Annotated in this window: 43 protein-coding genes; 22 read left to right on the top strand and 21 right to left on the bottom strand. The window is 71.4% G+C overall.

Features of this window, described 5'->3' with window-relative positions; genetic code table 11:
* Window positions 1-973 (top strand): bifunctional aminoglycoside phosphotransferase/ATP-binding protein (locus tag FK498_RS03065; protein WP_141851411.1); only part of this gene is annotated, 973 nt, incomplete at its 5' end.
* Window positions 974-1,033: 60 nt separating this feature from the next.
* The gene (locus FK498_RS03060; protein ID WP_141851409.1) at window positions 1,034-1,909 is read left to right on the top strand and encodes a universal stress protein; all 876 of its coding nucleotides are present in this window, start codon (window positions 1,034-1,036) and stop codon (window positions 1,907-1,909) included.
* Between the two features lie 134 nt (window positions 1,910-2,043).
* Here the strand turns inward: FK498_RS03060 and FK498_RS03055 are convergent, their stop codons facing one another.
* The 4 genes from FK498_RS03055 to FK498_RS03040 all read right to left on the bottom strand — a co-directional run bounded on the left by FK498_RS03055 (window position 2,044) and on the right by FK498_RS03040 (window position 6,872).
* Window positions 2,044-3,225, bottom strand: a complete 1,182-nt coding sequence (locus FK498_RS03055) for an acetate/propionate family kinase (RefSeq protein WP_141851407.1) — start codon at window positions 3,223-3,225, stop codon at window positions 2,044-2,046.
* Complete coding sequence (locus FK498_RS03050; protein WP_141851406.1) at window positions 3,222-4,640, bottom strand: bifunctional enoyl-CoA hydratase/phosphate acetyltransferase; 1,419 nt, start codon at window positions 4,638-4,640, stop codon at window positions 3,222-3,224. Before FK498_RS03050 ends, FK498_RS03055 begins: the two co-directional genes overlap by 4 nt.
* Window positions 4,641-4,653: 13 nt before the next feature.
* On the bottom strand, window positions 4,654-5,532 hold the full coding sequence (locus FK498_RS03045; RefSeq protein WP_141851404.1) for a transporter substrate-binding domain-containing protein: 879 nt from the start codon (window positions 5,530-5,532) through the stop codon (window positions 4,654-4,656).
* Window positions 5,533-5,603: 71 nt separating this feature from the next.
* A complete protein-coding gene (locus tag FK498_RS03040; RefSeq protein WP_141851402.1) occupies window positions 5,604-6,872 on the bottom strand; it encodes a M20/M25/M40 family metallo-hydrolase in 1,269 nt (422 codons plus the stop codon).
* Between the two features lie 103 nt (window positions 6,873-6,975).
* Here FK498_RS03040 and FK498_RS03035 point away from each other — a divergent pair, with 103 nt between their 5' ends.
* From FK498_RS03035 to FK498_RS03010, 6 genes are read left to right on the top strand one after another with little or no spacing between them, the layout of a single operon-like run.
* Window positions 6,976-7,740 (top strand): class II aldolase/adducin family protein, encoded by a 765-nt coding sequence (locus FK498_RS03035; protein ID WP_141851401.1) that lies wholly within the window; start codon window positions 6,976-6,978, stop codon window positions 7,738-7,740.
* Window positions 7,740-8,816: an ABC transporter ATP-binding protein gene (locus tag FK498_RS03030; protein WP_141851398.1), complete on the top strand. Its 1,077-nt coding sequence runs from the start codon at window positions 7,740-7,742 to the stop codon at window positions 8,814-8,816. The genes FK498_RS03035 and FK498_RS03030 overlap by 1 nt, the downstream gene beginning before the upstream one ends.
* Window positions 8,816-9,700 carry an ABC transporter permease gene (locus FK498_RS03025; protein WP_141851396.1) on the top strand — a complete coding sequence of 295 codons (885 nt, stop codon included), beginning with the start codon at window positions 8,816-8,818 and terminating at the stop codon, window positions 9,698-9,700. The genes FK498_RS03030 and FK498_RS03025 overlap by 1 nt, the downstream gene beginning before the upstream one ends.
* A gap of 1 nt (window position 9,701) precedes the next feature.
* The gene (locus FK498_RS03020) at window positions 9,702-10,490 is read left to right on the top strand and encodes an ABC transporter permease (RefSeq protein WP_141851394.1); all 789 of its coding nucleotides are present in this window, start codon (window positions 9,702-9,704) and stop codon (window positions 10,488-10,490) included.
* Window positions 10,487-12,088, top strand: a complete 1,602-nt coding sequence (locus tag FK498_RS03015; RefSeq protein ID WP_141851392.1) for an amidohydrolase — start codon at window positions 10,487-10,489, stop codon at window positions 12,086-12,088. Before FK498_RS03020 ends, FK498_RS03015 begins: the two co-directional genes overlap by 4 nt.
* A 38-nt stretch (window positions 12,089-12,126) precedes the next feature.
* Entirely contained in the window at window positions 12,127-13,125 is a 999-nt protein-coding gene (locus FK498_RS03010) for a dimethylarginine dimethylaminohydrolase family protein (RefSeq protein ID WP_237560817.1), read from the top strand.
* On the opposite strand, the gene FK498_RS03005 is transcribed toward FK498_RS03010, so the two are convergent.
* A complete protein-coding gene (locus tag FK498_RS03005; RefSeq protein ID WP_141851388.1) occupies window positions 13,122-13,649 on the bottom strand; it encodes a rhodanese family protein in 528 nt (175 codons plus the stop codon). The genes FK498_RS03010 and FK498_RS03005 overlap by 4 nt on opposite strands.
* A 121-nt stretch (window positions 13,650-13,770) precedes the next feature.
* Here FK498_RS03005 and FK498_RS03000 point away from each other — a divergent pair, with 121 nt between their 5' ends.
* The 3 genes from FK498_RS03000 (at window position 13,771) to FK498_RS02990 (ending at window position 15,845) form a co-directional block, all read left to right on the top strand.
* Window positions 13,771-14,646, top strand: coding sequence for an MBL fold metallo-hydrolase (locus FK498_RS03000; RefSeq protein WP_141851386.1), 876 nt, complete (start codon window positions 13,771-13,773; stop codon window positions 14,644-14,646).
* On the top strand, window positions 14,643-15,077 hold the full coding sequence (gene trxC / locus FK498_RS02995; RefSeq protein ID WP_141851384.1) for a thioredoxin TrxC: 435 nt from the start codon (window positions 14,643-14,645) through the stop codon (window positions 15,075-15,077). Before FK498_RS03000 ends, trxC begins: the two co-directional genes overlap by 4 nt.
* A gap of 63 nt (window positions 15,078-15,140) precedes the next feature.
* Window positions 15,141-15,845, top strand: a complete 705-nt coding sequence (locus FK498_RS02990) for an RraA family protein (protein ID WP_141851382.1) — start codon at window positions 15,141-15,143, stop codon at window positions 15,843-15,845.
* A 43-nt stretch (window positions 15,846-15,888) separates the two neighbouring features.
* On the opposite strand, the gene FK498_RS02985 is transcribed toward FK498_RS02990, so the two are convergent.
* Window positions 15,889-16,683 carry an HpcH/HpaI aldolase/citrate lyase family protein gene (locus FK498_RS02985; RefSeq protein ID WP_141851380.1) on the bottom strand — a complete coding sequence of 265 codons (795 nt, stop codon included), beginning with the start codon at window positions 16,681-16,683 and terminating at the stop codon, window positions 15,889-15,891.
* Between the two features lie 247 nt (window positions 16,684-16,930).
* On the opposite strand from FK498_RS02985, the gene FK498_RS02980 reads away from it, so the two are divergent.
* The 11 genes from FK498_RS02980 to FK498_RS02930 all read left to right on the top strand — a co-directional run bounded on the left by FK498_RS02980 (window position 16,931) and on the right by FK498_RS02930 (window position 29,282).
* Complete coding sequence (locus FK498_RS02980) at window positions 16,931-18,289, top strand: ABC transporter substrate-binding protein (RefSeq protein WP_141851378.1); 1,359 nt, start codon at window positions 16,931-16,933, stop codon at window positions 18,287-18,289.
* A gap of 89 nt (window positions 18,290-18,378) precedes the next feature.
* Entirely contained in the window at window positions 18,379-19,326 is a 948-nt protein-coding gene (locus FK498_RS02975; RefSeq protein ID WP_202614722.1) for a carbohydrate ABC transporter permease, read from the top strand.
* 7 nt (window positions 19,327-19,333) lie between these two features.
* Window positions 19,334-20,248: a carbohydrate ABC transporter permease gene (locus FK498_RS02970; RefSeq protein WP_141851376.1), complete on the top strand. Its 915-nt coding sequence runs from the start codon at window positions 19,334-19,336 to the stop codon at window positions 20,246-20,248.
* Window positions 20,249-20,264: 16 nt separating this feature from the next.
* The gene (locus tag FK498_RS02965; RefSeq protein ID WP_141851374.1) at window positions 20,265-21,365 is read left to right on the top strand and encodes an ABC transporter ATP-binding protein; all 1,101 of its coding nucleotides are present in this window, start codon (window positions 20,265-20,267) and stop codon (window positions 21,363-21,365) included.
* 4 nt (window positions 21,366-21,369) lie between these two features.
* Complete coding sequence (locus tag FK498_RS02960; protein WP_141851372.1) at window positions 21,370-22,128, top strand: SDR family oxidoreductase; 759 nt, start codon at window positions 21,370-21,372, stop codon at window positions 22,126-22,128.
* 32 nt (window positions 22,129-22,160) lie between these two features.
* The gene (locus FK498_RS02955) at window positions 22,161-23,249 is read left to right on the top strand and encodes a malate/lactate/ureidoglycolate dehydrogenase (RefSeq protein WP_141851370.1); all 1,089 of its coding nucleotides are present in this window, start codon (window positions 22,161-22,163) and stop codon (window positions 23,247-23,249) included.
* Window positions 23,246-24,094, top strand: coding sequence for a VOC family protein (locus FK498_RS02950; protein ID WP_141851368.1), 849 nt, complete (start codon window positions 23,246-23,248; stop codon window positions 24,092-24,094). Before FK498_RS02955 ends, FK498_RS02950 begins: the two co-directional genes overlap by 4 nt.
* Before the next feature lie 59 nt (window positions 24,095-24,153).
* Window positions 24,154-25,743, top strand: a complete 1,590-nt coding sequence (locus FK498_RS02945) for an ABC transporter substrate-binding protein (protein ID WP_141851366.1) — start codon at window positions 24,154-24,156, stop codon at window positions 25,741-25,743.
* 103 nt (window positions 25,744-25,846) lie between these two features.
* Window positions 25,847-26,824, top strand: a complete 978-nt coding sequence (locus tag FK498_RS02940) for an ABC transporter permease (RefSeq protein ID WP_141851364.1) — start codon at window positions 25,847-25,849, stop codon at window positions 26,822-26,824.
* 5 nt (window positions 26,825-26,829) lie between these two features.
* Complete coding sequence (locus FK498_RS02935; RefSeq protein WP_141851363.1) at window positions 26,830-27,663, top strand: ABC transporter permease; 834 nt, start codon at window positions 26,830-26,832, stop codon at window positions 27,661-27,663.
* Window positions 27,660-29,282 (top strand): ABC transporter ATP-binding protein, encoded by a 1,623-nt coding sequence (locus FK498_RS02930; RefSeq protein WP_141851361.1) that lies wholly within the window; start codon window positions 27,660-27,662, stop codon window positions 29,280-29,282. Before FK498_RS02935 ends, FK498_RS02930 begins: the two co-directional genes overlap by 4 nt.
* Before the next feature lie 3 nt (window positions 29,283-29,285).
* Here the strand turns inward: FK498_RS02930 and FK498_RS02925 are convergent, their stop codons facing one another.
* From FK498_RS02925 to FK498_RS02855, 15 genes are all read right to left on the bottom strand, one after another.
* Window positions 29,286-32,999: a DUF6519 domain-containing protein gene (locus FK498_RS02925; RefSeq protein WP_141851359.1), complete on the bottom strand. Its 3,714-nt coding sequence runs from the start codon at window positions 32,997-32,999 to the stop codon at window positions 29,286-29,288.
* A gap of 33 nt (window positions 33,000-33,032) precedes the next feature.
* Entirely contained in the window at window positions 33,033-35,336 is a 2,304-nt protein-coding gene (locus FK498_RS02920; protein WP_141851357.1) for a hypothetical protein, read from the bottom strand.
* Window positions 35,333-37,978, bottom strand: coding sequence for a baseplate J/gp47 family protein (locus tag FK498_RS02915; protein WP_141851355.1), 2,646 nt, complete (start codon window positions 37,976-37,978; stop codon window positions 35,333-35,335). Before FK498_RS02915 ends, FK498_RS02920 begins: the two co-directional genes overlap by 4 nt.
* Window positions 37,979-37,982: 4 nt before the next feature.
* The gene (locus FK498_RS02910) at window positions 37,983-40,574 is read right to left on the bottom strand and encodes a hypothetical protein (RefSeq protein WP_141851353.1); all 2,592 of its coding nucleotides are present in this window, start codon (window positions 40,572-40,574) and stop codon (window positions 37,983-37,985) included.
* A complete protein-coding gene (locus FK498_RS02905; protein WP_141851351.1) occupies window positions 40,571-40,945 on the bottom strand; it encodes a GPW/gp25 family protein in 375 nt (124 codons plus the stop codon). The genes FK498_RS02910 and FK498_RS02905 overlap by 4 nt, the downstream gene beginning before the upstream one ends.
* Window positions 40,946-40,950: 5 nt before the next feature.
* Entirely contained in the window at window positions 40,951-41,220 is a 270-nt protein-coding gene (locus tag FK498_RS02900) for a hypothetical protein (protein WP_141851349.1), read from the bottom strand.
* A gap of 5 nt (window positions 41,221-41,225) precedes the next feature.
* Window positions 41,226-41,951 (bottom strand): phage baseplate assembly protein V, encoded by a 726-nt coding sequence (locus FK498_RS02895; protein ID WP_141851347.1) that lies wholly within the window; start codon window positions 41,949-41,951, stop codon window positions 41,226-41,228.
* A gap of 12 nt (window positions 41,952-41,963) precedes the next feature.
* Window positions 41,964-43,100, bottom strand: coding sequence for a hypothetical protein (locus tag FK498_RS02890; RefSeq protein WP_141851345.1), 1,137 nt, complete (start codon window positions 43,098-43,100; stop codon window positions 41,964-41,966).
* Window positions 43,101-43,112: 12 nt separating this feature from the next.
* Window positions 43,113-43,394: a hypothetical protein gene (locus tag FK498_RS02885; protein WP_141851343.1), complete on the bottom strand. Its 282-nt coding sequence runs from the start codon at window positions 43,392-43,394 to the stop codon at window positions 43,113-43,115.
* Window positions 43,395-43,405: 11 nt separating this feature from the next.
* Window positions 43,406-44,020 (bottom strand): hypothetical protein, encoded by a 615-nt coding sequence (locus FK498_RS02880; RefSeq protein WP_202614721.1) that lies wholly within the window; start codon window positions 44,018-44,020, stop codon window positions 43,406-43,408.
* 26 nt (window positions 44,021-44,046) lie between these two features.
* Window positions 44,047-45,219 (bottom strand): DUF4157 domain-containing protein, encoded by a 1,173-nt coding sequence (locus FK498_RS02875; protein ID WP_202614720.1) that lies wholly within the window; start codon window positions 45,217-45,219, stop codon window positions 44,047-44,049.
* Window positions 45,216-46,232 (bottom strand): DUF4157 domain-containing protein, encoded by a 1,017-nt coding sequence (locus FK498_RS02870; RefSeq protein ID WP_141851339.1) that lies wholly within the window; start codon window positions 46,230-46,232, stop codon window positions 45,216-45,218. Before FK498_RS02870 ends, FK498_RS02875 begins: the two co-directional genes overlap by 4 nt.
* Window positions 46,229-47,455: a DUF4157 domain-containing protein gene (locus FK498_RS02865; protein WP_141851337.1), complete on the bottom strand. Its 1,227-nt coding sequence runs from the start codon at window positions 47,453-47,455 to the stop codon at window positions 46,229-46,231. The genes FK498_RS02870 and FK498_RS02865 overlap by 4 nt, the downstream gene beginning before the upstream one ends.
* On the bottom strand, window positions 47,452-47,667 hold the full coding sequence (locus FK498_RS02860; RefSeq protein WP_141851335.1) for a hypothetical protein: 216 nt from the start codon (window positions 47,665-47,667) through the stop codon (window positions 47,452-47,454). Before FK498_RS02860 ends, FK498_RS02865 begins: the two co-directional genes overlap by 4 nt.
* Window positions 47,664-48,922: ATP-binding protein (locus FK498_RS02855; RefSeq protein WP_202614719.1), on the bottom strand; the 1,259-nt coding region annotated here is incomplete at its 5' end. The genes FK498_RS02855 and FK498_RS02860, both read right to left, overlap by 4 nt.

Genomic DNA, 48,922 nt, shown 5'->3' with positions numbered 1-48,922 from the left:
GGCGGGGCTCGCCCCGGCGGCCGTGGCCGCCTGGCAGACCGCCGCCGAGGCGCGCCACGGGGCTCTCGCGCCCTGGCTCGACGAGCGGGCGCGCGCGGGCTTCGTCCGCCGCGCCCATGGCGACCTGCATCTCGGCAATCTCTGTCTCTGGCAGGGCCGTCCAGTGCCCTTCGATGCGCTGGAGTTCGACGAGGAGCTCGCGACCATCGATCTCGGCTACGACCTCGCCTTCCTGCTGATGGACCTCGAGGCGCGGGCGGACCGGTCGGCGGCGAACCGGGTGCTGAACCGCTATGTCGCGCGCAGCGGCGACGTCGCGCTCGCGCGCGGCCTGCCGCTCTGGCTCTCCTGCCGGGCGATGGTGCGCGCGCATGTGCTGGCGCGGCTCGGCCAGGCGGAGACGCAGCACTACCTCGCCGCCGCGCGGGCGGCGCTCGATCCGCCGCCGCCGCGCCTGGTCGCGATCGGGGGGCTGCAGGGCACGGGCAAGACCACGCTCGCGCGCGCCCTCGCGCCGACGCTCGGCGCCGCGCCGGGCGCCCTGGTGCTGCGCTCGGACGAGATCCGCAAGCGCCTTGCCGGATGCGCGCCCGAGGACCGGCTGCCGCCCGAGGCCTACACGCGCGATGCGACCGCGGCGGTCTATGCCGCGCTCGAGGAGGGGGCGGCGACCGCGCTCGCCGGCGGCCATGCCGCGATCGCCGACGCGGTGTTCCTCGATCCCGGCGAGCGCGCGCGGATCGAGGCGGTCGCCTCGGCGGCCGGCATTCCCTTCACGGGTATCTGGCTCGAGGCGGCGCTGCCCGTGCTGGAGCAGCGGCTGGCCGCCCGGCGCGGCGATGCATCCGATGCCGATGCTGCCGTGCTGCGCCAGGCGGCTGTGCGCGATCCGGGACCGATCGGCTGGACCAGGCTGGACGCGGCCGACCCCCGTCTGCACGATCGTGCGCGGAGCCTGCTCGCGAGCCCGTGATGCGACCGCCTCCGGCGTGCTAGGATTCGCGCGGGAGACACGAATCTCGAGGGATGGCGCATGGCCTACCGCAAACTGCTGCTGCCGGTGATCGGCACCGAGGCCGGCGAGGCCGCGCTGGCGACCGCCTTCCTGGCCGCGCGCATCTGGAAGGCGCATGTGCACGGGCTGCATGTGCGGATCGATCCGCGCGACGTCGCTCCCCTCGCCGGCGAGGGTCTCTCGGGGGCGATGATCGAGGAGATGATGAGCGCCACCGAACGCGAGAGCGCGGAGCGCGCCAAGGGCGTGCAGGCGCTGTTCTCGCGCTACGTCGAGGAGCACGGCATCCCGATCGTCACCGACCCGGCGGCCGCCTTTACAGCCGGATCCGTGACCGCGAGCTTCGGCTCGGTGGTCGGGCGCGAGGAGGATGTGGTCGCGCAGCAGGCGCGGCTGTCGGACGTCGTCGTGCTCGCCCATCCGGAGGCCGGCGACGACGTCTCGACCTCGGATGCGCTGCATGCGGTGCTGTTCGACTCAGGCCGGCCGGTGATGGTGGCGCCCCGGTCGGCGCCGGGGCAGCTCGGCCGGAGGGTCTGCATCGGCTGGAACGGCACCGCCGAATCCGCGGCGGCGGTCGCCGGCGGCCTGCCCTGGATCGAGCGCGCCGAGTCGGTCACGGTCCTGCACGCCGAGGAGTATCAGCGTCGCGGTCCCGATGTGACCGGCCTCGTCGACTATCTCGCCTGGCATGGGGTCAAGGCGCAGACGCGGCAGTTCAAGCCCGTCAGCAACTCGGTGGGAGCCGGCCTGCTGGCCGCGGCCAAGGAGGCCGAGGCCGATCTGCTGATCATGGGCGCCTACAGCCACAGCCGGCTGCGCCAGCTCATCCTCGGCGGTGTCACGCGCCACGTGCTCGAACACGCCGACCTGACGCTGCTGATGAGCCGCTGATACCCGGCCGACAAAGGTTCGACCTTTGCCGGCCGGGCATCAGGCCTTGGTTGTGCGCGCGGCCGCCCCTTGAGCCCCGCGCGCCATACCCTCCGCACAAAGGTCAACCCCTTGTGCTCCGGGTATGAGGCCGATCAGCCGCGCAGCAGCCGCAGCGTCTCGATCGCGATCATGCGCTCCTCGTCGGTGGCGAGGCGCAGCACCCGGACACGGCTTTCCGGCGCGGAGATGGCCATGGCGCCACGGGCGTTCGCCGCTGCGTCGAGCGCGATGCCGAGCCAGTCCATGCCGTCGCAGACGGCGGCGCGGATGCGGGGACTGTTCTCGCCGATGCCGGCGGTGAAGACCAGCGCATCGAGCCCCCCGAGCACGGCCGCGAGCGCGCCCAACTCCCTGCGGATGCGATAGACGAAGTAGGCGATCGCCTCCGCCGCCTCGGCCGTGCCTGCCGCCTCCAGCGCGCGCATGTCGCTCGACAGGCCGGAGAGGCCCTTGAGCCCGCTCTCGTGGTAGAGGAGCCGCGTCAGGGCCGCCGCGTCGTAGCCCTCCGCGGCGATCAGGTGCAGCAGCACGCCCGGATCGATCTGGCCCGACCGCGTGCCCATCGGCAGGCCGTCCAGCGCCGTGAACCCCATCGTCGAGTCGATCGAACGCCCGCCGCGGAGCGCGCACATCGAGGCGCCGTTGCCGAGATGGGCGACGACCACGCGCCCGTCGGCGATCTCGGGCGCGACGTCACGCAACCGCATCGCGACATAGGCGTAGGACAGGCCGTGGAAGCCGTAGCGGCGGATACCGCGCGCATGGAACGCGCGCGGCAGGGCGAAGGTGTCGGCGACCCAGGGATGGCCGCGATGGAAGGCGGTGTCGAAGCAGGCCACCTGCATCACGCCGGGATGGAGCTCGGCCATGGCGTCGATGCCGGCGAGGTTGTGCGGCTGGTGCAGCGGCGCGAGCGGCGTCAGCGCCGCGAGCTCGGCCCGGACCGCCGGATCGATCACCACCGGGGCGGCGCGCGCCGCCCCGCCATGCACGACGCGATGCCCGATCGCAACGATTCGCCGATCCGCGGCCGCACGCGCGACCGCCGCGCCGATCGCCGCCAGCGCCGCGCGATGATCGCGCGGGCCCTCGCCCTGCGGCCAGGCCTGGTCGGCGACCGTCGTTCCGGCGGCGTCGCGCAGGAACAGCCGCGGCGCGAGCCCGATCGCCTCGACCTGGCCGGCGAGCAGCGAAGCGAGCGCGTCGTCGGCCGCGAAGAGCTCGATCTTGATCGAGGACGAGCCCGCGTTGACGACCAGGATCGCGTCGGTCACGCCGTGCCGTCCGTTCCCGGCACCGCCGACACGCCCGTCGTCTGCCAGTGCCGGTACAGCACCGCGAGCGCGGCCGAGGCGAGGCGCGCGCGCACGTCATCGGCCCGGCTGGTCAGCATCACCGGCACGGCCGCGCCGAGCACCAGCCCGGCCGCGTCCGCCTGGGCGACGAAGGTCAGGTTCTTGGCCAGCATGTTGCCCGCTTCGAGGTTCGGCACGACCAGGATCTCCGCCCGCCCGGCCACCAGCGAGGTGATGCCCTTGGTGCGCGCGGCGTCGAGGTCGATCGCATTGTCCATCGCCAGCGGACCGTCGACCAGCCCGCCGGTGATCTGGCCGCGATCCGCCATCTTCGACAGCACCGCTGCATCGACCGAGGAGGGGATCGAGGGATTCACCGTCTCGATCGCGCTCATCACCGCGACCTTCGGCTTGGCGATGCCGATCGCACGGGCGAGGTCGATCGCGTTCTGCGTGATGTCGGCCTTGGTCATCAGGTCGGGCAGGATGTTGATCGCCGCGTCGGTGACGATCAGCAGGTGATCGAGCACCGGCGCATCGAGCACGAAGGCATGGCTGATGCGGCGCTTGGTGCGCAGGCCCCCTTCGCGCTTCACGATCTCGGCGAGCAGCTCGTCCGAGTGCAGCGCTCCCTTCATCACCGCGCGCGCCCGATCCTCGTGGACGAGCTCGACCGCGCGCGCGGCCGAGGCATGGCTGTGCGGGGTGGCGACGATCTCGATGCCGGAGAGATCGAGACCGGTGGAAGCGGCGGCGGCCTCGATGCGCGCGGGCGGGCCGACCAGGATCGGCACGATCAGCTTGGCCTTCGCCGCCTCCAGCGCGCCGGCGAGGCTCGGCCCGTCGCAGGGATGGGCAACCGCGGTCGGCACCGGCGCAAGCGGCGCGCAGGCGGCGATCAGGGCGTCGAACTTGGCTTGGCGGTGCAGGGCGAGCCGGGGCAGGGCGGCGTCCTCGAGCGTGACGCGCCGCGCCGGCGCAACAACCTCGGCCTCCGCCTCCGCCACCACCTCGCCGCGCTGGTTCACCGCGCGGCCATCGAACACGATCACCGAGTCGGCGAGCTTCAGCTTCGCCGTCACGGTCGTCGTCAGGGTATCCCCGACGCGGGCGGGGGTAAGGAAGCGCACGCTTTGGCTGCGGTAGCGCGTGCCGGGGCCAGGCAGGCGGTTGCCGAGCACCGAGGAGAACAGCGCCGCGATCCACATGCCAGGCGCCACCGCCGGCTCATCGTCCCCCTCGCCCTGCCGGCCCGGCAGGTGGATCGGGTTGAGGTTGCCCGAGGCGTGCGCGAACAGCACGAGATCATCAGCCGTCAGCGTCCGCGTCTCGGACGCGCTGTCGCCGATCGCGATCTCGTCGTAGGTGCGGTTGACCGCCCGGCGCGGGGTCACGCGGCGCGCTCCGTCAGTCGGGCAGGGCGTTCAGCAGCGTCATCGCCAGGAACGCCTCGCCGGGCCGGCGGCCGGGGAAGTGGCGCTCGGCGATCTGCATGAGCCGCCCCGAGCGGGAAAGCTCGGCGATCACGCGGTCGGCCAGCACGCGCAGCGCGCGCGCACCGGGATGGATGCCGATCGCGTAGCTCTCCAGCGTCAGCGTCCGATCGGCGATCGCGAGCGACCCGGGGTCGGCGGCCTGGGCGCGCAGCGCGACCAGGATCTCGAGATCGGCGGCGTAGGCTTCGGTCAGCCCGGCGGTCAGCGCCGCCAGCCCGTCCTGGTGCGTCGCCGCCTCGACCATCTGGGCGTTCAGCGCGCCGTTCGCGATGAAGGCGCGCAGCGCGCGCTCGGTGGAGGTGCCGGCCAGCACGCCGATCCGCCGCGGCGGCTCTGCGGGCAGGCCGAGACCGCCGCCGCCGAGCGGCGGCAGCGCGATCGGGCTCGGGCCGATGCGGATCATCAGTCCCGCACCGGTGACGAAGGTCGGCAGCGAGAAGTCCACCCTGTCGGCGCGGCCGAGGGTGCGCGAGGTCGCCTCGCAGAGCAGGTCGATCCTGCCCTCGGCGAGCAGCGTCAGGCGATTGCCGGCATCGACCGCGACGTAGTCCGGGCGGATCGGGCGGCCGGCCCTGGCCGCGGCCGCCTCGACCACGGCAAGGCAGAGATCGACGCTGTAGCCCTCGTAGCGGCCCGGTGCGGCCGAGGCCGAGAAGGGGGGCGCATCCGCGCGCACGCCGAGCCTGAGCGTGCCGCGCGCGGCCGCCTCGTCGAGCGCATCCGCCAGCGTCGGGCCCGCGGGGAGGGCAAGGGCGAGGGCGGCGATGACAAGGCTGCGGGAGCGGCGCATGCGGACGATCCTGGCTGTTGGGCCGAGGCGAGAGTGCGCGGCAGGACGGCGGTCGTGCAAGCGCGCGGCGGTTACGCGGCGGCGCGGGCGGCGAGCCAGTCGAAGGCGGCGAGCGCATGCGCCTTGGCGACGTGCAGGAATTCCTCGACGGTCACGTGCTCGTCCGCCTGGCCCATCGTGACGGGGCTCGGGCCGTAGAGGAAGGCCGGCACGCCGGCCCAGCGCCAGTAGCGGCTGTCGGAGCCGCCGAGCGAGCAGCAGGGCACCGGGCGGGGCCTGCCGAGATCGCGCTCCACCACGTCGGCGAGGATGGCGACCATCGGGTCGGCCGGGTCGGCGAAGGAGGGCGGGTAGGAGTGGTCCTCGTCGATCGCGAGGCTGGCTTCGGGGAAGCGGGCGAGGATGCGGCGGACGTTCGCTTCCATCGCCGCGCGGTCGAGGCCGAAGGGGTAGCGGAACTCGCAGTGCAGCGTGCAGCGGTCGGGCAGCACGTTCACCTTCGATCCGCCCGCGATCACGCCGGCGTTGAACACCACCTGGCGTACGACCGCCGACGCGCCCTGGCCGAGCCCGGCATCGTGCGCGGCGATCACCGCGGGGTCGGCGAGTGCCCGCGCGACCGCCTCGGGCAGCGCGGGCTGGAAGCCGTGCAGGCCTTCGAAGGCGGTGACGATCGCACAGGCGAGCTTGATCGCGCTCGGCGAGAGATGGGGATAGCCGCCATGCGCGCCCTTGGTGCGCACGGCAACCGTCATGCGCAGCGTACCCTTCTCCATGAAGCGGATGTTGTTGATCCCCGACGGCTCGCCGTTCAGGCAGACATCGCCCTTCACCGCCTCGCCCAGCGTCTCGAACAGGTAGCGCGTGCCCCATCGCCCGCCCGTCTCCTCGTCGCTGACGGCGGTGAGCGTGACCCGTCCGGCGAGCGCGGGCGCGATCCGGGCGAGGGCCGCGAAGGCGATGGTGCTCGCGGCCGTGCCGGCCTTCATGTCGGCGGCACCCCGTCCGTAGAGCCGGCCGTCGCGCAGATCGCCCGACCAGCCGTTCGCGTCGTTGGGCGGGAAGACGTCCATGTGGCCGTTGAACACCAGATGCCCCCCCGGACGGGTGCCGGCGCAGGTCGCGACGATGTTCGGGAGCTCCGGCCGTGCCGCGTGGCTCTGGGGTGCCAGGCCGCGTTCGGCGAGGAAGCGCTCCAGCACGGCGGCGGCAGGGCGCGTATCCCCGGGCGGATTGGCCGAGGGTGCGCGCAGGAACGCCTGGAGCAGCGCGACCTGCTCCGCCTCGGTATCGCGCAGATGCGCAAGCAGCGCGCGGCGCTCCGCCGCCAGATCGGTCATGGCTCTTGGCCTCATCGACAGCCCTTGATGATCGTGCAGGTTAGGTCGACACTGCGCCGTCGTCACCCCGCAGGCACGATAACCCACCGCAACGGATCACCGCATGAACGCGATGCCGCCGCAACCGCCCGACGCCCAGGCGACCGAACGGGCGCTGCGCGAGGATCTCGCCGCCGCCTATCGCCTGATCGCCCGGTTCGGCATGGACGATCTGATCTTCACCCATCTCTCCGCCCGTCTGCCGGGTCCTGGCGAACCGCGCTTCCTGATCAACCCCTACGGCATGCTGTTCAGCGAGATCACCGCCTCGTCGCTGGTGGTGATCGACGTCGCGGGCAACCCGATCGGCGACAGTCCCTGGCCGGTGAACCCCGCGGGCTTCGTCATCCACTCCGCGATCCACATGGGCCGGCCGGATGCGCATTGCGTGATGCACACCCACACCCTGGCTGGCATGGCGGTGGCGGCGACCGCGGACGGCATCCTGCCGCTCAACCAGATGTCGATGGAGTTCGCGGGCCGCGTCCCGGTGCACGAGTACGAGGGCATCGCCGCGGACGACAACCTCTCCGAGCGCGACCGCCTGGTGCGCGACCTCGGCGACGCGCCGGGGATGCTCTTGCGCAACCACGGCCTGCTGACGGTCGGGCGGACGGTCGCCGAGGCGTTCTATTACATGTACTACCTGGAGATGGCGTGCCGGATCCAGGTGGCCGCAACGTCGATGAACCGTCCGCTGTCGATGCCGCCGCCGGAGGTGGTGGCGCGCACCCGGGCGCAGTTCACCGCCCCGGACAACAAGGGCTGGCGGCCCTGGGCGGCGCTGCGCCGCCTGCTCGACCGCGAAGACCCGGGCTACCGCGACTGATGGCGGCCCTGCAGCACAGCCTGACGGTCCGGCGCCTCGCCAAGCATTACGGCCAGACGCGCGCGGTCGACGACGTCACGTTGACGATCGGACGCGGCGAGTTCGTCACGCTGCTCGGGCCGTCGGGGTCGGGCAAGACGACGATCCTGATGGCGATCGCGGGCTTCGTGCAGCCGACCGCGGGCGACATCCTGCTCGACGAGACGCCGATCACGCCGCTGCCGCCGGAGCGGCGCAATTTCGGCATGGTGTTCCAGGGCTACGCCCTCTTTCCGCACATGACGGTGGCGGAGAACGTGCACTTCCCGCTCCGGGTACGCAACGTCGCCCGCGCCGAGGCCGAGCGCCGCGTCGCCGAGGCGCTCGATCTGGTGCAGCTCGGTCCCCTGAAGGATCGCCGTCCGAGCCAGCTCTCGGGCGGGCAGCAGCAGCGTGTGGCGCTCGCCCGCGCGCTGGTGTTCCAGCCCGCGCTGCTGCTGCTCGACGAGCCGCTCTCCGCGCTCGACAAGAAGCTGCGCGCCGAGCTGCAGGTGGAGCTGAAGGCGCTGCACCGCCGCGTCGGACTGACCTTCATCTACGTCACGCACGACCAGGAGGAGGCGCTGTCGATGTCCGACAGCATCGCCATCCTGCGCGACGGCCGGCTGGTGCAGGAGGGACCGCCCGGCCAGCTCTACGAGCGTCCGGCCACCCGCTTCGTCGCCGACTTCCTCGGCAAGTCGAACTTCCTCGAGGGCCGGATCATCGAACGCCGCGCCGACGGCTTCGCCTACGCGGTCGATGGCGCGCGCTTCCTGCAGGACGGGCCGGCACCGCCAGGCGAGACGGTCCTGATCGCACTTCGCCCGGAGAAGATCGCCATCGCCGCGGACGGCGAGGCGGCGGCGAACACGGTCGAGGGCACGATCGCGGCGTGGTCGTATTTCGGCACCTCCTTCGCGCTCGTCGTCGCGACCGGTGCCGGGACGTTCCAGGTGACGGTGCCGGCCTGGCGCTGCCCGGTCGAGCCGGCGGAAGGGCGGCGCGTCCGCCTCGCCTGGCCGGCCGACGCCTCCGTGCCGGTGGTGCCGGACTGATGACGACCCTCGCCGCCACGCTGCCGCGGACGGCGCCGCAGACGCGCCTGCTCGGCGCATCCCTCTCGTGGTGGCTGCTGATCGCGCCGGCCGTCATCCTGATGCTGGCGTTCTACGCCTTCCCGCTGGCCGAGGTGCTGTGGATCTCCTTCACCGAGCCCGAGCCGGGCTTCGGCAACTACGAGCGCCTGCTCACCAGTCCGGCCTTGCAGCGCGTCTGGATGACGACGCTCAGGATCTGCGTGATCACCACCGCGATCACGCTGGTGGCGGGCTATGTCGTCGCCTATGCGCTCGTCTCGGCGCCGCCGCGGATCCAGCGCTGGATGTTCGTCTGCGTGCTGCTGCCGCTCTGGATCAGCGTGCTGGTGCGCGCCTTCGCCTGGGTGACGCTGCTGCGCAGCCAGGGCGTGGTGAACGAGGCGCTGGTCGCGGTCGGCCTGATCGACCGGCCCCTGAGGCTGATCTGGAACGAGTTCGGCATCGCCGTCGGCATGGTGCATTACATGATCCCCTATGCCGTGCTGCCGCTCTATGCCTCGATGCGCGACATCGACCCGCGGCTGGTGCCGGCCGCGCGCGGGCTCGGCGCGACGCGGTTCGAGGCGTTCCGGCGCGTGTTCCTGCCGCTGACCAAGCCCGGCATCGTCGCCGCGACCGTGCTGGTGTTCATCTTCTCGCTCGGCTTCTACGTCACGCCGGCGATCCTGGGCGGCGGGCGGACGCTGATGGTGGCGGAGTACATCAAGCTCCAGATCCTCGACCTGATCCGCTGGGGGGTCGGCACGATGATGGCGTCCACGCTCCTGGCCGCGGTGGTGCTGGTGCTCGCGATCTTCGCGCGCATCGTCGACTTCCGCCGCCTGTTCGGCAGCCGGCACTGAGATGGACCGCTCCGCCCAGGCCGGCCCCGCCGCCAACGTGCTCGCCTGGTCGGTGCTGCTGTTCCTGCTGCTGCCGATCACGGTCGTCTTCCCGCTCAGCGTGACCGACCAGCGCTTCCTGTCGCTGCCCTACGAGGCGCCGAGCCTGCAGCACTACGTCACCTTCTTCACCTCCGAGCGCTGGCTCACCAGCACCTGGCAGAGCCTGGTGATCGCGGTGTTCTCGACCGTGCTCGCGGTCGCGACCGGCACGCTCTGCGCGATCGGCTGCTGGAAGCTCTCGACCCGGCTGACCGATCTCGTGCGCGTGCTGATGCTGCTGCCGATCATCGTGCCCTCGATCGTCTATGCGCTCGGCATCTACCGGCTCTGGATCCGGCTCGATCTGCTCGACACCTATCTCGGCATCATCCTGGTGCACGGCGTCACCGGCATCCCCTATGTGATGATCACGGTCTCGGCGACGCTCGCGAACTTCGATCCGAGGCTCGAGCAGGCGGCGCGCAGCATGGGCGCCAACCTGTCGCAGACGCTGCGCTGGGTGATCATGCCGCGGGTGATGCCGGGCATCGCCTCGGGCGCGATCTTCGCCTTCATCCATTCCTGGGACGAGGCGGTGCTGATCCTCTTCATCGCCAGCCGCGCGCTGTTCACCCTGCCGCGGCGGATGTGGGACGGCATCAACGAGAACCTCGATCCGGTGATGGCGGTGGCGGCCTGCGTGATGATGCTGCTGTCGATGCTGCTGCTCGCGGGTGATCTGTGGCTGCGGAGGAAGCGGGACGAATGACCGAACTGAGCGCGGCGCAACGCGCGGCGGCATCCTGGGTGGCGGCGAACGCGGCCTCGCTCTCGGCCGATCACCTGCATCTCTGGCGCCTCGCCGAGCCGTCCTGGCGGGAATACCGCTCCGCCGCCTGGTTCGTGGATCGGCTCAGGCGCGAGGGCTTCGCGGTGGAGGCGGGCACCGCGGGGATGCCGACGGCGTTCCGCGCCACCTGGACCGCGCCCGGCACGAAGGCGGGCGCGCCGGTGCTCGCCACCATCGCCGAGTACGACGCCGTGCCCGGCACCAGCCAGGAGCCGGTGGCGCGGCGCGAGCCGCGGGCGGGGACGCACCTGCACACGGCGGGCCACACCGATCCGCACTCGGCGCTGGGCATCGGCGCGCTCGCCGGCACGCTTGCGGCCAAGCACGCGATGGAGAGGCATGGCCTGCACGGCACGCTGGTGCTGATGGGGGAACCTGCCGAGAAGATGTGCGGCTCCAAGCCGGTGCACGCGGCGCACGGCTACTACGACCAGTTCACCGCGGCGATCTCCTGGCACCCGACCTCCTTCCTCGCGCTCGCCAACTCCTGCCTGTGGGACACGCACTGCGCCACCTACTGGTCGCGCATCTACACCTTCGAGTGCCTGGAACCGGAGACCTGGTCGTCCGCGATCGCGCGCACGGGCGTGCACTCCTCGCACTCGGTCAGCCGCGCGCCCGGCGCGATCGACGCGGTCTGCCTGATGTACACGGCGGCCAAGTACCTGAAGGAGAACATGCTGCCGCACCAGGGCGCATGGTCGCTGAACGAGGCGATCCTGCAGGCCGGACAGGCGACGGCCGACAACCTGCCGCCCGGGCTCGCGGTGATCCAGTACGCGCTGCGCGCGCCGACCATCGAGATGCAGGAGCGGGTCTGGGCGGTTCTGGACCGGAACGCCGACCATGTCGCGGCGATGACCCACTGCACCGTGCGCAAGGACTGGGTGACGAAGACGCGGCCGGGCCTGCCCAACCACGCGATCGCACGGGCGACCTTCGACGTCTTCGCCGCCCTCGGCCCGCCACGCTATTCGGGGGAGGCGGTCGCCTTCGCGAACGAGCTGCGCACAGCCTGCGGCGCCGAACCGGTGCCCGATCCGTTCCCGCCCGAGATCCAGCGCCTCTGCCCGCCCGAGGACGCCGAGGCCGCGCTGCGCGCGCATCTGCCGCCCTGGCAGAAGAACTATACCTCCGACGACTACACCGACTGGACCTGGCACTGCCCGACCGCGCGGCTCTATGTCGGGCGGGCGCAGCTCCGGGTCGATGCGCCGGGGCGGAACTGGCCCGACTGGACGCGCCACGCCATGGGCGGGCATCCGGCCTGCATCGACCCGATGTGGCTGAAGGCGGCCGAGGTGACCGGTGCGACCTTCGTCGGGCTGCTCGAACAGCCCGCGCTCCTGGAGCAGGCGCGGGCCGAGTTCGTCGAACGCACGGGCGGCGGCATCGGCGGCACCAGGTGGCTGGCGCCGTTGCTGCCGAAGGATTTCGCCGCCCCCATCCACTACCGCTGGCCGGAATACGTCGAGACCGCACGCGGTCCCGAATACACCGTCCCCGCGCCACGCTGATCCGGCAACGAAACCGAGGAGGAACGGTCGTGTCGATCATGACCGAGGGCGAGTTCCGCTACAACATGCTGATCAAGGCCTTCCCGTCGCGGCCCAGCCCGGGCTTCGAGGACGCGGGCGAGCAGCAGGCGGTGTGGGGCCGGCGCTGGGGCTGCACGAACGACGTGGGCCGGCTGCGCATGGTGCTGATGCACCGCCCGGGCGACGAGCTGAAGATGGTCGATCCGGCGAAGCGGATCGAGCATCTCGGCGCCTATGGCGACCCCGAGACGGGCTGGTACTGGCGCGGCCGCGAGATCCCCGACATCGCCACCCAGCAGGCCCAGCACGACGGGCTGGTGGCCGCGCTGCGCGAGGAGGGGGTCGAGGTGGTGTTCCTCGACCGCTGCGCGCCCGGCAAGATGAAGTCGGTCTATACGCGCGACCAGGTGATCGCGGTCGATGGCGGGGCGATCGTCTGCCGCATGGGCGCGCCGATCCGCCGCGGCGAGGAGGCGCCGGCGACCGAGACGCTGGCGCGGATCGGCATGCCGATCCTGCGCACCATCCACGGTACCGGCATCATGGAGGGGGGATCCTTCGCCTTCATCACGCCGAAGGTCGCGGTGGTGGGGCTCTCGTCGCGCGTCAACGAGGCAGGCGCGGATCAGGTGGAAGAGGTGCTGCGCGTGCAGGGGGTGGAACTCCTGCGCGTGCATCTGACCGGCTATCGCCTGCACATCGACGGTGCCTTCGTGATGATCGACGTGGACACCGCGATCATCAACCCGGTGCAGCTCCCCTACTGGTTCCTCGAGAAGCTCAAGGAGCTGGGGATCCGCACCATCGAGGTGCATCCCGACGATCCGGTCTGGACGATCAACTGCCTCGCCGTCGCGCCCGGCCGCGTGCTGATGGCGGACGCGGTGAGCCCCTACACGGCGGAGGCGCTGGACAAGGCCGGGATCAGCGTGCGCATCGTGCCCTACAGCGCGGTCTATCAGGGCGGCGGCGGCATCCACTGCTCGACCGCGCCGCTGGTGCGCGACCCGATCTAGCCGGACGGCTGCGGGCGGTTCCACGGCATGGCCGCGAGCAGGCGCGCCATGCCGCAGAACCCGGTGATGCCGGCGAACACCAGGCCTGCGCCGGCGAAGGCGGGCAGGGCGAGGAACCAGGGCGAGGCGGCCCAGGCGAGCGCGAGCCCTGCGAGGATCATCGTGCCGACCGCGATCTGGACCTGGCGCTGGAGTTCCAGCGGCGCCCTCGGGTCGCGATGCACCGGCAGCCCCGCCGCCTTCCAGGCCTCGATGCCACCCCTCAGCAGGTAGGCCTCGGGGAAGGCGCGCGCGAACAGCCGCGCGGCATGGGCGGCCGTGCGGTTGCCGCTGCGGCAGGTGAACACCACCGCCTTGCCGGCCTCCCCCTCCAGATCGTGGCGGTCCCAGGCGGCGAGCGGCACGAGCCGTGCACCCCGGATGTGCTCCCGCGCGTATTCGTCGGGGTCGCGGATGTCGATCAGCACCGCGCTGCCCTCATCGAGACGACGTTTCAGCTCGGCAGGTTCGATGAACTGCGCCATGGTGGCCTCCTCGGAGCGGCCGCCGGCCGTGGTACGATCATGGTCGGCGCCGGACACCGCCGTTGACGCCAGCCTAGCCCGATCCTTACCTTCGATACAACGAAGATATCGGGAGCCAGCCATGACCGCTCGTCCCAACCGTCCCGAGGTCCGCACCTTCTTCCATGAGCCGACCAACACGGCGGCCCACCTGGTCTGGGATCCGACCACGAAGGCGGCGGCCATCATCGACTCGGTGCTCGACTACGATGCGGCCGCCGGCCGCACGGACACCGCCTTCGCTGATCGGATCCTGGCCGGCGTCGCGGAGGAGGGGGTGCAGGTCGCCTGGATCCTGGAGACCCACGCGCATGCCGACCACCTCTCCGCCGCGCCGTATCTGAAGGACCGCACCGGCGCGCCGATTGGCATGGGCAGCCGCATCGTCGAGGTGCAGAGGGTGTTCCGGCCGATCTTCCACGCGACCGACCTCAACCCCGATGGCGGCCAGTTCGACCGGCTGTTCGACGACGAGGAGACCTTCCCGCTCGGCAACCTGACCGTGCGCGTGCTGCACACGCCGGGCCACACGCCGGCCTGCGCCACCTATGTGATCGGCGATGCGGCCTTCGTCGGCGACACGCTGTTCATGCCCGACTACGGCACCGCGCGGGCCGACTTCCCGGGCGGTGATGCGCGCACGCTCTACCGCTCGATCCGGCGGGTGCTGTCGCTGCCGCCCGCCACGCGGCTGTTCCTCTGCCACGACTACAAGGCGAAGGGGCGCGACCACTATGCGTGGGAGACCACCGTGGCCGAGGAACGTGCCGCCAACGTGCATGTCCACGACGGCATCACCGAGGACGAGTTCGTGGCGATGCGCGAGGCGCGCGACCGGACGCTGAAGATGCCGGCGCTCATCATCCCCTCGATCCAGGTGAACATGCGCGCGGGCCGGATGCCGCCGCCCGAGGCGGACGGCAACGTCTACCTGAAGATCCCGGTGAACCGGCTGTGAACGACAGCCGGATCCTCGTCTGTCCCGCCTGTGGGACGCTCAATCGCGTCCCGCTGTCGCGGCTCGGCGATCGGCCGATCTGCGGGTCATGCCGCGCGTCCCTGCTGCCGGCTGCGCCGATCGAGCTGGATGGCCCTCGGCTCGAGCGCTTCCTCGCCAAGGACGAGCTGCCCCTCCTGCTCGATCTCTGGGCCCCGTGGTGCGGCCCCTGCCGGGTCTTCGCCCCGGTCTTCGCGGCGGCGGCAGCGCGTCTGCCAAGGATCCGCTTCGCCAAGCTCGACACCGAGGCGCATCCGGAGGTGGCGGCGCGGTTCGGTGTGCGCGCGATCCCGACGCTGGTCGCCTTCCGCGCCGGCAGGGAGGTTGCGCGGCGCTCCGGCGCCATGCCGGCCTCGGAACTGCTGCACTTCGCGTCCTCCCTCTCGGACTGAGGGGGCTCGACGTGCAGGCCTCGGCGCGGCACCGTGCGCGTGCCAATCGCACGGAGATGCCGCATGATCACGCATGACCAGGCCCTGCTCGCCGCCCTCGCCAAGATCGACACGCCGACCATCTGCAATGCGCTCGAGGAGCTGGTCTCGCCGCGGCAGCTGATCCGCTTCACCACGCGGCCCTTCGTGCACAACGACCATCCGGATGCGATCTTCGTCGGCTATGCGCGCACCGCGATGATCCGGGCCGAGAACCCCTCGGCGATGAGCCCGGCCGAGCGCAACGCGCTCCGCGTGACCTATTACGAGCATGTCGCCACCGCAGAGCCCGGTCCGAACATCGCCGTGATCCAGGATCTCGACTCCACGCCCGGCACCGGCGCCTTCTGGGGCGAGGTGCAGACCACCATCCACAAGGCGCTCGGCGTCGCGGGCTGCGTGACCAACGGATCGATCCGCGACCTCGCGATGATGGCGAAGGGCTTCCCGATCATCGCGGGGATGATCAACCCGAGCCATGCCTTCGTGCATGTGGTGGCGGTTGGCACCACCGTCAGCATCCACGGCATGACGGTGCATGACGGCGAGCTGATCCACGCGGATCGCCACGGCGCGGTCGTCATCCCGCATGAGGTCGCGGCCAGGGTGCCGGCGGCGGTCGAGCTCTGCGCGCGGCGCGAGAAGGTGATCCTGGATGCCGCCAGGGCACCGGGATTCGGGATCGCGACGCTGCGCGAGGCACTGAGGAAGATGGCGGAGATCCACTGAACGGGAAGGGCGCGGGCGAGGAGGCGCCCGCGCCCTGCGCCGGTCAGTACGGGCCGGCCGTCCTGGCGGCGGCAGTCTCGCCGCCCCGGGCCGCCGCGACCGCGGCCTTGGCGGCGTTCGCGAGCAGGGCGGTGTCGGCGAGGATGGTGGCGAACTGGTAGCCGAGCCCGAACATGCGCTTCGCACCCTCCGGGCTGCCGGTGTGGATGCCGGCGATCACGCCATGCTTCTTCGCTGCCGCCGCGATCCGCCTGATCTCGCCGAGCGTCTTCTCGCTGGTCGGATCGCCCACCGGCTGCTCGCCGATCGCGAGCGCCAGGTCGGCCGGGCCGACATAGATCGCGTCCAGTCCCGGCGTCGAGAGGATCGCGTCGAGATTGTCGAGCGCGCCCTTCGTCTCGATCATCGCGAAGGTGATGACGGTGTCGTTGGCGTTCTTCCAGTAGTCGGCCCCTGCATACCAGTTGGCCCGCGTCGGCCCGAAGCTGCGATAGCCCTTGGGCGGGTAGCGGCAGGCCTGGACGAAACGCTCGCACTCCTCCCGGTTGTTCACCATCGGGCAGATGATGCCGAAGCAGCCGGCATCCAGCATCTTCATGATGATGCCGGGCTCGTTCCAGGGCACGCGCGCGAGCGGGGTGATCGGACTTGTGGAGATCGCCTGCAGCATGCCGACGGCGGCATCGTAGTGCACGAGGCCGTGCTGGAGATCGACGGTCAGGCTGTCCCAGCCGCCCTGCACCATCGCCTCGGTCGCAACCCCGTGCGGGATGCCGAGCCAGCCGTTCACGGCATGGCCGCCCGAACTCCAGATCTCGCGTATCCTGTTGGCGCGCACGCGCGTCCTCCCTTCCTGGCCGAACCACCGGGCGGCGCGGGATGCGCCGGCGCTGCGGGGCGGGCGCATCTGATCGCATCGGCGCGGGGTCGCCAAGGCTGCGAACTGATGTCTCAGGCATGCATTCAGGCGATTGCGGCTTCCAGGCGGCGCCGTTACAGTCAGGACTACTCAACAGGCCGCCCCCGCATGCTGCGCGTGCGAGGAGAAGGGGCCGGCTGATCGGGAGCCAAGGAAGGGAGAAACCATGGCCAAGCATTCCGTCTCGCGCCGCACGCTGCTCAAGGCCGGCGCGGCCGGCACCGCCGCGGCGGCCCTGCCGCTCGTCAATGTCCACGGCCAGGCGGCGGGCGGCACGCTCGCGATCGGCTTCTGGGACCACTGGGTGCCGGGCGCCAACGACACGCTGACCAAGATCGCCCAGGAATGGGCGCAGAAGAACCGGGTCGAGCTGAAGATCGACTACATCACCTCGAACGGCAACAAGCTGCGGTTGACCGCGCAGGCCGAGGCCCAGGCCCGCACCGGACACGACATGTTGGCCTTCGCGACCTGGGACGTGAACATCCACCAGCGCAACCTCGAGCCGGTGGATGACTTGGTTGCTGATCTCGTCAGGCAGTACGGCCCGATCAACTCGATCGCCGAGTATCTCGGCAAGATCGACGGCAAGTGGCGCGCCGTGCCGACCACGGTCGGCAGCCAGCTCAAGCCGCCGCATGTCCGGATGGATCTCTTCAAGCAGCACGCCGGGCTCGACATGCAGGCGATGTTCCCGGGAGGGCCCGAAGGGCGCGACCCGGCGAAGATCGCGGCCTGGGACTGGGAGGCGTTCCTGGTCGCGGCCGAGAAGCTGAACAAGGCGGGCCACCCGTTCGGCCTGCCGCTCGGCTCGTTCTCGGACGCGATCGACTGGGTCGGCGCACTGTTCCGCAGCTTCAACGCCGTGCTGGTGACCGAGAAGGGCGACATCGTCGTCAAGACCGACCCCGGCACGAGGGCCGCCCTCGAGTACATGAAGCGGCTTTGCCAGCACCTGCCGTCGGACGTGTTCGCCTGGGACGACGCCTCGAACAACCGCGCCTACATCGCCGGCCGGGCGAGCCTGATCCTGAATCCGCCCTCGGCCTGGGCGGTGGCGAAGCGCGATGCGCCGCAGATCGCCGAGCAGACCTGGTACATCCAGATGCCGAAGGGACCGGCCGGGCGCTTCGTCGGCGACCTGCGCTACTTCCACGGCATCTGGTCCTTCAGCCGGCAGAAGAACGCGGCCAAGGACCTGATCCGGCACATCTCGCAGCGCGAGAACGCCGAGCGGCTGGTGGCGGCAAGCCTCGGCTACGACCTGCCGCCCTTCGCCAGCCAGTTCGACTTCGCGACCTGGCGCGACGAGGGGCCGCCCAAGGGGCTGCTCTACAACTACACGCCGCGTGACGACACGCAGCCGAACATCTCCGGCTATCCGTCGGAGAAGTCGATCGCCGCGCAGATGTACAACCAGGCGACGTTCACGAACATGATCGCCCGCTTGGTCCAGCGCAACGAGGCGATGGACAGCGTGCTGTCCTGGGCCGCGAACGAACTGGAAGGCTTCCAGCGCGGCTGACACGGTCTCGGGGGCGGCCGGACGGTGCCGCCCCCGGCTTCTCGGCCGGATCGCAGGCGCCGGGACGATGTGGTGAGGAGGACCATCTGATGGCCGACGGAACCGCCGCGCTGGCGCAGACGGGTGCCGCGCGCTCGGCAGCCGGGCCCCGCAGGGGCGGCCTGCACCGGATGATGCGGCGGCAGTCCACCACCGCGTTCCTGCTGTGCCTCCCGCTGCTGGCGCTGGTGCTGGGACTGATGATCTTCCCGGCCTTCTATGCCGGCTGGCTCGCGATGCTGAACAAGAGCATGGAGCGCTTCGTCGGGCTCGGGAACTTCACCTTCCTGTTCCGGCGCGAGACGTTCTGGAACGTCGTCTGGCAAAGCTGCATCTTCGCGATCACGGCAGTGTTCTTCAAGGCGCTGATCGGCTTCATCCTGGCCCATCTCGTGCACGTGCTGCCGGCCAAGGGGCAGCGGAAGTGGAGGGGCATGCTGCTCGTGCCCTGGGTGATGCCGCTGGCGATCGGCACGCTCGCCTGGTGGTGGCTGCTCGATCCCTCCTACTCCGCGTTCAACTGGGTGATCCGGGCCGCGGGCGGCGAGAACATCGCCTGGCTCGGCGACACGTTCTGGGCGCGCTTCTCGGTGATCCTGGTGAATGTCTGGTACGGCGCCCCGTTCTTCATGATCATGTATCTCGCGGCGCTGAAGTCGGTGCCCGAGCAGCTCTACGAGGCGGCGGCGATCGACGGAGCCAACGCCTGGCAGAAGCTCTGGCACATCACCCTGCCGATGATGCGCAACATCATCTCGATCACGGTGCTGTTCAGCCTGATCGTCACCTTCGCGAACTTCGACATCGTGCGCATCCTCACCAATGGCGGGCCGCGCGACACGACCCACATCTTCGCCACCTACAGCTTCGCGCTCGGCATCGGCTCGGGCGACATCCCGCTCGGCGCGGCGGTGAGCCTGTTCATGTTCCCGATCCTCGGGGTATTCGCGATCTTCATCCTGCGCGGCGTGCGGCGCCGCGCCGACGCGATGGGCTGAAGGCACGATGAACACGACCGTTGCCGCTGCCGTCTCCGAGCCCGTCAGCCGCGCCGCACCTTCGCGCTGGCGTCCGAGCCTCTCGCGCAGCCGGAAATGGGCCCTCTGGGGGGCCTATGCGGGGCTGATCCTGTTCGCCGTCTTCTTCCTGATCCCGCCCTACTACATGCTGGTGACCAGCCTGAAGACCAGCCAGCAGATCGCGGCGATCGAGGGCAATCCCTGGGCGCTGCCCTGGCCGCCGACCGTGTCCAACTGGCTTGCGCTGTTCACCGACACGCAGTTTCCGATCTTCTTCCGCAACAGCGTGATCGCGACGATCTGTACCGTCGCCATCAGCATGGCGATCAGCATCCTGGCCGCCTTCAGCCTGAGCCGGATGAGGTTCTGGGGCTCGGCCACGCTCGCGACCGGCGTGTTCCTCTGCTACCTGATCCCCGAGACATTGCTGTTCATCCCGCTGTTTCAGGTGGTGGGCTTCCTCGGCCTGATGGACAGCATGTGGGTGATGGTGCTCGTGTTCCCCACGCTCTCGGTGCCGTTCTGCACCTGGATCATGATCGGCTACTTCCAGTCGATCCCGAAGGAGCTCGACGAGGCGGCGCTGATCGACGGCGCGAGCCGGCTGCAGCTCCTGCTCAAGATCTTCATTCCCGTCGCCATGCCCGGGATCATCGCGGCGACCATCTTCGCCTTCACGGTCTCCTGGGCCGGATTCCTCTATCCGCTCGCCTACATCTTCAGCTTCGACCAGATGCCGCTGACGGTCGGCATCGCCTCGACCATGATCAAGGCGGACGTGTTCCAGTGGCACATGATCATGTCGGCCGCCCTGCTGGCCGCGCTGCCGCCGCTGGTCGTCTATGCCTTCCTGATGGACTACTACATCGCCGGACTGACCGCCGGCGCCACCAAAGGCTAGGGAGACGGGCTCAGCGATGGCGGAAGTCAGCCTGCGCAAGGTTGTGAAGCTGTTCGATGGCGGCGTGCAGGCGGTCCGCGGGATCGACCTCGACATCGCCGACCACGAGTTCGTGGTCCTGGTCGGGCCCTCGGGCTGCGGCAAGTCGACGACGCTGCGCATGATCGCCGGGCTCGAGGAGGTGAGCGACGGCGAGATCTGGATCGGCGGCGAGATGGTGAACGACATCCCGCCGAAGGACCGGGACATCGCCATGGTGTTCCAGAACTACGCGCTCTATCCGCACATGACCGTGTTCGAGAACATGGCGTTCGGGCTGAAGCTGCGCCATTTCCCGAAGGATGAGATCAAGCGCCGCGTCGACCGTGCCGCGGCCATCCTTTCGATCGGCGAGCTGCTCGAGCGCAAGCCGAAGGCGCTGTCGGGCGGACAGCGCCAGCGCGTGGCGATGGGCCGCGCGATCGTGCGCGATCCCAAGGTGTTCCTGTTCGACGAGCCGCTCTCGAACCTCGATGCCAAGCTGCGCGTGCAGATGCGCACCGAGATCAAGAAGGTGCACCAGGCCGTCAAGACGACGACGATCTACGTCACCCACGACCAGGTCGAGGCGATGACGCTCGCCGACCGGGTGGTGGTGATGAACCATGGCGTGATCGAGCAGGTCGGCCCTCCCAACGAGCTCTACCACCACCCCGCCACCATCTTCGTCGCCGGCTTCATCGGCAGTCCGGCGATGAACTTCATCCCCGCGCGGCTGAGCAACGGCGCCGGGGCGCTCCGGATCGAGCTGGGGCAGGGGCTGTCGCTGCCGGTGCCGGCCGATCGCACCGCGCGCTACGCGCCGCACAGGAACAAGAAGCTGCTGTTCGGCATCCGGCCGGAACACCTGACCGAGACGACGCGCACCGACAAGCAGAACCTCGCCCCCATCACGGTGGAGCTCGACGTGATCGAGCCGATGGGGATGGAGACGCTGGTGCATTTCCGGATCGAGGGCACGCCGGTCTGCGCCCGGGTCGATCCGGCGGCGGGGGCGCAGGCGGGTCAGCCCATGACGCTTGCCGCGCACATGGACCAGATGCACCTGATCGACGCGGACACGGGCAAGGTCCTCTAGGACGATGGGGGCTCTCGACGGGAAGGCCGCCTGGGTCACCGGAGCCGGCTCCGGGATCGGCCGCGCGACCGCGATCGTGCTCGCGAAGGCCGGTGCGCGCGTCGCGCTGACGGGGCGGCGGCGCGATCCGCTCGCGGAGACCGCCAGGATGATTGGCGACGGCGCGTTCGTCGCCCCCGCGGACCTCACAGACCCGGCCCAGGTCAACGCGGCGCGTGACGCCGTCCTCGCCGCCTTCGGGCGTCTCGACATCGTCGTCTCCAATGCCGGGCTGAATGTGCCCGAGCGGCGCTGGGCGGTGCTGACGCAGGAGACCGTTTCGGCGCTGATCGACGCCAACCTGAAGGCCCCCTTCTACGTCGCCCAGGCCTGCCTGCCGGCGCTGCGCGCGTCGGGGGCCGGCCTGATCGTGCACGTGGCCTCCTGGGCCGGCCGCTTCATCGGCCATGTCTCCGGTCCGACCTATGTCGCGGCCAAGCACGGCCTGGTCGCGATGAGCCATACGCTGAACATGGAGGAGTGCGGCAACGGCATCCGCTCCTGCGTGGTCGAGCCGGGCGAGGTGAACACGCCGATCATGGATCTGCGCCCGGTGAAGCTGCCGCCCGAGGTGCGCGCGCGGATGCTGCAGCCCGAGGACGTCGCCAATGCGATCCTCTATGTCGCCTGCCAGCCGCCGCATGTCTGCATCAACGAGATCCTGATCAGCCCGACCGCCAATCGCGGCTACCTTGCGGAGATGGCGCGGGCGGCGCAGGGTTAGCGCCCTGCCCTCACGACCAGCCGGATGACGCCATGCTGATTTCCGCCGAGCGTCTGCGCGACTTCGCAGCCGACATCTTCACCGCCGCCGGGACCTCGCGCGAGGAAGGGGCGCGGGTGGCCCGCTACCTCGTCGAAGCCAACTTGACCGGCCATGACAGCCACGGCGTCGTGCGCGTGCCCCGCTACGTGCAGTGGTTGAAGTCCGGCTTCATCGTCGCCGGCGTCACGCCCGAGGTCGAGCGCGAGACGCCGATCACCGCGGTGGTCGACGGCAAGTACGGCTTCGGCCAGACGGTGACGCCGATCGCGGTGAAGCTCGGCATCGAGAAGGCGAAGGCGAGCGGGCTTGCCGCCGTTGCGCTGAAGAACAGCGCGCATCTCGGCAGGGTGGGGGACTGGGGAGAGATGGCCGCGGCCGAGGGGCTGGTGGCGATCCACTACGTCAATGTGCAGGGCAGCCTGCTGGTCGCACCCTTCGGCGGTGTCGACCGGCGCCTGTCCACCGCGCCGCACTGCATCGCCCTGCCCCTGCCGAATCGGCCGCCGGTGGTGCTCGACTTCGCCACCAGCTACGTCGCCGAGGGCAAGGTCCTGGTCGCCTCGCGCGGCGGCAAGAAGATCCCCGACGACGCTCTGATCCGGCCCGACGGCTCGGTCTCGGGCGATCCCGCCGTGCTCTACGGCCCGCTCGCCTCCAGCGACCGCACGCCCGAGAACGGCGAAGGTGCGATCCGCGCCTTCGGGCTGCACAAGGGCTCGGGGCTCGCCTTCATGTGCGAGATGCTCGGCGGCGCGCTCACCGGCAACGGCACCTGCGGCCCGCGCGAGCACGGGCGCGGACGGATCACCAACGGCATGCTGAGCTTCTACCTGCGCCCGGACATGATCGACGAGCCGGCGGCGTTCGTCGCGCGTGCGGAACGCTACATCGCGTTCTACAAGTCCTCCCGTCCGGCCGAGCCGGGCGGCGAAGTCCTCATCCCCGGCGAGATGGAGGCGCGCAACCGCGCCGAGCGCGCGGCGAAGGGAATCCCGCTGCCGGACGAGACCTGGGCCAGCATCGTCGCCTGCGCCGAAGCCGTGGGTCTGGAGAGCGCGCGCATCCCGGCAGCCGCGTGAGCGCGACGATGCGGGCGATCGGCGGGATCGACCACTGCATCATCCTGGTCCGTGATCTTGCCGCCGCGCGGATCGGCTGGGAGGCGCTCGGCTTCCGCACCGCGCCGATCGGCCGCCATCCCGACCACATGGGCACCGCCAACCATACGATCATGCTGGCGGACACCTATCTCGAACTGCTCGGCGTCCTGACGGAGACGGAGGCGAATGCGCGCTGGCGGGCTGCCCTCGCCCGGCGCGAGGGCGTGGTCGCGGTGGCGATGCGGGCGCTCGATGCCGAGGCGGCGCACGCCGCCGTGGCCGGGCGCGGCGCCGCTCCGGAGGCGGTGCGACACTGGGGCAGGGCGGTGCAGGTCGCCGGCGCCGGGGCGGGCGAGGCGCGCTTCAGCACGTTCCAGTTGCGCGATGAGGTGACGCCCGGGCTCAGGCTGTTCTTCTGCCGCCACCTGACGCCGCAGACGACCTGGGCGCCCGGCCTGACCGAGCATCCCAACACGGCGGTCGGGATCGAGCGGTTCGACGTCGTGGTCGACGACCCGGCCGGAGCCGCCGCGGCCACTGCGCGCCTCCTCGGCCTTGCCGCCGACGGGACAACCGTCCGGACCACGGCAGGATGCTTCTCCTTCACCTCCGCGGCGGAACTGGCGGCGCGGCTCGATCGCGCGGTCGCGCCGGCGATGCTGCCCCAGCGCGGCATCGCCGGCATCGCGATCCGGGTGCGCAGCCTCGATCTCGCCCGTGCCGCCGTCGAGGCTGGCGGGATCAGACCAGCGGTCTTGCCCGAGGCCGTGATCGTGCCGCCTGGCGTCGCCAACGGGGTCGTCGTGACCTTCATCCGCGCTTGACGCGGCTGCCCGGCGGCTGCCAACGTGGTTTTGGAAAAAACCACGCGCGGAGAGGGACAATGCAGATCGGGCGTCGTGACCTGCTGGCCGGAGCCGCCGTGGCGGCTGCCCTGCCGGGTGCTCTGCGGGCGCAGGAGCAGCCGCGGCGCGGCGGCACGGTCACCGTGCACATGGGCAGCGAACAGCGCATCCTGAACGGGAGCCTGCGCGCCTCGACCGGCGTCTACGTGGTCGCGGCCAAGATGCAGGAGCCGCTGGTGGAACTGGACGGCGAGGGTCGGCCGGTGCCGATGCTGGCGGTGGCGTGGCAGTCTGCGCCGGACGGCCTCACCCACACCTTCCGTCTGCGCCAGGGCGTGAGGTGGCACGACGGCAAGCCCTTCACCAGCGCCGACGTGCAGTACACGGCGATGGAGATGTGGAAGAAGCATCTCAACTACGGCACGGCACTGCAGCTCTATCTCCAGGCGGTCGACACGCCCGATCCTCACACGGCCGTGTTCCGCTACAGCCGGCCGATGCCGCAGGACCTCCTGCTGCGGGCGATGGTCGATCTTGGCTACATCTCGCCGAAGCACGTGTTCGAGGGCACGAACGTGCTCGAGAACCCGGCCAACACCGCCCCCGTCGGCACCGGACCGTTCCGCTTCGTCCAGTACGAGCGCGGCCAGTTCATCATCGCCGACCGCAACCCAGACTACTGGAACGCGGGGTATCCGTATCTGGACCGGATCGTCTGGCGTTTCATCACCGACAAGGCGGCGGCGACCGCCGCGATGGAAGCCGGACAGGTGCAGCTCTCTCCCTACTCGTCGCTGCCGCTCGCCGACATGGACCGTCTGCGCAAGGATCCGCGTTTCATCGTCTCGACCCGGGGCAACGAAGGGAATGCGGTCACCAACACGGTGGAGTTCAACTGCCGGCGAGACTTCTTCAAGGACGTGCGCGTTCGCCGCGCCATCTGTCATGCGCTTGATGTCGACTTCTTCTGCGAGAACTTCCTCTACGGCTTCGGCAAGCGCGGCACTGGGCCGATCCCCTCCTCCTCGCCCGACTTCTACACGCCCGGCATGCCGCAATACGAGTTCGACCGCCGCAAGGCGGAGCGGCTGCTGGACGAGGCCGGGTTCCGCCGCGGCGCCGGCGGCGTGCGGTTCCGCGTGCGCCTGTTGCCTGCGCCCTGGGGCGAGGATATCGCGCTCTGGGCCACCTTCATCCAGCAGAGCCTCCAGCCGATCGGCATCCCGGTGGAGATCGTGCGACGCGACGCCGCCGGCTTCCTCACCGCCGTGTACCGCGACCACGACTTCGACCTCGCCACCGGATGGCACCAATATCGCAACGATCCTGCTGTCAGCACCACGGTCTGGTACCGCTCCGGCAGCCCGCCCGGCAGTCCCTGGACCAACCAGTTCGGGTGGCAGTCCGACGAGGTGGATCGTCTGATCGACGATGCGGCGAGCGAGCTCGACCCTGCGCGCCGCAAGGCGAAGTACGCCGAGTTCACCCGCAAGGTGCTGGAGGAGGTGCCGGTCTGGATGGCGATCGAGCGCCAGTTCATCTCGGTGACCTCGGCCAGGTTGCGCAACCACCACAACACGCCGCGCTGGCCCTCCAGCCACTGGTCGGATCTCTGGATCGCGTCGTGACGCGCCGAAGCCACTCCTTCACCTGCCCTGCAGGAGGGGGACGGGCTGGGGGGGGCGGGGCCGCGGGGCCTGAGTGGCGGCTGCCCGCACGCGCGGCTGCGGGATGAAGTTCCTCGCCTACGCCGCGCGCCGCCTCGCCGCCAGCCTGCCCACGCTGCTGATCCTGCTGGCCGGGCTGTTCGTGCTGCTGCAGTTCGCGCCCGGCGACACGGTGGATGCGCTGATGGCGCAGGCGGGTGGCGGCGATGCGGTGATGGCCGCCGAGCTGCGTCGCTTCTACGGTCTCGACCTCTCGGTGCCGGAACGGCTCGCCGCCTATCTGTGGCGGCTCGTCCGGCTCGATCTCGGCTTCTCGGCGATCTACAACAAGCCGGTCGCGACGGTGATCCTCGAGCGGCTGACGCCGACGCTGCTGTTGATGGCGTCGTCGCTGAGCCTCGCCTTCGCCGCCGGGATGGTGCTCGGTGTGCTCGCGGCGCGGCGCGTCAATGGCTGGCCCGACACGGTCATCTCCACCCTCGGCCTCATCTTCTACGCTACCCCCTCGTTCTGGTTCGGACTGATGGGGATCGTCGTCTTCGCCGTGAAGCTCGCCTGGCTGCCGCCCGGCGGCTACGGCACGGTCGGGGCGGGATATGCCGGGCTGCGTCTCATGCTCGATATCGCCTGGCACCTCATCCTGCCGACGGTCACTCTGGCGCTGATCTTCCTCGCGATCTACCTGCGCATCATGCGCGCGGCGATGCTCGAGGTCCTGAATCTCGATTTCGTGCGCGCAGCGCGCGCCAAGGGGCTGTCCGAGACACGCGTGCTGGTGCGCCATGTGCTACGCAACGCACTCCTGCCGATGGTGACGTTGATCGGCCTGCAGGCTGGGACGATGCTCGGCGGATCGGTGGTGGTGGAGAGCGTGTTCTCGCTGCCGGGCCTCGGCCGCCTCGCCTATGAGAGCGTGGTTCAGCGCGACCTCAACACGCTGCTCGGCATCGTGTTCGTCTCGGCGATCCTGGTCATCGTGGTGAACTTCGTCGTGGATCTGCTCTACGCGAAGCTTGACCCGCGCATCACCGCCACCGGGTGACCGGAATGGCCGCGTTCCGTCGCTACCTGCGCAGCCCTGCCCCGGTGCTGGGGCTCGTGCTGCTGATGGCGGTGATCGCGATGGCGCTCTGCGCAGATCTCGTCTTCCCGCGCGATCCGTTGGCGCTCGCCGGTCGCCCCCTGCAATGGCCGGGGACCAATCCACGGTTCTGGCTGGGCACTGACGGATCGGGGCGCGACATCGCCGCGCAGATCTTCCACGGCGCACGCGTCAGCCTGCTGATCGGCGTGGTCGCGACCGCGATCGCGATCGCGCTCGGCATCGCGATCGGCGCCGTCGCCGGCTTCTACGGTGGCGGGGTCGATACGGTGCTGATGCGTGTCACCGAGGCGTTCCAGACCCTGCCGAACTTCATCCTGCTGCTCGTGCTGGTGGCGGTGTTCGGCAGCGACATCGTCACGGTGACGGTGTCGATCGGGGCGGTGTCGTGGCCGGCACCTGCGCGACTGACGCGCGCCGAGGTGCTCTCGTTGCGCAACCGCGAGTTCGTGCTGGCCTGCCGCACTCTCGGCATGGGAGACCTGCGCCTGATCCTCGGCGAGATCCTCCCCAATGCCCTGCCGCCGGTGATCGTCTATGCCTCGGTGGTGATGGCGGTGGCGATCCTGCTCGAGAGCGCGCTTGCCTTCCTCGGCCTCTCCGACCCGAACGTCGCCTCCTGGGGCAACCTGATCGGCACCGGGCGGACGGTCATCCGCAGCGAGTGGTACGTCTCGGCAATCCCCGGGGTCGCGATCTTGGTGACGGTGCTGGCGGTCAGCCTGGTCGGGCAGGGGCTGAACGACGCGCTCAATCCGCGGCTGAAGGAGCGGACGTGAGCGGACTCCTCTCGATCCGGGACCTCAGCGTGCGGCTGCCGCGCGGGGCCGACCGCAGCCATGCGCTGATCGGCGTCTCGCTCGACCTCGCGCCGAACGAGATCCTCTGCCTCGTCGGCGAGAGCGGTTCGGGCAAGTCGCTCACCGCCGCTGCCATCATGGGTCTGCTGCCGGGCCCGCAGGTCTTCGCCGAGAAGGGAGCGATCCTGTTCGAGGGCCGCGACCTGCTGCGCCTCTCCGAGGCCGAGATGCGCGCGATCCGCGGTGCGCGCATCGGCATGATCTTCCAGGAGCCGATGACGGCGCTCAACCCGGTGCTCCCGGTGGGGCGGCAGATCGAGGAGGTGCTCGAGGAGCACACCGCGATGACGCGCGCCGAGCGGGTGGGCAGGGTGCTCGCGCTGCTCGAGGAGGTGCGCATTCCCGATCCGGCATCCGCGGCGCGTGCCCATCCGCACGAGCTCTCCGGCGGGCAGCGCCAGCGGGCGATGATCGCGATGGCGCTCGCGCTCAACCCGCGCCTGCTGATCGCCGACGAGCCCACCACCGCGCTCGACGTGACGACGCAGAAGCATATCCTCGGCCTGATCCGCGAGCTGCAGCGGAGCCACGGCACGGGCGTGCTGTTCATCACCCACGATTTCGGCGTGGTCGCCGAGATCGCCGATCGGGTTGCTGTGATGCAGCACGGCCGCGTGGTCGAGCAGGGCGCGGCCGAGCAGGTGCTGAACCGGCCGAGCCACCCCTACACGCGCGCGCTGATCGCGGCGGTGCCGACGCTCGCCCACTCCCCGCGCGGACGCGACTTTCCGTGCGCCCCGGTGCTGGCGGTGCGCAACCTGAGCAAGACCTACCGTGCCGCCGGGCTGTTCGCGCGCCGGCGCACCGTGCACGCGGTGAAGGACGTGTCCTTCGACCTGCATCGCGGCGAGACGTTGGGCATCGTCGGCGAGTCGGGCTCGGGCAAGTCGACGGTCGCACGCTGCCTCGTCCGCCTGCTCGATCCCGACGGCGGCAGCATGGTGGTGGACGGGCTGGACATGGCGGCGCTCTCGCGCGCGCGGCTCAGGCGCGAGGCGCGGCGCGTGCAGATGGTGTTCCAGGACCCCTTCGCCTCGCTCAACCCGCGCCGCACGGCCGGCGACCTCGTCGCGCAGGGACCGATGCTGCATGGCGTGCCGCGCGAGGAGGCGCAGGCGCGGGCGGCCGAGTTGTTCCGCCTGGTCGGTCTCGATCCGGCGGCGATGTCGCGCCTGCCGCACGAATTCTCCGGCGGCCAGCGCCAGCGCATCGGGCTCGCGCGCGCGCTCGCGATGCGGCCGACCGTGCTGGTCGCCGATGAGCCGGTCTCCGCACTCGACGTCTCGGTGCAGGCGCAGGTGCTGCGCCTGCTGCGCGACCTGCGCGACCGGTTGAGCCTCTCGATCGTCTTCATCACCCACGACCTGCGCGTCGCGGCCGAGCTCTGCGACCGGATCGCGGTGATGCACGAGGGCGAGATCGTCGAGCACGGCCCCACGGCCGAGGTGTTCGCCGCGCCGCGCCATGACTACACGCGCACGCTGATGGACAGCATCCCCGGCCGCACCTGGACGCCTCCGGCGCTGGAGCCGGCCTGAATCTCAGACGACCAGGTTCACCTGGCCGGCCGCGCCGACCAGCGGACCGGAGGTCGCATTCCCGGCGAAGGCGATCTGCTTCGGACCGTCCATGCGCACGCTCGGCGCTCGGCCCGTCCCGCGCACGACATTGCCGCTCACGCTGACCAGTGCCTGCGGGTGGGCCCGCAGCTCGAGGGTCGCCCGCCCGTCCTGGCTCGCAGCCGGGCGCCAGTGCTCGACCGTGTTGCCGGCCACAACGACGCTGTGGAAGCGCGGCGGACGCTGATCGCCGCTCGCCGCCCCTTCCAGGATCTCGACCAGCGTGTCCACCGACATCCCGCGGAAGCGGTTGTCGGTGATGCTCAACGCATGTGCCCAGGCCTGGTCATCCACCGGCGGGACACCCTGGCCCTGGGTCGGAATCACGAGAAGCGCGCGATTGGCCTTCTGGATCTCGAGCGCCAGGGCGGCCAAGCCGGGATCGTTCCGTGCCGGATGGCCATGGCCGACATCGTTGCCGTGCACCACGGCGCGCGGCGCCGCAATGCTGATGCCGATCGACCGTTCCGACCGCACGCCCGTGCCGGCTGCCAGTCCGGTGTCGAGCACGGTGTTGTGCTCGATCACGATCTCCGTCTGCTCGACCCAGGCGCCGGCCGATTCCTGCGGGTCCAGGGCGACGACGCGCAGCGCGGTCGCGGTGCTCTGCATCGCGCCGCACCGACGGAGCGCGTTGTGGCTGATCCTGACGATGCCGTTCGCGGCGGACCCCGTGAACACGCCGAGTATGCCGTCGTTCCCCGCCTGGTCGATCACGTTGCCGTCGACGACCGCGCGGGCCGCATTCAGCAGGCCGATCCCCAGTCGGCCGCGCGAGAACAGGTTCTGTTCGATCACCGTGCTCTCGCCGCCGTTGACGAGGACCCCGATCATCGCGTCCAGAACCACGTTGCGCGCGACGCGGAGCGAGGCGGAGGCGGCGATCGAGGCGGCGACCATCGGCCCGATCATCACGTTGTCGGCGATGTTGGCGATCCGCGTCGGGTTGCCCGACAACCCGGTTGCGATTCCCGTCACGAACGCGTCGGGCTGGCCCGGAGCGGGAGCGAGTCCCGGTGGAGCGGCTGTCGGCGGACGGATATCGGCCTCGCGCGGCGGCACGAAGAAGAGGTCGTTTCCGGCCACGAGCCGCACGCCGTTCTCCACCGCGATCCCGCCATAGAGGGGGGAGCGCCAGCCGATCAGGTTCTCGATGACGATGCCGTTCTCGGCCGCGGCGAAGATCGCGAAGGCGGGCCGGTCCTGCCGCGGTCCGAAGGCCGCGGTTCCCACCGCTTGGCTCGCCAAGGATCGACGCACCGTGTCCAGCGCCTCGGCCTCGACGCGGGCGGACGGTGCGATGGCCGACAGCGCGCTGAGGTCGCGCTCGGACAGACCTGCCCGCGCGGCGGTGGAGCCGGGCGCGGCGGCGGCAACCGCCTCGCTCCGGCGCAGGGATCCCGCGCGTTCCGTCCGTGGACGCACCCCTCCGACGATCGGCGTCGGTGAAGGGCGAACCGGTCGCGGCGGCGGCGCTGGTGCCGGTGTTGGCGACGGGGTGGGGGCCGGCGCCGGTGCCGGTTCCGGCGTCGGCGCAGCCTCGGCCTGCGGCACGCCGCGCACCACCACGTTGTGCGCGATCACCGCGTCAGGCGACTCGACGCCGGGGCGCTCGGAGGCGGGATCCCCGAGCACGATGCCGTGGCGGAAGCCAAGCACGGTGTTGCCGACGATGCGGACGCTGCCGTCGCAGAGGAGCACGGCAATCCCGGCGAGTCCCGGATCGTCCTGGGCCAGCACGTCGCCGAGGTCGCGCCCCGCGGCGGCGAGCAGCCGTGCCGAGATCACGCAGTCGCGCACCATCAGATCGGAGGCGGCGTCCTCGGCGAGGATGCCCATGCGCAGCGTCTCGACGATGCAGGACTCGATCGCCACGGCGGCGCCGGCGACACGGATGCCGGCAAGCGCGCCGGCGACGTCCTGCACGCCGAAGCGGCAGCCGGCGATCCGCACCCGCGCCGCTCCCGGCATCACCATGAGGAGGGCATCGTCGCCCTTGCGCGGCTCGGCGAGGCTGCCGAGCTGGATCACCACGCCCTCGATCGCGATATCGGTCGGCGGCATCCGGCTCGCCGCGCCGCCGCCGATCTGCACGACCGGTGCGCTGGCGGCACGGCGCAGGATCGCCGCGCCGGGCGCCTCGGCATGCAGCGAGACGCGCGGGCGGGTGATGCGCAGGACATCGCGCAACTCGTGCACCCCGGCCTTCAGGCAGACGCAGCCGCCCGCGGGCGGCAGGCGGTCGATCGCCGCCTGGACATCCTCGCCGGGCCGAACCACTTCGGTGCAGCAGCCGTCGCCGCCACCCTGCGTCAGAGGCGGCCAGAGGGTGCGGCAGTCCGACGGCGTGTCGCCGGCAGCGACGCTGCTGAAGGCGGCCAGCTGGGCATAGCGGTGGATAGGTCCCTTCGGCGGCGCCTGGGTCAGCACCTCGACCGAAGCATCTGCCGTGCGCGCGGCGAAGATCCAGTAGTCGCCGGCGCGGTACTGGGCGCCCGGGCTTGCCAGCGAGAAGACGGCCTCGATCCCCTGCTCGAGCGCGACCGGGCCGGCACCGATGGTCATCAGCCCGTCCGCATCCACCGCATTGCGCGGCGCGGCCTGATCCCAGCGGATGATGCGCGTGCGGCGCGCGGCGAGCTCGGCAGGTGTCGCGCCGAAGGGGCGCTCGCCGGCCTCCGGGATGCGCCGATCGAGCACGACCTCGAACCCCTCCTCGCCGGCACGCTCGGCCGGCGGCTCGGCGACCTGCGCCATCGCGCCCGTCTCGCCGTGCAGGAAGCGGTGCTCGTCGGTGATCTCCACCCAGTCGCCGGCGCTGATCCTGAGCCCGGGATCACGGCCGATCCGTTCCACCACCAGCACCGTGACCTCGGTGCCGCCGCGAAGCTCGGTCGCCATGCCGATCACCGGCGCGCGCACGGAGGCGTTGTCGCGGCTGTACTTGAAGCGCGCCGTGCCCGCCGCACCGCCGCGATGCACCTCGACGCGGTAGAGCCGGTTCTCCAGCCCGCGATAGCCCGTCTTCGGCGCGATCAGGCACGGATCCTCCGGCGCCGGCGGGGCGATCGCCGCGGTCGTCAGGCGCGCGGGCGAGGGGGGGAAGCGCGCATCGAGATCGAGCCCGCAGGCGGCGTTCGGTTCGGCGGCGACCTTCACCTGCCACACCGTCTGCAGCCGCGCAGCGGTGTCCACGCCGCCGAGGGCGACGTCCAGAAGCGCGGGCTCCTCCACCCACGTGACCTCGCGCTGCCAGAGGTCGAGATAGACGACCGCCCCACCGCGCTCCGGCAACGGGGGCGGGGCGGGGTAGAAGGGCTGCGCGGTGTAGCGGATCGGATCGCCGTCGGAGGGCAGCGCCTCGGCGACCAGGCCGTCGACGTAGTAGCGGCCGGCGCCGATCGAGAGGTCGCGCGGCGGCCCGGCGATCATGCCGATGCGGAACGCGTCCGGCGTGGAGAGGCGGCTCGCTGCGACGGGACCGAAGGCGTCGAGCGCCTGCCGGCGCATCCGCTCGAGCAGGATCGAGCCCTGCTCGTTCCAGTCCGCGTCGATCTGCACGCGGCCCTGCTGCATCATCACGGCAGCGTAGCGGCGCCGGATGTCGAAGCTGTCGCGGGAGTAGTCGCCGGCCATGGCGTTTCCCCTTCGATCGCGCGTCGCGCGCGCTCAGGTCACGAACACGATGCCGGGCTCGAGGCCCAGCGGCAGGTACTCGTCGAGCCGGCGGCGCAGATTGCCGAGGCGCTGCGGTTCCTTCAGGTGGCAGGTCACGCCCATCGCCGATCCGTCCTCCGCCCCTGCGGCGATGCCGGCGGGACAGGTGCGGCCGAGCTGCGCGTAGCCGGGCTGGCCGTAGCGGAGGGTGGTGAAGACGGGCTGCATGCGGCGCCGTGCGATCGCGGCCGCCGCGTCGCGCGCCGGCTGCGGCAGCGGTCCGCCGGCCGCCTTCTCGGCCTCGGCGATCGCCTCGGCCTCGGCGAGGTCGGGCTGGCAGCGCACGCGGTGCGGCGTGCGGCTGCCGGGTGCGGTGTAGCTGAACCGTACGCAGCCGTCGTCGCGCCGCTCGATGCGCACCAGCCCGGTGGCGATCGCGGTATCCATCATCGGCAGGCGCAGCGCGCGGATCGTGCCGAACACGGTGCAGCGTTCCAGCACCAGCGGCGGCGCGTCGTCGTCCGCGTCCATCCCGGCGATCGCCGCGGTGTTCACGCCATCGACCACGCCGTCCAGCACGACGAGCTGGCGCGCATGGGCCGGCATCCGCAACGGTCCGGTGATGCTGAACGCGCATTCCACGGAGAGCCCGGTATTGGCGACCGCGCCGTCGAACGTATCGACGACCGTCAGGCTCGGCGCGACCGGCGCTGCCGGCGGCTGCCAGGCCGGGCCGGTCTCCGCGATCGTGAGCCCCGGCACCAGCGTGCAGTGGAGCAGTCGCAGACGGCGCAGCGTTCCCGTCACGGCGATCGCGCCCTCGATCAGCAGGCCGCCCAGCGTGATCATGCTCTCGGGGTGGTCGCCGAGGATGGCGAGCGGCATGTCGAGCCTGAGATGCGGGCGCGCGCGATCGGCCGCCTCGATCGCCAGGATGCCGCGCTTGCCGGTGGTGGGATCGGGATCCGCCGGCTCGATCTCCAGCGCGGAGCCGGAGGACGTCTCGTGGTAGCTCCGGTTGTCGAGGATGCGGATGACGGCATCAGGCTTGCCGTCCGCATCCCATGACGCGAGCGCGTCGCGGAGCGTCGCAGCGCCGCCTTCGCCCACCGTGTAGAGCGCCATGTCCGGCGTGCGGCGCGTCAGCCAGCCGGTGCGCGCATAGGCGCCGCCGCCGATGCCGGCGACCGAGCCGAGACAGCAGGCAACCCGAACGGCCGCCGCACTCAGGTCGTCGCCGAGCGCGATCCGCCCGAGCCGGGCATCGATCCCGACCAGGTCGCCGCTCGGTCGGCGCCAGGGGTCGAGGGTCATGCAGCGGATCCGATGCGCCGGCACCTCCAGGCTGCTGCCGTCTGGCTGCACCAGCGCGACGTGCAGGCTGGTCTCGCCGGCTGCGGCGATCTCCGATGTGCCGAACGGCCCATAGAGCTCGCTGGTCGCCGCGGTCGCCGCACGCGCCGCTTCGAGATCGGCGAACAGCAGCCCGCGCCGGATCGGCGCCGGAACATGCAGCTCGGTCGCTTGGCCGGTCTCGTCCGCCTCCCGGCGGGTGCGGGTGAACAGGGGGGCGTCGTGGCCGAGCGGGCTGAAGCGCCAGCGCCATGGCTCGTCGGCGACGCGCGCATCGAGCCTGTCCAGCGGCTGGGCGACCAGACGCCAGAGGAAGAAGCCGATCTTCGGGATGCCGTGGCGGCCGACGAAGGCATCGAAGGGCCGCACATCCACCGTGCGCGTGGTGTCGTCGAACGCGCCCTGGACGAGTTCGGCGACGCGGGTGCTGCGCAGATCGACCCAGCCGCCGCGCCCGTGGCGGACATGGTTCCGGAGCCACTGCGTCCAGCCGAGGATCTTGAAGAACTCCACGACATGCGCCGGCCAGCCGGTGACGTCGCGCGCGAGCTCCTCGAGCATCGGCGCGGTGCCCTTGCGACGGCGGTAGTAGATCGTCTTGGCGATGTCGGGTCGCGTGCGCGCCGCGATCGTCGGCATCAGCCGCGAGGGTTCGCCCGGCAGTGGCGCGGCACCGGCAAGATCGCCGAACAGCGCCCGCCAGGTCGACGGTTCCGGCACCGCGGAGACGTCGAACAGCGGCGTGGTGCCCACCAGGTCGCCGATATAGGGCAGGATCCATGGGTCGGCGGTCTCGACGAACAGTCCGTCATAGAGGCGCGCAATATCGTCCTCGACCGCCGTGACCTGCTCCTCGATCGCGGCGAGCAGCGCGCGCAGCGGCCACCCCTCCTCGGCGTCGCGCACGCGCCAGAAGGCGGGGAGCTGGCGGTACAGGCGACCCTCCTGGGGGACGTCCGTCATGCGATGCCTCCCGAGGCGGTGAGCGCGATGTCGGCCTCCTCCGCGAAGGCGAGCTCTGCCGGCAGCAGGCGCGGCGGTCCGTCAGGGAATGCGCCCTGCACCAACGGATCGTTCGCCGCGCTCGAGGCGAGGCGCGCGGGGAAGAGGCGGAGATGCGGCTGCAGGGCGCCGGACACGAGATCGCGTGCCTGGCGCTGCGCCGGCGTCCAGCCGGGCTGGCCGCGGAAGCGCAGCACGTCGACATCGATCCCGTCGACGCCGCGCACGGCCTGCACGGCGGCCTGCACATCGGAGAGATGCACCGGCGCCGCGGGCTCCCGTTGCGCCGGCGACAGCAGGGCCAGCAGCGCCTGGCGGACCTCCTCCAGCACCGCCTCGCGCAGGAAGCGCGCGTTGACGAACAGGGTGCCGGCGACCGAGACGGGCGCGCGGATGGCCGAGCCGATCACCACGCGCCGGGTCGTGTCGCGCGCGGCCGCAAGAATCGTGCGGAGCGTCGCGAGGGTCGCATCAGGCGCCGCCTCGCCTCCGGGGCCGACCACCGTGAGATATGCCACCCGTTCCGTGCCGCTCCAGATCCAGTCGGCACGGGCGCGCAGCACGAGCCCGCTCTCCACCGCCAGCGCGGCGAGATCGTCCAGGCTGACCGCGCGGCCGAAGGTGCGCACATGGTGCGGCGCGCGCTCGCGCATCTCTTGGGGCTGCTCCGGGTCGGCGCCGCCCGCGGCCGCGAGCGGATTGACGGCCTCGCGCAATCCGGGCGGACGCGTGAGCAGGATCGAGATCTGCCCCGCCTGGACATGGCCGTCCAGGCCGAGGCCGATCGCATACTGCGCCCGCACATTGCCGCGCCCGGAGGGCAGGCGCGCGCCGGTCGTGCCGTCACCGAACTGGATCACCGTCCTGCCGTCGTCCTGCTGCTCGAGCGCGTAGACCTTCTCGTCCGGCCTGCGGCCGAACAGCGTCGGCACCTCGACCCATGCCTCCCCATCGACGAACACGATCAGGGCGGGCTTGCCCTGCAGGGCCTCGGGCGAGGCGCGCCGCGTCAGCGGATCCTTGCGCAGCGTGAAGCGCTGGAACGCGCGCGCCGCATCGCCGTCGCCGAGAATCTCCTCGGTCTGCGTCTCGCCGTGCCCGGCCTCGGCGACGTTGCCGAGCAGCGCCGCGTTCGCCGGATCGAGCGGGGCGGGCAGTGGCGGGTCGATATCGATGCGCAGCAGGCTCTGCGGCTCGATCGTCGTGCCGACCAGGCCGAACACCGGGATCGGCGCGGCCCCCGTGACGGTGGCGAGATGGGTGACGCTGCCATCGGTCACGATCACGCGTCGCTTGGCGGGGATGCCGTCGAGATCGGCCAGGCGGGCGACGATCCGCGAGCCCGCGACCGCAGCCGGCACATCCCAGAAGCGGAACCGCAGCGCCGGTTCCTCGACCTGCCAGAGACGGGCGAGGCGCGCGTCGATGCCGCCGGTCAGCGTTGCCCCTGCGGGATAGGTCCAGTCCACCCCCTCGGGCGGCACCGGGGTCAGCTTCACCGCCGTGACGGTGTCCGAGAGCGGGCCGAGCGTCACCTGACGCTGCGCGACGGCGGTGACGCGCAGCGTCGCCGCGTTCTGTCCCGACAGGATCAGGCCGAAACTCCCCGAGGGCCGGACGATCACGCCGCCTGTGCCCGGCAGATGCAGCGCGATCAGGGCGCCGACGCGCAGGTCGTCCAGCTTCGCATCGAGCGGGAACCAGCCCTCCGCATCGGGCCAGGCCGGCGTGACCGGCACGATCGACCAGCCGGGCAGGCGCACCCAGGCCGTGGCCGACCGCTCGCCCGGATCGAACACCATCTGCGTCGGCGGCGCGTTCCAGCCGAACAGCCGCAGCGAGCGCGCCACCTTGACCGCCGTGTTGAGCGCCGCCGCAGTCACGGGACGGTCCCAGACGAGGCGCCTTCCGTGGCGCGTATCGGCCGCGGCGGCCACCTCGCGCTCCTCGGCGCCGCCGACGATCACGCCGCCGGCGAGCAGCACGACGCGATCGCGCGTGGCGATGCGCTCCGGCCCTGCCCAGACCAGCCCGCCCTTGCCGCCCGGCGCGAGGGCGTTGTTCGGCACCGGCTCGCCGTCGACCGGCACGCGGTTGAACCGCGCCTCGGCCTCGATCGTCTCGAGCGTCTCGAAGATCTGCGGCTTCTCGTCCTGGCCCGGCACGCTCATCAGCCGCGTGCCGGCCTTGATCGTCAGTCTCGCGTCGGGGGCGAGGGTGAAGGCGACCTGGGTCTGCGCGGCGAGCCCGGCGAAGGGGCGATAGTCCAGCAGCCGGACCAGTCGGCGCAGGCTCTCGCGCTGCGTGGCCGTGCGCAGGAATGCCTCGTTTGCGATCCGTTCCTGGTAGAAGCCGAGCACGTCCGCCATGGCGGCCCAGAGCTCGACCAGCGTCACCGCATGATCGTCGCTCTCGCGCGTGGTGAGCTGCGGCAGCGTCTCGGAGAGGCGGCGCAGTGCAGCGGTCCGGAAACCGGCGAAGCTGCCGATGCGCCAGGCGATCGCGGGCAGGCCGGCGCGGTTCCTCACGCCGCGCGGCGCCGTCGGGGCGTCGGGCTGTCCGCAGCCGCAGTAGAGGTCGTCGTTCAGCCGGGGATCGCTCATCGCCTCACCCCTCGCCGTCGATCTGCAGCACCAGCACGCCGTTCTCCGGGCGTGACGGATCGGCATCCAGGCGCGGCAGTTCGAGCGGCCCGAACTCCATCCGTCCCGCTTCGAGCTCGCCGGCGGGCAGCGCCCAGTAGCGGTGGAACGCGCGCACGACGCAGGACGACACGCCCGGCACCACCACCACGGCCGCAACGATTGCGGAGAGGTGCAGCACGCCCCCGAACCTGAGCGCGGAGGGATCGAACAGCGCGCCGCGTCCGACCAGCGCGGCGCGGATCTCTGGCAGAACGGCGTTGCGGAAGTAGCCGGGCTTCAGGCAGACGCCCAGTTCGAGCTTCAGCGGCACGTACTGCGCCGCATGCACGGCGAGATCGCGTCCGGCGATGCGCCAGCGGTTCAGCTCCGCCGCCGTTGCGGCCGCGAAGGCCGACGCGAGCGCGGCACCGCCGCCTGGCAGCGCGATCGTATCGGCCTGGTCGAGCGGATGCAGCGCGATGAAGGTCGTGTGCCAGCTCCCCGTCCAGCGCACCACTGCGCGTGCGTCTGCAACACCGGGCAGGGAGCGGGCCGCCGCCTCCCAGTCCGCCTCCGTGACGGCCCGGAACTGCCGCGCGTGCATCGCCGCCGGAGCGCGCAGCCGTACCGCGGTGAGCGTCTCGGCATCGCTGCCGCCACGTGCGGGCAGCGGCTGCCAGACTGCGGCGATGCTGGGGAAGGGGGCGGGAGGTGCTGCCGGGTCGGCCGGATCGACGAGCTCGGAGGCGGGCGGGCGCACCGCGTGCACGAGCGCCCCGGCGCCGACATTGCCGGCGCGCCCGTTGCCGATCCGGAAGCGTGCGGTGATCGTGGCATCCTGCGGGATCCGTCGGCCGAAGGCATCGTCGCCGAAGCGGAGTTGTGCGCGCCCCTCGCGGTCGAGTTCGGCGACGAAGTGCTCGTCGAACGCGCCGCTCTGCAGCAGGTCCGACACGGCGCGCCAGACCCGCGGCGTCTCGCCGGGCGCGTCGACGATCAGCACCGCAGCCGCTTCCGCCGCCTCGGGTGGCCCGTCGAGCTGGTGGCGCGGATCGGCCAGCCGGCCGGCGCCATCGAAGCGCGGCTCGGCGGGCATGGGCTGGAAGGTGAGCGGCGCGCGCGGCAGCGTCAGCGTCGTGGTGCGACCGCGCGTGACAGGCGGCGGCAGCGAGCCGTCGGCGGTGCCTGCGATCACCGTGCGACCGTGATCCACCGGCACGAGATTGCCGCGTGCCTGTCCGGCGTGCGGGATCGCCAGCCCGGTGAGGTCGCGGCCCGTGATCGTGAGCGCGAACCCGGGCGCATGGGCGCGCGACCAGGTGACGCGCAGCAGAGGCATGGCCGCCTCGCCGGCTATGGTCACGGCGCGTGGCGCCGGCTCGTCCGCCATGATGTCCGCATGATCGCTGAAGGCGGGATCCTCGGACGCCGTCACGCTCTCGATCCGCACCGCAGCGCGTCGCGCCGCATCGGCATCCGGCGTGCGGCCGGTCTCCGGGCCCTTGGCCTCGTGCAGCAGCAGCCAGTCGCCCGGTTCGAGCGGCGGTCGGATGATCGTTCCGTCGGCCCGGACGGCATAGAGATAGGCGGCGGTCGCGCCGCGCGGCAGGCAGCAGAGGCGCCCGCCGAAATCGTGCAGCCAGAGCCGGTTCAGGGTGGGATCGCAGCGCGTGCGTGCGGTTGCCTCGAACACCGTTGCGCCGGCAGCCGCCGGATCGGCGTCGAGATCGAGGCCGATGGTTTCAGGGATCAACGGCCCGGGCGGGGCGATCTCGCCGCGCAGCGGCGAGGCGATGCGCGTGAGGAACTGCGTGGCCGAGGGCACCGTGCCTGCGGCCGTGACGTCAAGCTGCACGAAGCCGTAGGCGTTGCGTCCGTCGTGCATGCGGTAGTCGACCAGCCGCGCGTGGCGGCGGGCGGAGACGCGCAGACGGCAAGTCTCGAGATAGGCTTCGGTGCCGACCGCGTCCTGCATCCAGGCGAGCCGGTCCCCCTCGGCGGCGAGAAGCTCGACCAGCGCGGTCGCCGGCTCGGCCGGGTGGGTCTCGTGCCAGGATGGGTTGCGCAGCCGCGCGAAGTCGAGCAGCCAGGCGCGGAACGAGGCGTAGTCCCGCACCATGTGGTCGAGCAGCGGCCGTTCGCCCTCGGGCTCGGGGCAGACATGCTCGACGCGGCAGTCGAGATCCGTCGGGCAGCCGGCCTTGAAGTTGACCGCGACGGCGGCAAGCAGCGGGTCGATGCCCCAGCTCGAGGGGTCGCGCACGAACAGGCGGTAGATCGAGAAGTCGCCCACATCGGTGACGAAGACGCGCAGCATCTCGCCGGGCCCGGGCTCGACCGCGGTGATGCCGATGCCGACCACGCGCGCGCCACCCGTGATGGCCAGATCCGCCGCGGTGAGCGCCGGCGGCGGCTTGAGGAAGGTCACGCGGAGCTCGTGTCTGCGCCCGGGGACGGCGAGCGGATCGAAGCGGTAGTCGGCAAAGTCGAGTCCGTTCAGTGTCGGATGCGCGCGGATCAGGGCGCGGCGCGCGTCCTCGCCGCAGGCCGGAATGGCGGCGTCGATGATGCTCATCCGGCGGCCTCCATCGAGAATGTCTCGGCGCGTGGCGGCCCGCCGAGCCGTGGCGCATAGACCACGGTCACCATCAGCGTGGACTCCTGTGCCGCGACGGTGACGCGCTGCACCGCGATCACCTCCTCGAGCCAGCGCAGCAGCGCGCCGTGCACCATCTGCTGGGTGGCCGCGACCAGCGCCTCCGACGCCGGCTGGAACAGGAGCTCCTTGAGCCCACAGCCGAAATCCGGGCGCATCACGCGCTCGCCCGGCGCGGTGAACAGCACCTGTTCGATCATGGCGCGGATCTGCGCCTCACGGCCGACCGTGGTCGACCGCCCGCGCGCATCGGGCCGGAAGGGAAAGCCGAGGAAGGGCGCGTCGGTCATCGCCGTCAGTCCGAGGTCAGGTCCGGGTGGCGGAAGACGTCGTTCGCGGAGGTATCGACGTCGATCTCGAAGGACTGCCGCCGCGCGACCAGATGGCGCACCACGCCGCGGCCGATCGCGGCGAAGAGGCGCCGCCGTTCGCGCGTGATGTCGGACTCGTCGGTCGGCAGGGCGGGCAGTCCGTCCGCCAGCAGGAACTCGTTCATCGCCTGCTCGATCTCGAGTGCCAGGCTGTCGGCCATGTCGTCCGGGCTGCCGCCCTTCAGCGCGCCCATCGCCGCTACTCCACGAACACCTTGGTCGAGAGCAGACTCGGCGTCGGCACCGGGAAGACGGGCTGCGGCGGCGCCGGCGTCACCGGCAGGACGCCGGCGGCGGTCTCGCCCGGATGGATGTGCGCCTGGAGCATCGCGACCAGTTGCGTGAGATAGGCGAGCAGCAGATCGCCCTTCACGTGGGGATGCGCGGCCGAGGCGCTGCCGTGATGCACGAGCGGGGCCTCCGTGACCACGCGGGCGAGCCCCTTCACCGTCACGGTCGCGGTCATCATGTTCACCTCGACCATCTGGATGCCGAAACCATCGCCGATCGTGACGGTCTGGGCGAGGTCGTCCATCTGCACGGTCAGGCCGGTCTCGGTGCGCCAGAGGCGCTGCGTCGGCTGCGCCGGACCTGCCGCGATCGCGGTCGGGATGCCGGGTGCGGGCCACCAGCCGCCGGTCCAGATCGGCCGCGAGGGGTCTCCGGCCTCGAACTCGATCCAGACCGCCGCACCGACCACCGGCAGCGAGAAGCAGCCGGCGAGGGGGCCCGCATAGGGCACGCAGGGCACGGCCCAGCCGGACGGAACCTCGCCCAGCACTTCGGGCACCAGCGCCTGGATGCGTCCCTGCTGGAGCGGATCCATGTTGTTCGTCACCGTGCCGCGATACTTGCCGTAGAAGCGGTCGGTGCCGCCGATCGGGCCGCCGATCGTGGTCTCGAGCTCGTCGATCGCGATGGGCATCGGCCGTCCTCCTCACGCCACGGCCGCGGCAAGCGGATCGATGAAGATCTCCGCCCCCGTCAGCCCCAGGGCGTTCCTGCTCGCCTGGAACCGTTGCGTCCAAGCACCGGTCGAGATGTTGTGCGCGACACGCTCGACGTACCAGGTGCCGCTGTGTGCCCGGCCGGCGCCACGGATCGCGACCGGCAGGCCCGGCCTCAGCATCCGCCCGTACTTGACGGAGTCGACCGATCCGGAGCCGGTGATGGCGCGGCTCGAGGCATCGGCGATCGCCTGGTTCTGGCGGAACAGTTCGGCCGGATTCGCCGCGTCGCGCGCGGTCGGACGACGGATCGGCGGCGGCAGCACGCGCGCCAGGGTCGGCTCGAGCCCCTCGGGAGGCTGCAGTGCCGCCAGCGCCGGCATCGGCACGGGCATGCCGGTGTTGGGATCGACGCCCACGGAGAGCGCGCCGGTCGGCTGCAGCGTGTCGTAGCCGACCTCGAAGTCGCGCAGGTTCGTCATGAGTCCGAAATCGACCGAGAGCACACCCTGCGGCGGCATCGCCGTCAGCGGCGGATGGAAGTGCCCGACGTCGAGGCCCGTGACGGGATCGGGCTGGAGGTAGCACTCGTAGGCGAGCTGGCGCGCCATCTCGCGCAGCATCCGCGCATCCGTGGCGCGCTGGATGGTGGTGGTGTCGAGGATGGTGCGCGTCGGCGGCGTGGGCAGCGGGAACGGCGTGATAGCGTAGCGGCCGAAGATGATCGAGGCGATCGTCGCGGGATCGAGATTGGGGTGCGGCATCGGCTGCTCGATCAGGTTCATGAGCGTCGCTGTCGCATCCATCGCCACCACCTCGGCGGTGGTGCCGCGCTGCGCGCCGCCGCCGGCGTGACGCACCTCGCGCACATAGCCGTTCACCACGGTCTCCGGGATCGGCAACCCGGCCGAGACGGCGACCGAGACCGGCGTGAGCGGGCGGAAGATGTCGGCGATCGGCGGATCCCAGTCGCCCAGCATGGTGCGTGACAGGCGGAAGCGGAGGCGCAGGATGGACGCCTGGCCGACCGAGGTCTCGGCCTCGATGCCGTCGAGTGCGTCCATCAACGGCTTCGGCATCGGCACGAAGGCGATGCGCACCATGAAGAAGGGCGGGGCAAGCGGCATGGCCGGATCCCGCTACTCGCCCGGAGCCGGCACGATGATGGTCCGTCCCGCCTCGCCGATCAGCGCGTCGGGATCGAGCGCGGTGTTCGCGTCCGCCACGCGCCACCAGAGTTCAGCATTGCCGAACCAGTCCTGCGCGACGCGGTCAAGCCGGTCGTCCTGGCGCACGATGTGCACCAGCGAGCCGCGCGGGTCGGGCAGGATGCGCAGCGCCTTGTGGCGGATGGTGCGCCCGTCCGCCGTGACATGCGTCAGGGTCGGAACGGGTTCGTAGCGGCTGCCGCGGAAGAACATGCTCGTCTCCGTCAGAGCGGCGGCGCCGTGACGCGCACGGCGACGTCCACCAGGTTGAGCGCGGTCATCACCTCCTTCTGGACGAAGGAGGCCATGTAGACCCAGTAGGCCGGGCTGGTGATGTCGAGCTCGCGATAGGTCAGCACCTTCATCGACAGGTCCGCCTTGGCGAGGATCGGGTTGAGGTTCACGTCGAAGGCCTGTTCCGTGATGCTCACCGACTGCATGCGCACCGGCAGCACGCGCGCGGGCCCCCAGACGAGCAGGGCGAGCGGCACCGGCTCGCCGCCGATGAACGCCCCGCCGGCGAGGGAAAGGGCCTGATTGGCCAGCACGCGCGCGGTCTGCGGGTAGAGCAGGCTCTCGAGGGTCGCGAGGGCCGGGTGCAGACCGACCGAGACCGCGAGCGCATCGCCCTTCTCGAGCTGATCCGCGGCGTCGATCTCGACGGCCATCGTGATCGTCTCCTCGGGCGGGCCATCGGTCTGCAGCGCATCGCCGCGGCCTGAGGCGCCTTCGGCCGCGCGCGGCGAGAGCGACCGTGTCAACGTCTCGGGATTGTACTGGAACACGACCAGGCGCGGCACCAGGGCCGGCAGCGCGTAGGCGACGAGCGCGCCCTTCATGATCCGCGGTGAGCCTGAGAACCCGGTCATTCCTCGATCGGCCCCTCAAGTCGATTGAACCGGCCAGGCTCGCCGGCGATGACGAAGGGGAACATGCCGAGCCCGCGGCAGGAGCCGATCCGCTCCATGTTCGGGAAGGCCTGCTCGTTCGGGTTGGCCGGACGGCCGGTGCCGCTGACCGCGTACCAGTCGAGGATCTGCCGCCGCTCCGCTTCCGGCAGTGTGTCGTAGTCGATCGGGTGGCAGCGCTGCAGGAAGGCGCGCAGATTGGCCACGAACACCGACTGCCGCTGCACCCAGGACTGGTCCGAGCCGAACAGCGCGCCGAGCGCGTTCGAGGGCGAGTCCTCGGGGGCGAAGCGGCTGGTCTCCTCGGCGTGCAGCTCATGCTCGCGCCCGCGCTCCACCGCGGCCCGGTTGCCTTCGAGCAGGCCGGCATACATCACTTGGTAGAAGTGGCGCATATCGATCAGCCCGCAGAGGCAGGTGAAGAGGTAGCGGTGCGTGTTCGTGCGCGCGGTCGAGCCGGCGCCACCGAGCGCACCAGCGATCACCTCGCCCGCCGCCTGTCCGCCGTTCGCGGCAACGAAGCGGCCCCAGCGCATCAGCCCCATCGCCCCCGTGGCCCCGGCGCGCGCGCGTGCAAGATCGATCACCTCGTCCAGCGTCGAGATGTCGCCCTCCTCGCCGCGCGTGAAGCGACGCAGCGTCGTTCCGCTCCGGTCCTGCGCGACATGCGCGAGCTCATGGGCGAGCAGGCGGCGGCCCCCGGGCGTCTCCGGCCGGTACTCGCCGCGCGCGAAGACGAGATCCTCGCCGAGCGCGAAGGCGCGCGCGCCGACACTGCGCGCGGCGCGATCCGCCTCTGTCCCGTCGCGCACGCGCACGCGTCCCGGATCGATCCCGAGACGGGCCGCGAACAAGCCGGCGTCGCCGCCGTCCAGGCGCCGGGCCGGGCCGGCAAGCGCGGCGGCGACGGCCGTCGTCGCCTCAGGCGAGACACCGCTGCCGTTGCTGTGGTGCGGCAGCCGCTCTTCCCCGCACTGCCTGCACCTGCGCCGCAGGACGGCGCGGCGGAGCACCCGGTCCGCGATCGCATTCGCCGCGCGCTCCGCGGCATCGTCGGCCGGCCCGACCCGGAACGCCGCCGCCGCGGCGCGGCGCGCCGCCGCCGGCGCGTGGGCGGCGGCCCTGCTCACGGTGCGTTCCTCCGCCGGCCGAACACGTCGATGTCGCGGCAGAGTTCGGCATCCGCGCCGCCGCGGTCGAAGCCGAAGCAGGAGAGCTCGCAGGAGCGTGGCAGCTCCTCGCCGGCGGCACCGCGCACGACGTGGATGATCTCGTGCATCACCGTACCGGCGAGCGGACCGCAAACGGTCTCGTCGAGCGCGAGCGTGCCGATGGTGAAGATGTTCGCCGGCATGGCGAAGCCTGTGGCCTCGGCGCAGACGCCGGGGGTCTCAAGATTGGCCGAATCGCGGCAGCGGAAGTCGAGGCCGTGGCGCTGGATGTTGCGTGTCATGGCGCGCCGCCGCGTAGGCTCGACGCAGTCGTCGTTGATGATGGTGTCGATCGCGACGCGGATCGCGTCCTCCATGATGTCGAACGAGAACCCCGCCGTGGTCGCGCAGGACGGGCGCAGGAAGACGGTCACACCCTGCTCGGTGAAGACACGCGTGCGCGGTGCGGCCGCAGGCTGACGGCGCACCGTGCCGTCCCGCCGCGCCTGGACGACATGGGCAAGCTCGTGCGCGAGCAGTTCGCGCCCTTCCGGAGTCTGCGGCCGGTACTCGCCGCGCGCGAAGACGAGATCATCGTCCAGCGCGAAGGCGCGCGCGCCGACGCTCCGCGCCGCGCGATCCGCCACGGCACCGTCATGGACTCGCACGCCGGCCAGCGAGGTGCCGAGACGGGCGCCGAAGAACGCGGCATCCGCCGGCCGCAACGCCTCGCCGGGTTCGGCCAGTGCCGCAGCGACGTCGGACTGGGCCGAGGATGCTACAGCACCGCCATCGGTCCGGCGCGACAGCCGCTCCTCCTCCTCGCACCGCCTGCACTTGCGCCGCAGCATCGCCTGGCCGAGCACGCGGTCGGCGATCGCATCCGCCTCGCGCTCCGCGGCGTCGTCGGCCGGGCCGATGCGGAAGGCGGCCGCGGCCGCGGGTGCGTGCAGGCCGTGCGCGGCCGCCGCCGTCGCGTGTGCGCGCCTCATCGGCCGCCCCCGAAGTCGCCGCCCAGCACGCGCCGTATCCTCTTGGGAACGATCGGCAGCCGCGTGAAGTCGATGGTGATGAAGCCGCCGACATTGGGGCGATCCTTGAGGGGATCCGTCGCGCCCGGCAGGTCGGGGATGGTCTTGACGCTCTGCAGCATCTCGCCGCCGGGTCCGGTGACGACCTCGCTCGGGGTCGTCAGGAAGGGGCCCTGCTTGAACCCGCCGGAGAGCGTCAGCCCCTTGACGATGCCGAGCTTGCCGGTGAGCTGGCCGAGTTCCCAGGTATCGGTGCGCGGGTCGACCGACCAGTTCGCCTCGAGCGAGAGGCTGTTGAACCAGGTCGGGTTCTCGCCGCGGCCGATCTTGAGGAGATCCGTGCCATCGAACGTCAGCTTGAACTTGAGCGGGCCGGTCTCCGTCTCGGGCAGCGTGTAGGTGAAGGAGGAGATCGGCCAGTACGGGATCAGCTTCAGCGGCGCGATGAAGTTGACGTCGGAAAGCATCTCGCGCCCCTTCTCCGTCCCCAGCAAGGCGCCGAGCCCGAGCCCGTAGGTCGCGGCGCCGAACGAGACGACGCCCGCCGTCTCGCCGGGGGAGAGCTCGCCGAACTCCGACTTGGCCTTGTCCTCGATCGGCTTGAGGATCTTCTCCTTCACCTCCTTCTTCTCGGCCGCCTTCTCCGCGGCGGTCTTCAGGCCCTCCGCGATGGCGTCGCCCGCGGAGGTCTCCTCCTCCTTCCCACCACCGTTCTTGCGCCGCAACGTGGTGGCGCGGTCCTGCTGCGCGACATGGGCGAGCTCGTGCGCGAGCAGGTGCCGCCCCTCCGCTTCCGCCGGCCGGTAGGCGCCGCGGGCGAAGACCAAGTCGCGGCCGAGCGCGAAGGCGCGCGCGCCGACACTGCGCGCGGCCCGATCGGCCTCCGGCCCGTCGTGGATCCGCACGCCGGCGAGATCGACGCCGAGCCTCGGGGCGAAGAACGCCTGATCGCCGGCGGTGAGCGGCCGGCCTGCGGCGGCGAGGGCTCCGGTGACCGCCGCGCGTGCATCGGCCTTCACCGCCCCGCTGCCCTCGGCGCGGCGATGCAGGGTCGCCTCGCCCAGCATCCGCGCGGCGATGGCATCGGCCTCGCGCTCGGCCGCATCGGCGGCGGCACCGATCCGGAAGGGCAGGGGGGCGGGCGGCGCCGCAGCGGGGGCGGTGCGATCGGCGAGGCTTCTCATCGCTCGTCCCCCTTGCCGCCGAGCGCACGGGCCAGCGCCGCGCCGGCCTCGGCGAGCGTCCGTCCGCCGGCGAGTCCCCGCGGCGGCTCCGCCGACGAGGGCGGGGAGATACGGGCCAGCGCCCCGCGCAGGGCGGCCTCGACCTCCGCGCGTTCCGGCGCCCGCCCGGCGAGACCGGCGATGCGCAGCCGCTCGATCCGCAGGCGTGTCATCGTCCGGCCTCCAGCGTCAGCCCGGCGCCGAGGCGACCGAGCTTGGCGAACTCGCGCCGCGCGGCCGTCGCGAGATGGCCCATGCGGATCGGTTCGCCCGATGCGGCGGCGGCAGCGGCGGCATTGAGCGCGACGTTGCGGATCGCCCCCCCTGGCAGGTCGAGCCGCGCCAGCGCATCGAGATCGATCCCGTCGGTCGGCGCGGACGGCGGGATGTGGCGCTGCCAGATCGCGCGCCGTGCCGCCTCGTCGGGGAAGGGCAGGTCGATCACGTAGCGGAGGCGGCGCAGGAACGCCTGGTCGACATTGGCGCGCAGATTGGTCGCCAGGATCGAGAGGCCGCGATACGTCTCCATCCTCTGCAGGAGATAGGCGATCTCGACATTGGCGTAGCGGTCATGCGCGTCCTTCACCTCGGTCCGCTTGCCGAACAGCGCGTCCGCCTCGTCGAAGAACAGCACCGCTCCGCCGGCCTCGGCGGCGTCGAACACGCGGCGGAGATTCTTCTCGGTCTCGCCGATCCATTTCGAGACGACACCGGAAAGGTCGATGCGCCAGAGGTCGAGCGCGAGCGTGCCCGCCAGCACTTCCGCCGCGAGGGTCTTGCCCGTGCCCGAGGGACCAGCGAGTAGCACCGCCAGCCCCTCGCCGCGCGCGCCGTGGCGCACCGGTCCCCAGGGATCGACCAGGGCGCGTGCGCGTGCGGCGGCCGCGACTTCGCGCAGCGCCACCTCCGTCTCCGCCGGCACGACCAGATCCGTCCAGGTGGCGCTCGGCACGATGCGCTGCCCGAGCTCGGCGAGCGCGGGGGTCGCCTCCTCGCGCGCGCGCGCCCAGAGGGCCGCACACCGCCCGCGCCCCTCCGGCACGTCGGCCGCAACCCGCGCGACGATCTCGGGCGGCAGAACGAACTGCCGCGCCAGGATCTCGGCATCGGCGCGCGCAAGGCCGGGCGCGACGGCCCGCCACATGGCCGCGCGCAACGGCGGATCGGCCGGCGGCAGTGCGATCGGGCGGACCCCGGCGGCGAGGCCCGCGCGCGTCGGCGCAAGCACGATCACGGGCCCGGCGCGCCGGCGGACGAGTGGGGCGAGGGCGGACGCATCGGCGACGCCGTGCAGGTCGAGCACGAGCACCAGGCGCGAGAGCGCGCACTCCCGCGCGACCAGCGCGAAGGCGCGATCACGCTCGGCGGGCTCCGCGGGCAGGCGCGTCGGATCGAGCCGTACCGCCGCCCGTCCGCGCAGGGCCGCCG

It is taken from the genome of Elioraea sp. Yellowstone (assembly GCF_006704265.1).
Classification (GTDB): domain Bacteria; phylum Pseudomonadota; class Alphaproteobacteria; order Acetobacterales; family Acetobacteraceae; genus Elioraea.
The sequence above is the reverse complement of the archived record's forward strand: the minus strand, read 5'-3'. Positions and strand labels throughout refer to the sequence as shown.

Bases quoted from the DNA above. Each gene is read 5' to 3' on its own strand.
- FK498_RS03060 (WP_141851409.1), top strand. From the start codon at position 1,034: ATGGCCTACCGCAAACTGCTGCTGCCGGTGATCGGCACCGAGGCCGGC.
- FK498_RS03045 (WP_141851404.1), bottom strand. From the start codon at position 5,532: ATGCGCCGCTCCCGCAGCCTTGTCATCGCCGCCCTCGCCCTTGCCCTC.
- FK498_RS03040 (WP_141851402.1), bottom strand. From the start codon at position 6,872: ATGACCGATCTGGCGGCGGAGCGCCGCGCGCTGCTTGCGCATCTGCGC.
- FK498_RS03035 (WP_141851401.1), top strand. From the start codon at position 6,976: ATGAACGCGATGCCGCCGCAACCGCCCGACGCCCAGGCGACCGAACGG.
- FK498_RS03030 (WP_141851398.1), top strand. From the start codon at position 7,740: ATGGCGGCCCTGCAGCACAGCCTGACGGTCCGGCGCCTCGCCAAGCAT.
- FK498_RS03025 (WP_141851396.1), top strand. From the start codon at position 8,816: ATGACGACCCTCGCCGCCACGCTGCCGCGGACGGCGCCGCAGACGCGC.
- FK498_RS03020 (WP_141851394.1), top strand. From the start codon at position 9,702: ATGGACCGCTCCGCCCAGGCCGGCCCCGCCGCCAACGTGCTCGCCTGG.
- FK498_RS03015 (WP_141851392.1), top strand. From the start codon at position 10,487: ATGACCGAACTGAGCGCGGCGCAACGCGCGGCGGCATCCTGGGTGGCG.
- FK498_RS03010 (WP_237560817.1), top strand. From the start codon at position 12,127: ATGACCGAGGGCGAGTTCCGCTACAACATGCTGATCAAGGCCTTCCCG.
- FK498_RS03005 (WP_141851388.1), bottom strand. From the start codon at position 13,649: ATGGCGCAGTTCATCGAACCTGCCGAGCTGAAACGTCGTCTCGATGAG.
- FK498_RS03000 (WP_141851386.1), top strand. From the start codon at position 13,771: ATGACCGCTCGTCCCAACCGTCCCGAGGTCCGCACCTTCTTCCATGAG.
- FK498_RS02990 (WP_141851382.1), top strand. From the start codon at position 15,141: ATGATCACGCATGACCAGGCCCTGCTCGCCGCCCTCGCCAAGATCGAC.
- FK498_RS02980 (WP_141851378.1), top strand. From the start codon at position 16,931: ATGGCCAAGCATTCCGTCTCGCGCCGCACGCTGCTCAAGGCCGGCGCG.
- FK498_RS02975 (WP_202614722.1), top strand. From the start codon at position 18,379: ATGGCCGACGGAACCGCCGCGCTGGCGCAGACGGGTGCCGCGCGCTCG.
- FK498_RS02970 (WP_141851376.1), top strand. From the start codon at position 19,334: ATGAACACGACCGTTGCCGCTGCCGTCTCCGAGCCCGTCAGCCGCGCC.
- FK498_RS02965 (WP_141851374.1), top strand. From the start codon at position 20,265: ATGGCGGAAGTCAGCCTGCGCAAGGTTGTGAAGCTGTTCGATGGCGGC.
- FK498_RS02960 (WP_141851372.1), top strand. From the start codon at position 21,370: ATGGGGGCTCTCGACGGGAAGGCCGCCTGGGTCACCGGAGCCGGCTCC.
- FK498_RS02955 (WP_141851370.1), top strand. From the start codon at position 22,161: ATGCTGATTTCCGCCGAGCGTCTGCGCGACTTCGCAGCCGACATCTTC.
- FK498_RS02945 (WP_141851366.1), top strand. From the start codon at position 24,154: ATGCAGATCGGGCGTCGTGACCTGCTGGCCGGAGCCGCCGTGGCGGCT.
- FK498_RS02940 (WP_141851364.1), top strand. From the start codon at position 25,847: ATGAAGTTCCTCGCCTACGCCGCGCGCCGCCTCGCCGCCAGCCTGCCC.
- FK498_RS02935 (WP_141851363.1), top strand. From the start codon at position 26,830: ATGGCCGCGTTCCGTCGCTACCTGCGCAGCCCTGCCCCGGTGCTGGGG.
- FK498_RS02925 (WP_141851359.1), bottom strand. From the start codon at position 32,999: ATGGCCGGCGACTACTCCCGCGACAGCTTCGACATCCGGCGCCGCTAC.
- FK498_RS02920 (WP_141851357.1), bottom strand. From the start codon at position 35,336: ATGACGGACGTCCCCCAGGAGGGTCGCCTGTACCGCCAGCTCCCCGCC.
- FK498_RS02915 (WP_141851355.1), bottom strand. From the start codon at position 37,978: ATGAGCGATCCCCGGCTGAACGACGACCTCTACTGCGGCTGCGGACAG.
- FK498_RS02910 (WP_141851353.1), bottom strand. From the start codon at position 40,574: ATGAGCATCATCGACGCCGCCATTCCGGCCTGCGGCGAGGACGCGCGC.
- FK498_RS02905 (WP_141851351.1), bottom strand. From the start codon at position 40,945: ATGACCGACGCGCCCTTCCTCGGCTTTCCCTTCCGGCCCGATGCGCGC.
- FK498_RS02900 (WP_141851349.1), bottom strand. From the start codon at position 41,220: ATGGGCGCGCTGAAGGGCGGCAGCCCGGACGACATGGCCGACAGCCTG.
- FK498_RS02895 (WP_141851347.1), bottom strand. From the start codon at position 41,951: ATGCCCATCGCGATCGACGAGCTCGAGACCACGATCGGCGGCCCGATC.
- FK498_RS02890 (WP_141851345.1), bottom strand. From the start codon at position 43,100: ATGCCGCTTGCCCCGCCCTTCTTCATGGTGCGCATCGCCTTCGTGCCG.
- FK498_RS02885 (WP_141851343.1), bottom strand. From the start codon at position 43,394: ATGTTCTTCCGCGGCAGCCGCTACGAACCCGTTCCGACCCTGACGCAT.
- FK498_RS02880 (WP_202614721.1), bottom strand. From the start codon at position 44,020: ATGAAGGGCGCGCTCGTCGCCTACGCGCTGCCGGCCCTGGTGCCGCGC.
- FK498_RS02870 (WP_141851339.1), bottom strand. From the start codon at position 46,232: ATGAGGCGCGCACACGCGACGGCGGCGGCCGCGCACGGCCTGCACGCA.
- FK498_RS02865 (WP_141851337.1), bottom strand. From the start codon at position 47,455: ATGAGAAGCCTCGCCGATCGCACCGCCCCCGCTGCGGCGCCGCCCGCC.
- FK498_RS02860 (WP_141851335.1), bottom strand. From the start codon at position 47,667: ATGACACGCCTGCGGATCGAGCGGCTGCGCATCGCCGGTCTCGCCGGG.